Source organism: uncultured Allobosea sp. (assembly GCF_945957345.1).
In the GTDB taxonomy this organism is placed as follows: domain Bacteria; phylum Pseudomonadota; class Alphaproteobacteria; order Rhizobiales; family Beijerinckiaceae; genus Allobosea.
The window spans coordinates 110625-164399 of the sequence record NZ_CAMFKW010000002.1; the positions used below are offsets into that span (position 1 = coordinate 110625).

57 protein-coding genes and 1 tRNA gene (2 of these 58 running past the window's edge) are annotated in these 53775 nt (G+C 65.9%); 35 read left to right on the forward strand and 23 right to left on the reverse strand.

Translation table 11 applies throughout. From position 1 onward, the window contains the following. Both speB and Q0Q36_RS01475 read left to right on the forward strand, forming a co-directional pair. A protein-coding gene (gene speB, locus Q0Q36_RS01470) for an agmatinase (protein WP_293795110.1) crosses the window boundary here: on the forward strand, window positions 1-443 show its 3' end. Its footprint begins 616 nt before the window's first position; the window shows 443 of its 1059 coding nt (coding positions 617-1059); its start codon lies off the left edge, out of view; it ends in the stop codon at window positions 441-443. Continuing rightward, window positions 440-1219 (forward strand): hypothetical protein, encoded by a 780-nt coding sequence (locus Q0Q36_RS01475; protein WP_293795027.1) that lies wholly within the window; start codon window positions 440-442, stop codon window positions 1217-1219. The genes speB and Q0Q36_RS01475 overlap by 4 nt, the downstream gene beginning before the upstream one ends. Window positions 1220-1266: 47 nt before the next feature. Here the strand turns inward: Q0Q36_RS01475 and Q0Q36_RS01480 are convergent, their stop codons facing one another. Further along, the gene (locus Q0Q36_RS01480; protein ID WP_293795028.1) at window positions 1267-1941 is read right to left on the reverse strand and encodes a hypothetical protein; all 675 of its coding nucleotides are present in this window, start codon (window positions 1939-1941) and stop codon (window positions 1267-1269) included. A 179-nt stretch (window positions 1942-2120) separates the two neighbouring features. On the opposite strand from Q0Q36_RS01480, the gene Q0Q36_RS01485 reads away from it, so the two are divergent. The 4 genes from Q0Q36_RS01485 to Q0Q36_RS01500 all read left to right on the forward strand — a co-directional run bounded on the left by Q0Q36_RS01485 (window position 2121) and on the right by Q0Q36_RS01500 (window position 5789). After that, window positions 2121-3323: an MFS transporter gene (locus Q0Q36_RS01485; protein ID WP_293795030.1), complete on the forward strand. Its 1203-nt coding sequence runs from the start codon at window positions 2121-2123 to the stop codon at window positions 3321-3323. Window positions 3324-3523: 200 nt separating this feature from the next. Further along, entirely contained in the window at window positions 3524-4297 is a 774-nt protein-coding gene (locus Q0Q36_RS01490) for a transporter substrate-binding domain-containing protein (protein WP_293795032.1), read from the forward strand. Between the two features lie 68 nt (window positions 4298-4365). Next, window positions 4366-5076, forward strand: coding sequence for an ABC transporter permease subunit (locus tag Q0Q36_RS01495; RefSeq protein WP_293795033.1), 711 nt, complete (start codon window positions 4366-4368; stop codon window positions 5074-5076). Next, entirely contained in the window at window positions 5073-5789 is a 717-nt protein-coding gene (locus Q0Q36_RS01500; protein WP_293795035.1) for an ABC transporter permease subunit, read from the forward strand. The genes Q0Q36_RS01495 and Q0Q36_RS01500 overlap by 4 nt, the downstream gene beginning before the upstream one ends. Window positions 5790-5796: 7 nt before the next feature. Here Q0Q36_RS01500 and map read toward each other — a convergent pair whose 3' ends face one another. Beyond that, window positions 5797-6549 carry a type I methionyl aminopeptidase gene (gene map, locus Q0Q36_RS01505; RefSeq protein ID WP_293795036.1) on the reverse strand — a complete coding sequence of 251 codons (753 nt, stop codon included), beginning with the start codon at window positions 6547-6549 and terminating at the stop codon, window positions 5797-5799. Between the two features lie 133 nt (window positions 6550-6682). Here map and Q0Q36_RS01510 point away from each other — a divergent pair, with 133 nt between their 5' ends. Beyond that, the gene (locus Q0Q36_RS01510; RefSeq protein WP_293795037.1) at window positions 6683-7549 is read left to right on the forward strand and encodes an NAD(P)-dependent oxidoreductase; all 867 of its coding nucleotides are present in this window, start codon (window positions 6683-6685) and stop codon (window positions 7547-7549) included. 21 nt (window positions 7550-7570) lie between these two features. On the opposite strand, the gene Q0Q36_RS01515 is transcribed toward Q0Q36_RS01510, so the two are convergent. Genes Q0Q36_RS01515 through solA form a run of 3 tightly spaced genes read right to left on the reverse strand, consistent with a single transcriptional unit; the run spans window position 7571 to window position 10825 of the window. Beyond that, window positions 7571-8761, reverse strand: a complete 1191-nt coding sequence (locus Q0Q36_RS01515; RefSeq protein ID WP_293795038.1) for a multidrug effflux MFS transporter — start codon at window positions 8759-8761, stop codon at window positions 7571-7573. Continuing rightward, window positions 8758-9660 (reverse strand): DMT family transporter, encoded by a 903-nt coding sequence (locus Q0Q36_RS01520; RefSeq protein WP_293795039.1) that lies wholly within the window; start codon window positions 9658-9660, stop codon window positions 8758-8760. Before Q0Q36_RS01520 ends, Q0Q36_RS01515 begins: the two co-directional genes overlap by 4 nt. Before the next feature lie 25 nt (window positions 9661-9685). After that, entirely contained in the window at window positions 9686-10825 is a 1140-nt protein-coding gene (gene solA, locus Q0Q36_RS01525) for an N-methyl-L-tryptophan oxidase (protein ID WP_293795040.1), read from the reverse strand. A gap of 206 nt (window positions 10826-11031) precedes the next feature. Between solA and Q0Q36_RS01530 the strand changes: the two genes are divergently transcribed. Further along, the gene (locus tag Q0Q36_RS01530; RefSeq protein ID WP_293795041.1) at window positions 11032-12756 is read left to right on the forward strand and encodes a methyl-accepting chemotaxis protein; all 1725 of its coding nucleotides are present in this window, start codon (window positions 11032-11034) and stop codon (window positions 12754-12756) included. A gap of 120 nt (window positions 12757-12876) precedes the next feature. On the opposite strand, the gene Q0Q36_RS01535 is transcribed toward Q0Q36_RS01530, so the two are convergent. The 4 genes from Q0Q36_RS01535 to moaA all read right to left on the reverse strand — a co-directional run bounded on the left by Q0Q36_RS01535 (window position 12877) and on the right by moaA (window position 16800). Beyond that, window positions 12877-13641: a hypothetical protein gene (locus Q0Q36_RS01535; RefSeq protein ID WP_293795042.1), complete on the reverse strand. Its 765-nt coding sequence runs from the start codon at window positions 13639-13641 to the stop codon at window positions 12877-12879. Between the two features lie 11 nt (window positions 13642-13652). Beyond that, window positions 13653-15122: a hypothetical protein gene (locus Q0Q36_RS01540; protein ID WP_293795043.1), complete on the reverse strand. Its 1470-nt coding sequence runs from the start codon at window positions 15120-15122 to the stop codon at window positions 13653-13655. Beyond that, window positions 15112-15711 (reverse strand): hypothetical protein, encoded by a 600-nt coding sequence (locus Q0Q36_RS01545; protein ID WP_293795044.1) that lies wholly within the window; start codon window positions 15709-15711, stop codon window positions 15112-15114. The genes Q0Q36_RS01540 and Q0Q36_RS01545 overlap by 11 nt, the downstream gene beginning before the upstream one ends. A gap of 75 nt (window positions 15712-15786) precedes the next feature. Next, complete coding sequence (gene moaA, locus Q0Q36_RS01550) at window positions 15787-16800, reverse strand: GTP 3',8-cyclase MoaA (RefSeq protein ID WP_293795112.1); 1014 nt, start codon at window positions 16798-16800, stop codon at window positions 15787-15789. A gap of 160 nt (window positions 16801-16960) precedes the next feature. Between moaA and Q0Q36_RS01555 the strand changes: the two genes are divergently transcribed. Then, window positions 16961-17323 (forward strand): DUF971 domain-containing protein, encoded by a 363-nt coding sequence (locus Q0Q36_RS01555; RefSeq protein ID WP_293795045.1) that lies wholly within the window; start codon window positions 16961-16963, stop codon window positions 17321-17323. A 59-nt stretch (window positions 17324-17382) separates the two neighbouring features. On the opposite strand, the gene Q0Q36_RS01560 is transcribed toward Q0Q36_RS01555, so the two are convergent. Further along, entirely contained in the window at window positions 17383-17961 is a 579-nt protein-coding gene (locus Q0Q36_RS01560; protein ID WP_265058592.1) for a L,D-transpeptidase, read from the reverse strand. Between the two features lie 179 nt (window positions 17962-18140). After that, window positions 18141-19079 carry a lytic transglycosylase domain-containing protein gene (locus Q0Q36_RS01565; protein ID WP_293795046.1) on the reverse strand — a complete coding sequence of 313 codons (939 nt, stop codon included), beginning with the start codon at window positions 19077-19079 and terminating at the stop codon, window positions 18141-18143. A gap of 153 nt (window positions 19080-19232) precedes the next feature. Between Q0Q36_RS01565 and Q0Q36_RS01570 the strand changes: the two genes are divergently transcribed. From Q0Q36_RS01570 to Q0Q36_RS01580, 3 genes are all read left to right on the forward strand, one after another. After that, window positions 19233-20291, forward strand: coding sequence for a hypothetical protein (locus Q0Q36_RS01570; protein ID WP_293795048.1), 1059 nt, complete (start codon window positions 19233-19235; stop codon window positions 20289-20291). A 153-nt stretch (window positions 20292-20444) separates the two neighbouring features. Next, the gene (locus Q0Q36_RS01575; RefSeq protein WP_265058595.1) at window positions 20445-20651 is read left to right on the forward strand and encodes a hypothetical protein; all 207 of its coding nucleotides are present in this window, start codon (window positions 20445-20447) and stop codon (window positions 20649-20651) included. A gap of 333 nt (window positions 20652-20984) precedes the next feature. Then, a complete protein-coding gene (locus tag Q0Q36_RS01580; RefSeq protein ID WP_293795049.1) occupies window positions 20985-21248 on the forward strand; it encodes a pyocin activator PrtN family protein in 264 nt (87 codons plus the stop codon). Window positions 21249-21592: 344 nt separating this feature from the next. Here Q0Q36_RS01580 and Q0Q36_RS01585 read toward each other — a convergent pair whose 3' ends face one another. Further along, complete coding sequence (locus tag Q0Q36_RS01585) at window positions 21593-21886, reverse strand: Arc family DNA-binding protein (protein WP_293795050.1); 294 nt, start codon at window positions 21884-21886, stop codon at window positions 21593-21595. Between the two features lie 112 nt (window positions 21887-21998). Between Q0Q36_RS01585 and Q0Q36_RS01590 the strand changes: the two genes are divergently transcribed. The 12 genes from Q0Q36_RS01590 (at window position 21999) to Q0Q36_RS01645 (ending at window position 32352) form a co-directional block, all read left to right on the forward strand. Further along, complete coding sequence (locus tag Q0Q36_RS01590) at window positions 21999-22190, forward strand: Arc family DNA-binding protein (RefSeq protein ID WP_293795051.1); 192 nt, start codon at window positions 21999-22001, stop codon at window positions 22188-22190. A 26-nt stretch (window positions 22191-22216) separates the two neighbouring features. Further along, window positions 22217-22738 (forward strand): hypothetical protein, encoded by a 522-nt coding sequence (locus Q0Q36_RS01595; RefSeq protein WP_293795052.1) that lies wholly within the window; start codon window positions 22217-22219, stop codon window positions 22736-22738. Between the two features lie 76 nt (window positions 22739-22814). Beyond that, on the forward strand, window positions 22815-23339 hold the full coding sequence (locus tag Q0Q36_RS01600) for a hypothetical protein (RefSeq protein WP_293795053.1): 525 nt from the start codon (window positions 22815-22817) through the stop codon (window positions 23337-23339). Then, the gene (locus tag Q0Q36_RS01605; RefSeq protein ID WP_293795054.1) at window positions 23339-23527 is read left to right on the forward strand and encodes a hypothetical protein; all 189 of its coding nucleotides are present in this window, start codon (window positions 23339-23341) and stop codon (window positions 23525-23527) included. The genes Q0Q36_RS01600 and Q0Q36_RS01605 overlap by 1 nt, the downstream gene beginning before the upstream one ends. Beyond that, window positions 23524-23766 (forward strand): hypothetical protein, encoded by a 243-nt coding sequence (locus Q0Q36_RS01610; protein ID WP_293795055.1) that lies wholly within the window; start codon window positions 23524-23526, stop codon window positions 23764-23766. Before Q0Q36_RS01605 ends, Q0Q36_RS01610 begins: the two co-directional genes overlap by 4 nt. After that, complete coding sequence (locus tag Q0Q36_RS01615; protein ID WP_293795056.1) at window positions 23763-25634, forward strand: HK97 family phage prohead protease; 1872 nt, start codon at window positions 23763-23765, stop codon at window positions 25632-25634. The genes Q0Q36_RS01610 and Q0Q36_RS01615 overlap by 4 nt, the downstream gene beginning before the upstream one ends. Window positions 25635-25748: 114 nt before the next feature. Further along, window positions 25749-27290, forward strand: coding sequence for a primase-helicase family protein (locus Q0Q36_RS01620; RefSeq protein WP_293795057.1), 1542 nt, complete (start codon window positions 25749-25751; stop codon window positions 27288-27290). Window positions 27291-27914: 624 nt separating this feature from the next. Next, window positions 27915-28298 carry a hypothetical protein gene (locus Q0Q36_RS01625; protein ID WP_293795058.1) on the forward strand — a complete coding sequence of 128 codons (384 nt, stop codon included), beginning with the start codon at window positions 27915-27917 and terminating at the stop codon, window positions 28296-28298. Window positions 28299-28366: 68 nt separating this feature from the next. Continuing rightward, window positions 28367-30277 carry a phage tail tape measure protein gene (locus tag Q0Q36_RS01630; protein ID WP_293795059.1) on the forward strand — a complete coding sequence of 637 codons (1911 nt, stop codon included), beginning with the start codon at window positions 28367-28369 and terminating at the stop codon, window positions 30275-30277. A 206-nt stretch (window positions 30278-30483) separates the two neighbouring features. Then, the gene (locus Q0Q36_RS01635; RefSeq protein ID WP_293795060.1) at window positions 30484-30792 is read left to right on the forward strand and encodes a hypothetical protein; all 309 of its coding nucleotides are present in this window, start codon (window positions 30484-30486) and stop codon (window positions 30790-30792) included. 1 nt (window position 30793) lies between these two features. Next, window positions 30794-31264, forward strand: a complete 471-nt coding sequence (locus tag Q0Q36_RS01640; protein WP_293795061.1) for a hypothetical protein — start codon at window positions 30794-30796, stop codon at window positions 31262-31264. A gap of 11 nt (window positions 31265-31275) precedes the next feature. Beyond that, window positions 31276-32352, forward strand: coding sequence for a hypothetical protein (locus tag Q0Q36_RS01645; protein ID WP_293795062.1), 1077 nt, complete (start codon window positions 31276-31278; stop codon window positions 32350-32352). A 1-nt stretch (window position 32353) separates the two neighbouring features. Here Q0Q36_RS01645 and Q0Q36_RS01650 read toward each other — a convergent pair. Then, window positions 32354-32428 (reverse strand) — tRNA-Val (locus Q0Q36_RS01650). A 28-nt stretch (window positions 32429-32456) separates the two neighbouring features. Next, complete coding sequence (gph, locus tag Q0Q36_RS01655; RefSeq protein WP_293795063.1) at window positions 32457-33155, reverse strand: phosphoglycolate phosphatase; 699 nt, start codon at window positions 33153-33155, stop codon at window positions 32457-32459. 189 nt (window positions 33156-33344) lie between these two features. Between gph and Q0Q36_RS01660 the strand changes: the two genes are divergently transcribed. The 4 genes from Q0Q36_RS01660 to Q0Q36_RS01675 all read left to right on the forward strand — a co-directional run bounded on the left by Q0Q36_RS01660 (window position 33345) and on the right by Q0Q36_RS01675 (window position 36310). Beyond that, window positions 33345-33698 (forward strand): hypothetical protein, encoded by a 354-nt coding sequence (locus Q0Q36_RS01660; RefSeq protein ID WP_367187147.1) that lies wholly within the window; start codon window positions 33345-33347, stop codon window positions 33696-33698. A gap of 111 nt (window positions 33699-33809) precedes the next feature. Further along, window positions 33810-34511, forward strand: a complete 702-nt coding sequence (gene rpiA / locus Q0Q36_RS01665; protein ID WP_293795064.1) for a ribose-5-phosphate isomerase RpiA — start codon at window positions 33810-33812, stop codon at window positions 34509-34511. Window positions 34512-34624: 113 nt separating this feature from the next. Then, a complete protein-coding gene (locus Q0Q36_RS01670) occupies window positions 34625-35122 on the forward strand; it encodes a DUF2059 domain-containing protein (protein ID WP_293795066.1) in 498 nt (165 codons plus the stop codon). Window positions 35123-35266: 144 nt separating this feature from the next. Next, a complete protein-coding gene (locus tag Q0Q36_RS01675) occupies window positions 35267-36310 on the forward strand; it encodes an aldehyde reductase (RefSeq protein ID WP_293795067.1) in 1044 nt (347 codons plus the stop codon). Here the strand turns inward: Q0Q36_RS01675 and Q0Q36_RS01680 are convergent. From Q0Q36_RS01680 to Q0Q36_RS01690, 3 genes are all read right to left on the reverse strand, one after another. Then, window positions 36291-37790 (reverse strand): tripartite tricarboxylate transporter permease, encoded by a 1500-nt coding sequence (locus Q0Q36_RS01680; RefSeq protein ID WP_293795068.1) that lies wholly within the window; start codon window positions 37788-37790, stop codon window positions 36291-36293. The genes Q0Q36_RS01675 and Q0Q36_RS01680 overlap by 20 nt on opposite strands. Before the next feature lie 13 nt (window positions 37791-37803). Beyond that, window positions 37804-38283 (reverse strand): tripartite tricarboxylate transporter TctB family protein, encoded by a 480-nt coding sequence (locus Q0Q36_RS01685; RefSeq protein ID WP_293795069.1) that lies wholly within the window; start codon window positions 38281-38283, stop codon window positions 37804-37806. Window positions 38284-38383: 100 nt separating this feature from the next. Next, window positions 38384-39349, reverse strand: coding sequence for a tripartite tricarboxylate transporter substrate binding protein (locus Q0Q36_RS01690; RefSeq protein ID WP_293795070.1), 966 nt, complete (start codon window positions 39347-39349; stop codon window positions 38384-38386). Between the two features lie 563 nt (window positions 39350-39912). Between Q0Q36_RS01690 and gor the strand changes: the two genes are divergently transcribed. Together gor and Q0Q36_RS01700 are read left to right on the forward strand one after the other, a co-directional pair. After that, entirely contained in the window at window positions 39913-41283 is a 1371-nt protein-coding gene (gene gor / locus Q0Q36_RS01695; RefSeq protein WP_293795071.1) for a glutathione-disulfide reductase, read from the forward strand. Between the two features lie 253 nt (window positions 41284-41536). Further along, window positions 41537-42922 carry a class II 3-deoxy-7-phosphoheptulonate synthase gene (locus tag Q0Q36_RS01700; protein ID WP_293795072.1) on the forward strand — a complete coding sequence of 462 codons (1386 nt, stop codon included), beginning with the start codon at window positions 41537-41539 and terminating at the stop codon, window positions 42920-42922. Window positions 42923-43001: 79 nt separating this feature from the next. Here the strand turns inward: Q0Q36_RS01700 and Q0Q36_RS01705 are convergent, their stop codons facing one another. Beyond that, a complete protein-coding gene (locus tag Q0Q36_RS01705) occupies window positions 43002-43865 on the reverse strand; it encodes an outer membrane beta-barrel protein (RefSeq protein ID WP_293795073.1) in 864 nt (287 codons plus the stop codon). Between the two features lie 152 nt (window positions 43866-44017). Here Q0Q36_RS01705 and gltX point away from each other — a divergent pair, with 152 nt between their 5' ends. After that, a complete protein-coding gene (gene gltX, locus Q0Q36_RS01710; RefSeq protein WP_293795074.1) occupies window positions 44018-45358 on the forward strand; it encodes a glutamate--tRNA ligase in 1341 nt (446 codons plus the stop codon). 166 nt (window positions 45359-45524) lie between these two features. Here the strand turns inward: gltX and Q0Q36_RS01715 are convergent, their stop codons facing one another. Further along, window positions 45525-46850: an MFS transporter gene (locus tag Q0Q36_RS01715; protein ID WP_293795075.1), complete on the reverse strand. Its 1326-nt coding sequence runs from the start codon at window positions 46848-46850 to the stop codon at window positions 45525-45527. 189 nt (window positions 46851-47039) lie between these two features. Further along, the gene (locus Q0Q36_RS01720) at window positions 47040-48191 is read right to left on the reverse strand and encodes a DUF2865 domain-containing protein (RefSeq protein ID WP_293795076.1); all 1152 of its coding nucleotides are present in this window, start codon (window positions 48189-48191) and stop codon (window positions 47040-47042) included. 290 nt (window positions 48192-48481) lie between these two features. Here Q0Q36_RS01720 and Q0Q36_RS01725 point away from each other — a divergent pair, with 290 nt between their 5' ends. Further along, window positions 48482-49432, forward strand: a complete 951-nt coding sequence (locus Q0Q36_RS01725) for a phosphoribosylaminoimidazolesuccinocarboxamide synthase (RefSeq protein WP_293795077.1) — start codon at window positions 48482-48484, stop codon at window positions 49430-49432. A gap of 12 nt (window positions 49433-49444) precedes the next feature. On the opposite strand, the gene Q0Q36_RS01730 is transcribed toward Q0Q36_RS01725, so the two are convergent. Continuing rightward, window positions 49445-49942 (reverse strand): MarR family winged helix-turn-helix transcriptional regulator, encoded by a 498-nt coding sequence (locus Q0Q36_RS01730; protein ID WP_293795078.1) that lies wholly within the window; start codon window positions 49940-49942, stop codon window positions 49445-49447. A gap of 17 nt (window positions 49943-49959) precedes the next feature. Beyond that, on the reverse strand, window positions 49960-51045 hold the full coding sequence (locus Q0Q36_RS01735) for a TRAP transporter substrate-binding protein (RefSeq protein WP_293795079.1): 1086 nt from the start codon (window positions 51043-51045) through the stop codon (window positions 49960-49962). 62 nt (window positions 51046-51107) lie between these two features. On the opposite strand from Q0Q36_RS01735, the gene Q0Q36_RS01740 reads away from it, so the two are divergent. Together Q0Q36_RS01740 and Q0Q36_RS01745 are read left to right on the forward strand one after the other, a co-directional pair. Further along, window positions 51108-52118, forward strand: a complete 1011-nt coding sequence (locus tag Q0Q36_RS01740) for a fumarylacetoacetate hydrolase family protein (protein WP_293795080.1) — start codon at window positions 51108-51110, stop codon at window positions 52116-52118. An 88-nt stretch (window positions 52119-52206) separates the two neighbouring features. Next, on the forward strand, window positions 52207-52740 hold the full coding sequence (locus tag Q0Q36_RS01745) for a hypothetical protein (protein ID WP_293795081.1): 534 nt from the start codon (window positions 52207-52209) through the stop codon (window positions 52738-52740). On the opposite strand, the gene Q0Q36_RS01750 is transcribed toward Q0Q36_RS01745, so the two are convergent. Beyond that, window positions 52721-53272 (reverse strand): GNAT family N-acetyltransferase, encoded by a 552-nt coding sequence (locus Q0Q36_RS01750; RefSeq protein WP_293795082.1) that lies wholly within the window; start codon window positions 53270-53272, stop codon window positions 52721-52723. The two genes, Q0Q36_RS01745 and Q0Q36_RS01750, sit on opposite strands and share 20 nt — an antisense overlap. A gap of 122 nt (window positions 53273-53394) precedes the next feature. Between Q0Q36_RS01750 and Q0Q36_RS01755 the strand changes: the two genes are divergently transcribed. After that, on the forward strand, window positions 53395-53775 hold the 5' portion of the coding sequence (locus Q0Q36_RS01755) for a CreA family protein (RefSeq protein WP_293795083.1). The gene runs 135 nt beyond the window's last position; only the first 381 of its 516 coding nucleotides appear in the window; its start codon is at window positions 53395-53397; its stop codon lies off the right edge, out of view.

The following is a 53775-nucleotide window of genomic DNA, read 5'->3' on the forward strand; positions in this document are numbered from 1 at the left end:
TGCTCGACGGCGTGCTCGACCCCGAGCGCGTGATCCAGATCGGCATCCGCGGCGGCGCCGAATATCTCTGGGAGTTCTCCTACGAATCCGGGATGACGGTCATCCACGCCAACGAGGTCGACGATCTCGGTCTCGACGCGGTGATCGCGAAGGCCCTCGCCGTGATCGGCGACGGGCCGACCTATGTCTCCTTCGATGTCGATTCGCTTGATCCCGGCTTCGCACCCGGCACGGGAACGCCGGAGGTCGGTGGCTTGAGCCCGCGCGAAGCCCTTGCGATCCTGCGCGCGCTGAAGGGACGCGACATCGTGGCAGCGGATGTCGTAGAAGTCGCCCCGCAATACGACGCGACCAGCAATACGGCGCAGTGCGCGGCGCAGGTGCTCTTCACCGAGCTCTGCCTCCTCGCCGAAGCGCGCGCCTTGGGAAAAGGAAGACCATGATTCGGATTCGATCGATCGCGCGGATCGCCGCGATGGCCGGGCTGTGCCTGCTCGCCCCCGCCGCGCGCGCCGAGTTGCCGGCCAACGGAAAGGCCTATCACGACGCCGCTTTCGCTTCCGTCGAATCGCTGCTCAAGCTGTACAACGGCAAGCCGACCCTGCCGCGTCTGTCGGATCCGGTCGACGGCAAGGTCCTGGCCGATGTCTGGAATGTGCCGGCCATTCTCGGAAAGCCGCCCTATCCCGCGGAGAATCTGTCGGCGCTGCTCGACATCATCGAGAAGCAGGCGCGTATCCTGCAGGCTTATGCGCTGTTCTCGCCGCAGCCGGGCCGGAAGCAGCCGGACCAGGCGGCGAATGCGGTCGAGTTCCAGGATGAACTGACCCGCGGGCGTGTTTTCCTGCTCCAGGCCGTCGGCGGCGCCTCGTCGGCGCTCTACGATTTCGCGTCCAATCTGCAGGAGGCGGACAAGACGGAGGCCCGGGTAAAGGGCTTGCGGCAGATGCGGCTCGGCCTTCAGGAGATCGTCGTGGGCTCCGCGCTGGCACTGCGCGGCACAGGTCTGCGCGATCCGAATCGCCTGCTGATCGCGCGGGCCTTCGCGGAGAATGCCGCGGGCATCGCCGCTTCGCTGACGCCGCCGGACCGCAATGCGCTCGTCAGCGCGCTCCAGGGGGTGAGCCCGTCCCTGAAGCCGGATGCGCAGAAGGCGATCGCGGATTTTGCCGCCACGATAGCCGCCACCCCTTGTGAAGGCTTCTGCACGGTCAACTGAGCCGTGCCGGTCGTCGATCCCGATCGGGGCGCGGCGATCCGGGGCTTTCAGGGCTTGGCAGCCAGCCAGATCACATGCCGTGCGCCGCCGCCGGTGCGACGGGCGCGGGCCGTGACCTCCTCGGTGGCGAAGCCGGCCTGGCGCAGGCGCCGGTTGAAGCCATGGTCGGGGCCCGAGGACCAGACCGCGAGAATGCCGCCGGGCCGCAGCGCGGCCTTGGCGGCGTGCAGCCCCGCTGCTCCGTAAAGCTGGTCGTTGCCGGCGACGGTGAGCCCCTCCGGGCCGTTATCGACATCGAGCAGGATGGCGTCACGGCTCCCCGTGCCGGCGGTGATCGCCGCGGCGACATCCGTGACGCTCACCCGCACGCGGGGATCGTCGAGGCAACCGCCAAACACCGCCGCCATCGGCCCGCGCGCCCAGGCGACCACCGCGGGAATCAATTCGGCCACCTCCACCTGCGCATCCGCCGGCAGCTTGGCGAGCGCGGCCCGCAACGTGAAGCCCATTCCCAGCCCGCCGATCAGGATGCGCGGTTGCCGCCGCTGTCCGAGGCGATCGCAAACCAGCGTCGCCAGCGCTTCCTCCGAGCCGCTGAGGCGGCTGTTCATCAGCTCGTTGCTGCCGAGCATGATCGAGAATTCGCTGCCGCGCTGCTTCAACCGGAGATCGCCGCTGCCATCCGGCAAGGCCGCGGTGTCGAGGGTGGTCCAGGGTATCACGTCGCTCTCGCCTGTCTGGGAAGCCGCCTTATAGCCTATTCGTGCCGATCGCCCGGATGGCAAAGTGATATGCGTAGGCTGCATGAAATATCGCCATTCATAGCGTTGATCGAGCGCTGGAGCATGGCTATTTCATGTTGCGCCGCAGCATTGTCGCTGCCCTTCCGTGAAAGCTCGCTATGACGCTCGCCGCGAACGATCGCAGCCTGGATGCATCGCTATCCGCTCATGCGCCCGCTTCGGCAGGGCTCGTGCTGCTCGCGCTCGCAATGGGCGGTTTCTCCATCGGCACCACGGAATTCGCGTCGATGAGCCTGCTGCCGTATTTCTCGGCAGGACTCGGCGTCGACGAGCCGACCGCCGGGCATGTCATCAGCATCTACGCGCTCGGCGTCGTCGTCGGCGCGCCGCTGATCGCCGTGCTGGCGGCGCGGATCCCGCGGCGCACGCTGCTGATCGGGTTGATGGGTGTCTTCGCGCTCGGCAACGGCTTGAGCGCGCTCGCCCCGAGCTATCACTGGATGCTGGCCTTCCGCTTCCTGAGCGGCCTGCCGCATGGCGCCTATTTCGGCGTCGCCGCCCTGGTCGCGGCGTCGCTCTCGGCCCCGAATCGCCGAGCGCAGTCGGTTGCGCGTGTCATGCTCGGCCTGACGGTGGCGACGATTCTCGGTGTCCCCGTCGCAAGCTGGACGGGGCAGGTGCTGGGCTGGCGCTCGGGCTTCGCCATCGTCGCAGGGCTCGCTCTGCTGACGGCTCTCCTGATCGCCCTGTTTGCGCCGCGTGACACGGTGCAACCGGGCGCGAGCCCGTTACGGGAGCTCGGTGCGCTGAAGCGCCGGCAGGTCTGGCTGACGCTGGCGACGGGTGCAATCGGCTTCGGCGGCCTCTTCGCCGTCTACACCTATGTCGCTTCCACGCTGATGGCGGTGACCCAGGTTTCGCCGGCGCTCGTGCCGGTCGTTCTCGCGATCTTCGGCCTGGGGCTGACGGCCGGCACGCTCTTCGCTGGCTGGGCGGCGGACAGGGCGCTCGTTCCGGCAACGGCGGCGCTGCTCCTCTGGAGCGCCTTTTGGCTCGCGGCCTTTCCCTTCGCGGCCGGCAATATCTGGGCGGTCTCGCTGGTCATCTTCATGATCGGCAGCGGCGGCGGGCTCGGTGCCATGCTGCAGACGCGCCTGATGGATGTGGCCGAAGACGCGCAGACGCTGGCAGCGGCGCTCAACCACAGCGCCTTCAACACCGCCAATGCACTCGGCCCCTGGCTCGGAGGCATGGCGATCGCCGCCGGCTACGGCTGGACCTCGACAGGTTGGGTCGGGGCGGCGCTGGCGCTCGGCGGCCTCGGCATCTGGCTCATCGCGGTTCTCGACGCCCGCCGCTGAGCCCGCTGCCGGGCATGTCCCGGCGCGATGATCCTCCGTTCTTTGGTCGTATCGCGTGCATAGCTGCTCGTTTGGGCGTGCAAGCTGCGAAAAGCTGCGTCGCGCCCTCTTGCGAGCGCGACGAAACTGCGCCCAATCTGTCGCGACAGAGCCGGACCGGGACAACAGCAAGACCGGCCGGACTGCATCGCGGAGGTTCCATGAAGAGTTTCGTTCGTTTCATCGCGGCGGCGGCGTTGACGGTTGCCGGCGCGACAGGGGCGCTCGCCCAGGCCAAGGAGTGGAAGGAAATCCGGATCGGCACCGAAGGCGCCTATCCGCCCTACAACAACCTGAACGCCAAGAAGGAGCTCGAGGGCTTCGAGATCGATTACGGCAACCTGCTCTGCGAGAAGATGAAGGTGAAGTGCACCTGGGTCGTGCAGGACTGGGACGGCATCATCCCGGCGCTGCAGGCCAACAAATACGACGTCATCTTCGCCGGCATGAATGCGACCGACGAGCGCAAGAAGCAGGTCGATTTCACCACGGTCTACAGCAAGACCCCGATCTGGATGATCGGCCCGAAGAGCACGAAGTCCGACGACATCTCGCCGGCCGCGCTCAAGGGCAAGTCGATCGGTGCGCAGGGCTCGACGATCCACGCCAACTATGTCGAGAAATTCTACAAGGACTCGACCGCGCGCCTCTACCCGACCCAGGAAGAGGCCAATCTCGACCTGCTCAACGGCCGTCTCGACTACATCGTCGCCGACGCGCTCGCGCTGGCCGACTTCCTCAAGGGGAAGGGCAAGGATTGCTGCAAGAAGATCGCCGAGGTTAAGCGCGACGATGCCATCCACGGCCCCGGCGTCGCCGGTGCGGTCCGCAAGTCGGACGTGGCGCTCAAGGAGATGATCAGCAAGGCCATCGCCGAGACCATGGCCGACGGCTCGCACAAGAAGCTCGAGGACAAGTGGTTCAAGTACGACTGATCTGACGATGGTCACCCGCCGGCCAGTTTTGGCCGGCGGGCTTCGGTTCCTCGCGCTCCGGCCCTTCCATGTTCGACAAATTCGCTCTGCTTGGCTTCGGTGCCGGCGGCTGGGGCTGGGCCCTGCTGCAGGGCGCCGCCAACACCATCTCGGTCGCGCTCGCGACGCTGCCCTTCGGCCTGGCGCTCGGCCTCGTCATCGCGTTGTTGAAGCGCTCCGACCATGCGATCCCGCGGGCGCTGGCGACGATCTACACCACCGTCTTCCGGGGCGTGCCGGAGCTTCTCACGCTCTACATCATCTATTTCGGCATTCAGGTCCTGATGCAGCAGGTCTGGACCGGTTTCTCCATTCCTCCCTTCGTCGCCGGCATGGTCGCGCTCGGGCTCGTGCTCGCGGCCTTTTCCAGCGAGGTCTGGGTCGGCGCGCTGAATTCGATCCAGAAGGGCCAGCGTGAGGCTGCGGCGGCATTGGGCCTGTCGAAGGCGCAGGCCTTCCGCCTCGTGGTCTTCCCGCAATTGATCCGCGTCGCTCTGCCCGGCCTCGGCAATAACTGGATGGTGCTGCTGAAGGAGACCTCGCTGATCTCGGTGATCACGCTGCAGGACATCATGTTCATCGCAACGCGGGCCAATGTCGTGACCAAGGAGCCGTTCCTGTTCTTCGGCACGGCGATGCTGCTTTACTTCTTCTTCTCGGTGATTTCCGCCTGGGGCATCGACAGGCTCGAACAGCGCACCAATCGCGGCCAGGCAGCCTTCGGCGGAGCGACGCGATGAACTGGTGCGAATATCCCGGTTACCTCGTCGGCAGCGAGGTCCTGCAGAACTACGGCTGCCGAATGGCGAACGGCCTCTGGGTCACCTTCGAGCTCGTGATGATCTCAGTTGCCATCGGCTTCTTTCTGGCGCTCGGCCTCGCCGTCACCCGGCTCTACGGCCCGCGCTGGGCGCGGATGGCGGTGAGTGGCTACACCACCTTCCTGCGCGGCACGCCGCTGCTGTGCCAGCTCTTCCTCGTCTATTACGGCTTCGGGCAGTTCCGCGAGTTCTGGCAGGATACCGGCCTGTGGTGGTTCTTCCGCGAGCCGTTCTACTGCGCGGCCTTCACCTTCACGATCAACACGGCGGCCTATCAGGCGGAAATCCTGCGCGGCGCCATCCAGTCGGTCCCGCGCGGACAGTTCGAGGGGGCGCTGTCGCTCGGCCTGCACCGCTGGGCGACGCTTCGCCTCGTCGTGCTGCCGCAGGCGATGATCCTGGCTTTGCGTCCGCTCGGCAACGAGCTGATCGTGATGATCAAGTCGAGCGCGATCGTCTCGCTGGTGACGCTGTTCGACCTGATGGGCGCGACACGGCTGGCCTTCGCCCGCTCCTTCGACCTCTCGATCTATCTCTATGCCGCGCTGATCTATCTCGTGCTGGTCGAGATCATCCGCCGCGTCTGGGACAAGCTGGAGATCAGGCTGAGCCGGCACATGGCGTTGCGCTGACCCGGTCTCAGCCGGGCAGGGTCAGCACCACCGCGCCGCGCGGCGTCGCGACGACGGTGTGCTCGTACTGGACGGTGGGCGCGCAAGGATCGCTGTAGAGCGTCCAGCGATCGCCGTCGGCATTCTCGGCCCAATCCGCGCCCAGCGACAGGAACGGCTCGACGGTGAAGACGAGCCCGTTCGTCATGGTCCGGCGCTCGCTGCGATCGGGCCAGGTCGCGATCTCCGTCGGCTCCTCGTGGAGCGAGCGGCCGACGCCATGGCTCGCGAGATTGCGCACCAGCGTATAGCCGTTCTTCGCGGCGAAGCGCCCGACGGCTTGACCGATACCGGCGAGCGGCTTGCCGGCGCCGACCTGCCCGATCCCGGCCCAGAGCGCGCGCCGGCCATCGCGGCAGAGCCGCTCCAGCTTCGGCTTGACCGGCGGCACGGCGAAGGACGCGCCCGTATCGGCGAAGAAGCCGTTCTTCTCGGCAGAGACGTCGATATTGACGAGGTCGCCCGCGAGGATGCGCCGCTCTCCGGGGATGCCGTGGGCGATCTCCTCGTTGACGCTGATGCAGGTCGCGCCGGGGAATTCATAGGCGAGCTCCGGGGCAGGGCGCGCGTCATGGCGTTCGAGATAGTCCTGGCCGATCGCGTCGAGCTCGGCCGTGGTCATGCCGGGTTCGATCGCCTTGCCCATCGCCGCGAGCGCGCGGGCCACGATGCCGCCGATCTCCTTCAGCGCCTGCAATTCGTCGTCGTTCGATATCGTCATGCACCGGAGCTAAGCCGCGCGCCTCATGCCCGCAAGGGAAAAGCCGCATGGGCGGATGGCGTGCAATCGCCTTCCCCGTCCGGCGCCTGCACGCTAAAGCGGGATCATCTTCGGAGAAAAGCGGGAGTTCGGCATGGCCAAAGTCGCATTCATCGGTCTCGGCGTGATGGGGTTCCCCATGGCCGGCCATCTCAAGGCCAAGGGTCATGAGGTCACCGTCTACAACCGCAACCCGACGAAAGCGCAGGAATGGGTCTCCCGCCATGGCGGCGTCTCGGCGCCGACCCCGGCCGATGCCGCCAAGGGCCAGGAGATCGTCTTCTGCTGCGTCGGCAACGATGACGACCTCCGCTCGGTGACAACAGGAGAGAACGGCGCCTTTGCCGGCATGGAGAAAGGCGCGGTCTTCGTCGACCACACCACGGCTTCCGCCAATGTCGCGCGCGAACTCTATGAGGCGGCGAAGCAGGGCGGCTTCGGCTTCGTCGACGCGCCCGTCTCGGGCGGGCAGGCCGGCGCCGAGAACGGTGTGCTGACCGTGATGTGCGGCGGTGAGCCCGAGACCTATGCCCGCGTCGAGCCGGTGATCGCGAGCTTCGCGCGCATGTGCAAGCTGATGGGCCCGGCCGGCTCCGGTCAGCTCACCAAGATGGTCAACCAGATCTGCATCGCCGGTCTCGTCCAGGGCCTGTCGGAGGGCGTGCATTTCGCCAAGCGTGCCGGGCTCGATGTCGAGACCATGCTGGAGGTTATCTCCAAGGGCGCCGCCGGCTCGTGGCAGATGGAGAACCGCGGCAAGACCATGAACCAGAACAAGTTCGATTTCGGCTTCGCCGTCGACTGGATGCGCAAGGATCTCGGGATCGTCCTGGACGAGGGCCGCCGCAACGGCGCGCAGCTCCCGGTCACCGCGCTGGTCGACCAGTTCTATGCCGAGGTCCAGAAGATGGGCGGCAATCGCTGGGATACGTCGAGCCTGATTGCCCGTCTCGAAGGCTGAGATTGCGCCGGCTCGGTCCGCTCAGGTCGCCGGGCCCGGACGCTTCTTCACGAAAGTGACGGCGACCAGCCCGGCCGTCGTCAGAAGCCAGACGAACAGATTCATCGATTGCGGCCAAAGCGTCACCAGCCAGCTGATCAGCACGGTGAGTGCCGCACTGAAGCCGAGCTGGGTCGCGCCTAGTAGACCGGCTGCCGAGCCGGCCAGCTCCGGACGGGCCGAGAGCGCCTCGGCCGTAGCCCCTGGGATCGTCATGCCGTTGCCGACCGCGTTCACGGCCAAGGGCAGGAACAGCGCGAGCGGCGACCACCAGGGCGTGAACGACAGGGCGAGCGCCACTGCGGTCCCGAAAAAGGAGATCACCAGGCCGCGGCGCACCATCGTCTGCGTGCCGACGCGCACCGCCAGCCGCGACATGGCGAAGTTGCCGATCATGTAGCCGAGCGCGTTCAGGATGAAATAGGCGCCGTAGACATCCGAGCCGCGCCCCATCGTCTCGACGACGATATAGGGCGTCGCGGCGATGAAGACGAAAAAGGCCGACGAGGCGGACGAGCTCGCCGCGACGTTCAGCATGAACTCGCGGTTCCGCACGAGTTCCGGAAAGACGCTGAAGACGCCGAAAAGCGAACTCTGCTGGCCGAGATTGGGCGCGGTTTCGGGCAGGCGCGCGAGCGTGAAGACGAGCACCGCGCCACCGAACAGCGTCATGAACCAGAAGATCGCGCGCCAGCCGAAGGCGGTCTCGATCTGGCCGCCGAGCCAGGGCGCGAGCATCGGCGCCACCACCATCACCATGGTGACGGTGGCGATCTGGCTCGCGGCGTGGTCGCGATCGGCGGTGTCGCGGATGATGGCGCGCGACAACGCGAAGACGGCCCCGCCACCGGCGCCTTCCAGCACGCGTGCGATCAGCAGGATATGCGTGGTGGGGGCGAGCGCTCCGAGCACCGAGCCCAGCACGAACAGCGCCGTCCCCGCATTGACGCACGGGCGGCGGCCGAAGCGGTCGGAGAGCGGCCCGATGACGAGCTGCGTCAGCGCGACCGCGACCAGGAACAGCGTCAGCGTGAGCTGGATCGTGGCGTAGTTCGAGGTGAAATGCCGGGCAAGCGCCGGCGTCGCCGGGGCGAGCAGGTTGAGCGCGATCGGCTGCAGCGCCGAGATCGCGACGAGGATCGCGAGCGTGGGCTTGATTGCCGCCGTCGTCACGCGGCGCTCTTCCGGGTGAGCTTCAGGTTGGAATCGGGCCGCACGCGCTGCCGGTGCATGGTGTAGAGCCCGCTGCCGACGATCAGTGCGACGCCGATGAAGGCGAAGAAGTCCGGCACGTCGCCCCAGACGACGTAGCCGAGCACGGTCGCGAAGACGATGATGGCGTAGCGGTATTGCGAGATCACGCCGACATCCGTGCGCCGGAAGGCGCTGATGATGAAGAAGGTGCCGATCGTGACGAGCACGGCGGCGACCGCGATATAGACGGTCTGGATGCGCCAGATCGACAACCACGTCTCTGTGAAGCCGTAGGCGACGGCAACGAGGCCGACGAGGACCGTCGTGGTCAGCGACACGACCGTCGAGGGAACCTCCGCGCCGATGGTGCGCGTCGTGAGGTCCCGCCCTGCGACGAGGATGGCGCTGATCACGGCGACGATCGCCGCTGCGTTGAAGGATTCGGCGCCTGGCCGCACCACGAACAACACACCGACGAAACCCACGGTCAGCGCCGCCGCGCGCCGCCAGCCCACCTGCTCGATCCGCAGCACTGCCGCCAGCGCGACGATGAGCAGGGGAGAGGCCATGTTGATCGCGGTAAGGTTGGCGAGCGGCATTAGCCCGAGCGACCAACCGAAGGTTAGCGCGCTGAAGGCCTCGAGGAGGCCTCGCTGCAGAACACGAGGGCGAAGGACCATGTGGAGCCGGTCGCTTTCCCGCGCGGCGAAGACGAGTGCGAAGCCGACGACAACGGCGAACGATGCCCGGATGGTGATCGCCTGCCCGGCCGGATAGACCTCACGGGCGAGCTTCATGAACACATCGTTGACGACGAAAAGCGACATCGCGACGAGCATGAAGACGATGCCGCGGCGGTTTTCGGCTGCGCTGGCCAAGGGATCGGATCCAGTTCGGGAAGCTTCAGGCCGGCAGGCGCGACAGCGAGAATGGTTTCAGGTCGAAGGGGGAATGTCCGGTCGTCGACAGGTCGGCGAGGATTTCGCCGATCGCGCTCGCGAACTTGAAGCCATGGCCCGAGCAGGCTGAGGCGAAGACGGCCTGCGGCACGCCCGGCACCGTATCGATGATGAAGTCTTCGTCCGGCGAGACGGTATAGACGCAGCCCTTCACCGTCAGCGGCTCGCCGGCTGCGTCGGGGAGGTAGCGCGCCAGGCATTCGCGGATCAGCCTGATCTGGTTCTCGCTCGGCGTGCGGTCCGGTTCGTGCGGATCGATAGGCTCGCGGCCGAAATGCGGCCCGCCGAGCTTGAAGCCCGGATGCTCGTAGAGCGGAAAACCGTAGAAAGTGCCTTCATCGGCACTGAGGATGAAGACCGGGAAGGCACCTTCGCGGAACAGTTCCGGGCGGCGCGTGGTGAACCAGCCGATCGCCTGCTTCACCGTGTTGACCTGCTTCGCCAGCGCCGGCACCGCATCTGTGATCCAGCCGCCGGAGGTGATGACGAGCCGCCCGGCCGAGTAGGTGCCACGTTCTGTGCGGACGATGACGCCGCCTTGTGCCGTGGGAGTCCAGTCCAGCAGAGGCTCGTTGGTGCGGATCTCGGCACCGCGCGACTGCGCCAGCCCGACATGGGCGTAGATTGCCTTTTCCGAGGCGACGAAGCCGCCATCCGGCTGCCACAGGCCGATATGCCCTTCCGGCAGCTGGAAAGCCGGGAAGCGCCGCGTCACCTCCGCGCCTTCCAGGACTTCATGCGTCAGCCCGTGGTCGAGACAGGATTGAAGCGAGGATTCGACCGGTCCGCCGCCCTTTGGCGCGAGGTCGAGCGAGCCCGTGACATGGAGTAGTTTCATGCCGGCCTGCTCGCCGGTCTGCGCCCACAATTCATGCGCGCGCTTCACGATCGGCACGTAATGCGAGCCCTCGAAATAGGCGAGGCGGATGATCCGGGTGAGGCCGTGGGAAGAGCCCATCGCATGGCCGAGGTCGAAGCGCTCGAGCCCGAGCACCTTGAGCCCGCGCTGCGCCAGATGCCAGCAGGCCGCGGACCCCATGGCGCCCACACCGGCGACGATGACGTCATAGCTGTGCTGGCTCATGGGCGTCTGTCCATTTGGCGCGGAAAATCCAGCCATACAGGGGCGAGGGACGTGGGTCCAATGCGTCTCCGGCAAGGGCGCCGTGCGGCGGCGTGGAAGCTTTTGTTAACGGGCCGGCACCATAACCGGACACGGGCTTGACCTATGGTGAGACTGGGCAGGGGATGCAGGGCAGGATTCGACGTTGGCTGGGCGCCCGAAATGCGGTGGAGGACATCCCCGCGGCGCCGGTGCCGGCGGTGGAGGCCACGGCCCACCAGGCTTCCATCCAGCTTCATGACGCCTCCACCCATGATGCCGTTGACGATATCGAGCGCGACATCCTCTCTGCGATGCAGCGGCTGACGAAGGAGCTCGGCGAGGTCGAGCAGCGCTCGGCCGAGTCCGAGAGCGGCTCGCGCACCATCCTCGAGAATGCCGGCAGCATGCGCATGGCCGTGAGCGCCGCCAGCGAGAATGCTTCCGCGCTCGCCGCCGCGACCCATCAGGTCTCGCAGGCGGCGGAAGAGGTCGACGGGGCGATGGTGAGTGTCCGCGACAGGCTCGACGCCGCGGTGCTGCGCGCCGGTGAGGCTGCGCTGATGCTGGACGGCCTGGCGTCGGCGACCGGCGAGATCCGGGGCATCGTCGATTCGATCGCCGAAATCGCACGCCAGACCAATCTCCTGGCGCTCAATGCGGCGATCGAGGCGGCCCGCGCCGGCGAGGCCGGGCGCGGCTTCGGTGTCGTCGCGCATGAGGTGAAGTCCCTCTCCGTCGAGGTCAGCGAGGCCGTCGGCCATATCCGCGAGCGCGTGGACCGTCTGACGCGCGCAGCCCAGGGCTCGACCGGCATCGTCAACGACACCTTGCAGATCGTGCGTGATGTCAATCCGATCATGGCGACGATCGGCAAGGCTTCGCAGGAGCAGGCCAGTTCGACCGCGGAACTCTCCCGGAATGCGCGGGAAGCAGCCCTGTTCGTGGAAGGCGTCGCGCGCCGCGCCGACGAAATCGACCGCATCGCCCATGAGACGGTCGCGGAGAGCGAGCGCGCCCGCCGGGCGACGCAGAAGGGCAGTCGCCTCGTCGGCAACATGCTCAGGCGCTTCAAGCCGGCACTGCGCCATTCGGCTTTTGCGGACCGGCGCCGCTTCGACCGCTTTCCCACGGCGCGCAATGCGCATCTCGCTGTCGGCGGGATCGATATTGCCGGACGGCTCGTCGATCTCGGCCGGGGCGGTGCCTTGCTGGCCGGCTCGCCTCAGGCGCGTCTGCCGATCGGCGGCGCAGGCGTGGTCACGATCGAGGGACTGCCGCCGTTGCCCTGCCGCATGACCGGTGTCAGCGAGCATGGGCTGCATATCGCCTTCGCTGGTGATGCCGCGGCCGGCTGTGATGCGCTGGCAGGCATGATCGAGGATATCGAACGCTCCTATCGCCCGCTGATCGAGCGGGCACAGGATTTCGCCCGCGAGGTCGCGGGAGCGATGGAAGCGGCCATCGATCGAGGTCTGATTTCCGAAGAGGATCTGTTCGACCTCCGCTATGTCCCGGTGCCCGAAAGCGAGCCCCGGCAATATCTGAGCCCGAGCTTGCCGGCTCTTGAAGCCGTCCTGCCGCCGCTTCTGGCAGGTGCGCTTGCCGCCGATCGCCGGCTGGTCTTCGCCCTGCCGAGCGATCGCAACGGCTATATGCCGGTCCATCACGTCGATTGGTCCCTGCCGCCGCGCCCCGGCGATCCCGCCTGGAACGCCGCGCATGCCCGCAACCGGCGGATCGCCGACAGCCGCGTGGGCCTGAGCGCCGGCCGTTCGATCCGCCCCTTCCTCATCCAGCTCAGCCGGCACGAGCACGAGGATGGCCGTGCCGAATTCCTGAGCGAGATCAACGCGCCACTACGCGTCCGCGGCCGCCACTGGGGCGGCGTGCGAATGGCGTATCGGCTCTAGAGGGCTGATGTCGCGTTTGCTGAACTGACCCGCCTGTCATCCCGTGTCTGCGCAGCAGCGTGCAACGCTGCTGCGCAGACACGGGACCGCGCATTTCAGCGCGGAGAGAGCGGCGCCTCTCTACAACCGGTCCCAGCTCACGTTGATCGAGAGCTTCTGAAAGGCCTGCTTCCACAGCGTCGCCGCCTGTTCGAGCCTCGCCGCATCGTAGACGCCCTGGACCTGATGTACGCTCAGCTCCCAGCCCGACGCGCCCGAATCCTGCCAGACCTTGCCGAGCAGCCGCCGCAGCCGCTCCGGATCGCGCGCACCGGCTCCGTTGCCGAACATCGTGAACTGGTTCGAGTTCTGCAGCATGTCGGAGACGAGCACGAGCTTGCGGTCGCCGGTCGGGACGCGGTTCTCGCGGCGCGAGACGACGTCCCCGATGGCCTCGACGATCGGCGACTGATTGCCCTTGGCCGGCTGGGTCAGCACCGTCAGCGCCTCGTCGAGCGGCCGGCCGAATTTCTCGACCCATTTGACGTATTCGCGGCGCGGGTTGCCGATCAGCTCGCTCGCCGTCTTGCCGGGGTTGCAGAGCGAGACGAGCGATGGGAAGCCGGGCTCGAACACGTCGTTGAAGACATAGATCGACAGCATCCGGTCAGTCGGCAACTCGTCACCGACCTGCTTGACCAGCGTCTTCAGCCGCTTCGCCTGCACCTCGCTCCACGGATCGGTCTTGTCGACGAGGATCAGCGTGTGGCCGACGGGGCCGGTCTTCGGGCACAGCGTATCCTGGTCGCGCGGCGGGCCGCGCAGCAGGGAAGGCGCCGCGAAGAAGCCGACAAGGCCAAGCCCGGCGAGCACGGAGGCGACGATCGCCCAGTTCTCGGTCTTCATGCCGTCAGCCTTTAGCGCTTCATTGCGGCGAAATCCTCCGCCGCCTGCTTCTGGGCTGCCTCGTCCTGCTCGAAGGCTTCGCGCCCGGCCTGCGCAGCCCTGAGCTTCACTTGCTCGATCTCGCCGGCGAGGTCGACCCCGCGCAGCAGCACAAGCCGGTCCTTGAGCTTGTTCTCGATCAGGGCCGGCATACTGGTGAGCTGCTGTTCGAAATCGTCGATCTGGCGGCGGGCTGCGACATATTCCGGCAGCTCCGCCGGTTGGTCGATCTCGGCGAGGCTCAGCGACTGCGCGAAATAGGCCGGCGGCAGGTCCGTGCGGACGCGCATATTCGCTTCGCGATATTGCATCATGGCGGCGTCCTTGGCGGCGCGAAGTTGCCCAAGGCGCGAGAGATAGAGATCGCGCGCCTTCTCGGCGGCTGCCTTCACGCCTTGCAGCTTGCCGAGTTCGTCGCGGCAATCCTCGCGGAAGCCGTCGACCTGCGTGCGGATCGCCTCCAGCTCCGGCAGCAATTCGGCATCGAGCCGGCGCCGTTCCTCCTCGACCGCGCTCCAGCGCTGGCGCCAGCGCTTATAGGCGGTGGCATGGCCGGGATAGGTGCCGAAGGCGGTGTAGCCCTTGGTCGCCGAAACGAAGGCGACGAGGCAACCGATGATGACGAGCGCGACCGACTTGATGTCATAGATCGCGAACGGGTTCTCCATCATCCGCGGCATCACCTGGAAGGAGCGCGCATCCGGGTTGGCGATCAGCATCTCGCGATAGTGCCCGACCGCGAGGTTGAACAGCACGATCAGCCCGATCATCCCGGCATAGGCCGGCAGTGCCCAGAACAAATGCGAGCTCTTCACGTGCTGGCAGTAGCGCGCCGGTCCCACGCCCATGAAGAAGCCCAGCGCGATATTCAGCGCCGAGATGATGACGGCGGTCGCAGCACCGCCGACCAAGCCGAAATCACTGGCTTCGGCGAAGAAATTGCCGTTGAGCAGGCTCTCGATGACCAGCGGCACGACCAGGAAGAACAGGATGAACTGCCACTTGTCGAGCTTGGGATCGGCTCGGCGCTTGTTCTCGTAATTGAAGAAGGCGTATTCGCGCTTGGCCCTGAGCGCGTCATAGACGCGCTGCTCCAATTCCCCGCCATGCTTGCCGAGCATCGCGCGCATGGTCGCCTCGACGCCGCGCACGCGGCCCTCGAAACGCTGCTGCGTGAACAATTCGCGCCGGCTCGTGACCTCGGCCTGGATAGCGTTGAGACTGGCCGCTGCCTCCTGCCGCAAGGTCGCGAAATGCTCGCGTGCCCGGGCGATCAGCGTCTGTTCGGTCTGCGAGAGCATCGTCGCATGGGCCGGTGGCTGGTTCTCGACCGCGTCGCTTGCACCGTGATGCCCGGCCTTCACCGACTCGGCCAGATGATGGGCGCTCGGAGCAGGCGTCATCCGCACGACCCGCGAGGCTGCACCGTCGTCATTCGCCATGGGCGGCTCGCATCAGGAAATGACGGGCCTCGACGATATCGACCCAGAAGTCGCGGAAACCGGGATAGGCCGGGCGCAGATAGGCGCGCCTGAACCAGATCGTCAGCGCGAGGAGGCCGCACAGGCCGAGGATCGGCAGGGTCGCGCCCGCAAGAGCCGGCATTCCCTCGTTGGCCAGATGGGAGACTATCAACGCCAGCCCGAGCACGCTCGCGATCGCCAGCGAGGCCAGAACGCTGTGGCGGCCGGTGTCGTAGGCCAATTGCAGAGCCGCGGTCATCAGCGTGATCGCGAAGGCCGCGCAGAGTTCGAGGACCGCAATCCCTGCGACGACAGCGGCTATACCGGCCATGATCCCCGTCGGCGATGCCGGCGAGAGCACGGTGAAGACGCCGCGCGCCGAGGACCAGCCCAGGAACAGACAGAACAGCAGCGTCGCGAACAACAACATGGCGGGGAGGGGCAGGGCGCGCCGCAGATTCGCAGCCATGATCGCGAGCCGCGCCGCATGGGTCTGCCTCACGGCACCGTCGATCGCACTCGCGGCCGCCTTGATCCGGCGGGCCATCGCCTTGAACTGTGACCGCATGCAACTCCACCCGTCGCGCGGACGGTGACCGCATTCGGCCGAAGGGTCAAGCGAGGGGCATGCGTCCCGGCAACCTCAGCCGCCCGTGACGCTCATGTGCCGGCCGACGGCCGGGCCGTTATGGCGGCGGTCGATGATGAAATCGTGCCCCTTCGGCTTGCGGGCGATCGCCTCGTCCATGGCGCGGAAGAGCAGCGCATCGTCCTGCGAGGCCCGAACCGGCGCGCGCAGATCGGCGGCATCCTCCCGGCCGAGGCACATATAGAGCGTGCCGGTGCAGGTCAGGCGCACGCGGTTGCAGCTCTCGCAGAAATTATGGGTCAGCGGCGTGATGAAGCCGATGAGTCCGCCGGTTTCCTTGACCCGGACATAGCGCGCCGGCCCTCCGGTGCGATAGGGATCGTCGACGAGCGTGTACTTGTCCATCAGGCGCCCGCGCACCACCGAGAGCGGCAGGTACTGGTCGACGCGGCCGGCTTCGATCTCGCCCATCGGCATGACCTCGATCAGGGTCAGGTCCATGCCGAGCCCATGCGACCAGAGCATCAGATGCTCGATCTCGTCGTCATTGACGCCCTTCAGCGCCACCGCGTTGATCTTGACCCGCATGCCGGCCTTGCGCGCGGCCTCGATGCCGTCGAGCACGACCTTGAGGTCGCCGCGGCGGGTGATCTCGCGGAACTTGTCGGGGTCGAGCGTGTCGATCGAGACATTGATGCGGCGCACACCATAGCCGGCCAGCTCGGCGGCATAGCGATGCAGCAACGAGCCGTTGGTGGTCAGCGTCAATTCGTCGAGCGCGCCCGAGGTGAGATGGCGCGAGAGCGAGCGGAACAGGCTCATGATGTCGCGGCGCACCAGCGGCTCGCCGCCGGTCAGGCGCAGTTTGCGCGTACCGCGCGCGACGAAGGCGCTGGCGATCCGGTCGAGCTCTTCCAGCGTCAGCAGTTCCTTGCGCGGCAGAAACTTCATGTCCTCGGACATGCAATAGACACAGCGAAAATCGCAGCGATCCGTCACCGAGATGCGCAGATAGGAAATCTTGCGGCCGAACGGGTCGACCAAAGGCGCCCGCGTCAGCGGCTTCATGTCGTCGAGCAGCACGTCTGCCTCACGTTCCCGCATTGTGGAGCGGCCGGTCCGCGCAGGATGCGGGCGCGCCTTCACATTGCTATAGCATGACATTGGCACTGCGCCCGTGAAGGTCAAGCGCCTGTTCATGGCAGCCTGCGAAGGACGAATACCGCCCATGTCAGTCTGGCCGACCGAACTGCGCCTCTCCAAGGACCGCCGGACCCTGCATGTCGCCTTCGACGATGGCGCGAGCTTCGCGTTGCCGGCCGAGCTTTTGCGCGTCGAAAGCCCCTCGGCCGAGGTCCAGGGTCACCATCCCAGCCAGAAGACCATCGTTCCCGGCAAGGCCGAAGTCGAGATCCTCAGGGTCGAGCCCGTCGGCCACTACGCCGTCAGGCTCGGCTTCGACGACATGCATGAGACCGGCATCTACGCCTGGGATTACCTGCGCGAGCTCGGCGAGCGGGGCGAGGAGAAGATGCGCGCCTATGTCGCGGCGCTGGCCGAGAAGGGCCTGTCGCGCGAACGGAAGCGCTGAGGCCCAAACGAAAAAGGCCGGCATTTCCGCCGGCCTTCTCATCGGAATACGTTGATGGCTCAGCGCGCGACGACGACGCGGGTGCCGACCTTGGCGCGGTCGTAGAGGTCGATCACGTCCTCGTTGAGCATGCGGATGCAGCCCGAGGAGACCGCCTGGCCGATCGTCTCCGGCTCGTTCGAGCCGTGGATGCGGTAGAGGGTCGAGCCGAGATACATGGCGCGCGCGCCGAGCGGGTTGTCCGGGCCGCCGGCCATGTGGCGGGGCAGGTCGGGGCGACGCTTCAGCATCTGCGCAGGCGGGGTCCAGCCCGGCCACTCCGCTTTGCGGGTGATGCTCTGGCTGCCGGCCCAGTCGAAGCCGGGGCGGCCGACGCCGACGCCGTAGCGCATCGCCTTGCCGTCGGGCATCACGTAGTAGAGGCGGCGCTCGGTCGAGTTGATCACGATCGTGCCCGGCTTGTGCTTCGTCGGATAGTCGACGATTTCGCGCGGAACGGCGGTGGCCTGCGCCTTGGCGGGGTCCACATATTGGACCAGCGGCTGGCGGGTCAGCGGGTCGATTTCGGCTCGGGCGGCGGAGCCCAGAGCGAGCAGGCCTAGGCCGGCGAGCAAGGCCAGACGGGTGGAGCGGATCATCGGAAGAACCTCGGGCGGATCGGGACGGCTGGGTCGCGAAAATGACGCAGAAAAGTCAACGTCTCCTCAACGTCCTGTCAGCTTCCCCAGGGTCGTGCAATGCAGCGGCAATCACATCGCCGGGAGCAATCGAGCTTTGCCGTGCCGCGTTGCGCGCATGCAACATTGGCCGCGGACCGTCAGCTCCGCAGCACGACGCAGGCGCCGCGATCGGCCTGGATACGCCGGCATAAGGCGACGGCCTCGGCACGGGTCGCCGCCGGCAATCTCACCCGGTAGAAGGCGCGCGTCCCGCGGCTGCGCAGGCGCGTCCCGATCACCATCGGCGGCAGGGGTCCGATGATTGCGCGATGGCGGGCGCTGGCTCGCTGGAACGCGGCAAGGGCGCGTGCCTTCGAGAAGTTGCCGGCGAGCTGCACGCCCCAGGGAGCGAAGGGCGCCTCCGCGATCGCGGGCAGGGCAGGGCGGGATTGCCGGATGGCGACGAGCGTGTGCGCGCAGCCCGCCTGCGCATCGCTGTCGCGGGTCGCGGGCGGCATCGGTGGCGAGCGCCCGTCGCCGTTGGCACGGTCGATCGTCTCGTCGGCCCAGTCATCGGCGGTCCGGCCGGTAATGGCGAAGACGTAGTTCTCGGTCTCGCTCGGAAGGAAGCGCATCTGCCCGGCCTTGCGTGCGACGAGCCAACCCGCGACGCGGTTCGGCCCGCCATTATAGGCGGCAGCTGCGAGGCCCCAATTGCCGAACCGGTCATGCAGCTCCGCCAGGAAATGCGCCGCCTTGGGCACGGCTTGTTCGGGGTCGAAGGGGTCGATCAGCCCGCGCTCGCGCGCCGTGCCGGGCATGAACTGGGCGACGCCCTGCGCCCCGGCCGGGCTGGTGACGCCCGTACGAAAGCTCGATTCCTGGAAGATCAGTCGGGTCAGGAAGGCGGCGGGTATGGATTGTGCCCTGGCCGAGTCGTCGATCAGGCGGCAGAGCGCGTCCTGGATGCCCGATGATGCCGGCAACGGCTCTTCGGCTGCTTGTGCCGGGGCAGTCAGCAGCGCCAGGGTGAGCAGCGGCGACGCAAGCCCTTGCAGCAGCAGGCGGATGAGAGCGCGGAGACGGCCGGGTATCATCGGCCTTCTCTGCCATGTTCGCTGGCTTGCGACCATGCGGCGCGCCTTTCGCGTTGTGACGAGGCGGCGGCCTGTGCGATGAGGACGCCGCGTGCCGCCGGCTGATCGGCCGCCCGCTTCTCGGTTCGGTGCAGCTTCGGAGTGAAGGCCGGAATGGCGAAGGCCTGGATCCAGTGGTCGCGATGGTTCCTCGGCGCGTTGGCGGTAGGCGCCGGCCTGCTCTTCGCCTTCATCGCGGTGCTCGACCCCTTCGGCATGCGCGTCCATGCAGGGCAGGCACCGCGGCCGATCATGGATATCAACCAACGCTTCATGTACCCGCAGCTCGTCCGTTCCGGGCGCTTCGATGCGGCGGTGATCGGCACCTCGACGATGCGGCTGCTCGACCCGCAGGTCCTGTCGGGTGGCCTCGACGCCCGCTTCGTCAATCTCGCGATGAATGCGGCGACGCCCTGGGAGCAGATGCAGATGACGCAGCTCTTCCGGGAGCATGTGCAGGCGCCCAAACGGCTGATCTGGGGCATCGACACGACCTGGTGCGAGGCTGACGCCACTGACGAGGGGAAGCGCCTGACACCCCGGCCGGTGCCGGCGTGGCTTTCGCGCGAGGTCGGCTGGAGAGACTGGCCGAAGCTGCTCAACCTGACCAATCTGGAGATCGCCGGCCGGCTCATGGCCTATCGGCTCGGCTGGTCGCGCGAGCGCATCCGCGGCGACGGCTACGAGGTCTTCACGCCGCCGGAAGCGACCTATGACCTCGCCCGGGCGCGCGGCCATATCTATGCCGGCAATGGCGGCGTGATCGCCGACCTCACCCCCCTGTCGCCGACGGCCGCCGTGACACCGGCCGAGAGCGCCGGCTGGCGCTTCCCGGCACTGTCATGGCTGGAAGAGAGCATCGCCGCCTTCCCAAAGACGACGCAGGTGATGCTGGTGCTGCCGCCAGCCCATCTGATGGCCTATCCGCGCGAGGGCTCGGCTGCCTGGCAGCGCTACGCCCGCTGCAAGGCTGAGGTCGCCACGCTGGCTCGCCGCCACGGCGCGACGGTCATCGACTACGCCCATGCCTCGCCGATCACGTCTCAGGACGCCAATTACTGGGATCCGCTGCATTTCCGTCTGGCGATCGCGGCGCGCTTCGGCGCGGAACTCGCCCGCATCGGCAAGGGAGAGCCGCCGCAGGCGGATGGCGCGGCGGTCGTGCTGCGCTGACGGCTCGGCCGGCGAGCGGCAGCAACGCAGCATGTGTTGGTGGGCCTTTTGCGTTCAGCAGATGCGGTCGGTATTGGAGCATGATAGGCGGTGCGCCGAAAACTCTGCCGCGCTGCCTGACGAGATGCCCGCAGCACAGGACCGAAGTCGATCATGCCGAAGCTTTGCAAGTTCACCTCGCCTGCCGACGGAAAGCCGGTTTACGTCAACCCGGAGCAGGTGGCGGTCGTCTATCAATTCAAGGGTGAGCCGCCGGACACGATCATCGCCTTCCGGAAGGATTTTCTCCTCGGCGTGAAGGAGAGTGTCGACGAGGTCGTGGCGACCTTGGAACGGGCATCGTCGGCCAAGGCCGGATGAGGGAGCTGGAACGGGCGGGGAACAGCTTCCCCCAGATTACCCCCAGCAGGCCGCGCGTGTTCGCGCGCTGTTCTGCGCGTTGATGCGTGTGAGGGGTGGGGAAAGTCCGGAAAAATGGTGGGCGATACAGGGATCGAACCTGTGACCCCTCCCGTGTGAACGAAGTTCCTGCCTCTCAAGCAGTTGAAAAGACGGTCAGTTCCTCTCCTGTCCTCGCCGAACACAAGGCGATCAAGAGGAGAACGAAGTGAGTTTCGCGATTGAAGTGCTGTTGACGAATCGACGGCGGCCGAGCTGCGAGTGACATACGCCTAACGATTGCCGGAGCCCGCCTTGAATACCGTATTCCTGCTTATGGCCCAGTACGACGGTCGCGTGATCGTGCCACTGGATCGGGTCTGCCAAGACTTCTTCTGCCACCTATCGCTCGATAAATTCCTGCGGAAGGTTGGCGCCGGCGAGATCGAGTTACCAATCACCAGGATCGAGCACAGTCAAAAGAGCGCTCGCGGCGTTCACCTGCAGGATCTGGCAGCATATATCGACAAGCGCCGCGCTGCGGCTGTTCGAGAAATGAAGGCGCTCACCGGCGTCTAGCGTTCGCCGAAGGGCAGCCAGTTGGAGAATTTATGGTTCGAGCTGTCATTGTTGACGACCTGCCGCTCTCGGCGGTCGCTCGCGCCCTTGGTTACGATAGCTCGGATGCATTTCGCGAGCGGTTGCCGGAATACCTTAAACGGGGATTTCCGGCTCCGGATTTTATGACGGGTCGAGTTGATCCCGAAGCCTTCGAGCGCTGGCGCCGGCTCCGATCGCCGCACTTATTTCCCGAGTTAGCCTGCGCGCCTGGAGGCGCGCGCGATGCTGCGGCCCTGGCCTTCGAGCGGAAGGCGCGACGGTTGCGGGAAGCACAGGGCGCTGACGTGAGAAAATAGCAGTCGTTACTTTCGATCGCGTCCGGCGGCCTTCGAGACCTTGTCAGTGAGCTTTTCCAAGCGACCGAGCAGCTCATTGAGGTCGTAGGTCTCAGCAGGGAACGAAATCTTCTCTTCTTTGTAGACGACGTGGTCATCGCCCGGCACCCAAGGCTCTAGGCTTTCCAGCAAGCGCGCGACAATTTCGGCGTTCATGCTGCGCTTGTTGTGGTCGGCTTGCAATTTCAGCTGCTGGCGCACGCCGTCTGGCAAGCGGACAATGACTTTATCAAGATCGCGACTGGGGGTCTCTTGCGGCATCCGCAATTCGTATGGCCTTAGGCCAGAAAAGAAAATGCTGGCCTAGTGCCATATGTGCTTGACATGGTATGGCACTAGGCCATTATGGCACTAGGCCATAAGGAAGCTACTTATGTCGAGCACAGCTACAAGTCGTCAGTCCGACAAGTTCATGGTCAGACTACCGGAAGGCATGCGCGAGCGCCTGGCCGCCGCGGCCCGCGCCAATCGTCGCTCCATGAATGCCGAGTTGATCGTCCATCTCGAGACGGCGCTCGCGGCATCCAATTCTCAGCCGGCCAAGCCCGCCATCGCCAGCAACTGACCCACTCAAAGATTCGGAGCCCTCCAATGCCTCGCGCATGCGCTGCGGCAGCCGCTGCCGGCTTGCCTAAAACCGAAGATTTCCACCTGAAACTCGGCCGCGCGATCGCTCGCGTGAATGACGACTGGACCGAAGGCGACTTCGAAGTCGAGGCGATGAAGCGCAGCGGATCGCCTGGTGTGGGCATCCTCGAAGGATATCTCGATCATACGTTCGATCGCGAAGATGGGCTCATCACTGCGCTCGCAACGCTTCCCGCGACCTCCCTCGCGGGAGCTGCTGTTCAGCTCGCGGCTGCGGCTCGCGTTTTCGACTGGGTCACAAGGGAGGAGAAGCCGGAGCCGGAGCATGAGCGAGCGCTCCGCCGCCTTCTTTCGTCTGCGCTGACTGTGATGGTCGACGCCGCTGGGCTCGACGCTTCAAAGGACGGCATCAATGCGATGGCCAGTCCCCTCTCAGATCCTTGGCGAAATCCGTACGAGCGGATCGACGAAGCCGCAAAGCTGAATTCGGCTCGGCCTGCAATGCCGCTTAACTCCCTGAAATAGAACGGGAACAGCCGATTTGATCGTGAGAGGATCCCATGGTAAAAACGACCATGAGATCAACACACGGTAGGGAGCTATGACCAGAACGTTCACGCCATCCGAGGTTCAGGAGTTGGGTGCCCCGGCGCCTGATAACCTGCGCGACCAGCGCCGTCGCGGCCTGCTGGAGGGGGTTGGTCACATTCTGCTGCCGAGCGGTAAGAAGACATCCCGGATCGAAGATGCACTTTTGGCGGGCGTCGCTCGCCCGGCTTGGCTCTACTCTCTCGGTGATGTCGTGATCCTCGCTATCGCGAAGAGCCTCGGGACCGTGACCAGCGACCTGTTCGCGCAGATCCATCTGGCAAAGCAGATCGCCCCGCATGTTGTAGAGTTCGCCAATAAGGGAACGCCCCTACCGAGCCTTGTCGACAATCGCTTCGCGGTGGCCTGGCGGGAAGATGAGGACGATCTGTCCTTCAAATGCATCCGGACCAATAACCTCAACGACATTCCGAATTTCGGCGTAGCGCGCGCGATCGTCGTCGACATGAAGCGGGAAGCCGAACTCCTGCCAGCAAAACTCATCGAGCACCTGGCCAAGATTGGCGGTGCCGCGTGATGGTGCCGACGAACATCCAATCATCCATCGCGACACTACGCGAGCACCTCGACCTCGAGGTGGCGGAATTCGATGAGCATGGCCGCTACGCCCTCGATTTTGAGGCCATGTCTGCAGTGGTCGATGCGGTCGACGAGATCGAGGAGTTCCTCAACGGAGACGGAAACAAGGAGGGCAAAGTTCAGTGAGCGTCATTTCGTTCCCTCGCCAGCATCTCGGTGCGCGCCAGCCATCGGCGTTCGTGATCGACGTGCCCCGCTTCACCGTCACGGCTGTTCCGACGGCGCTGTCTGGTGTCGACGATGAGACGCGGGCGGCTGTCCTAGCCGAGATGGCGCGTTCCGACGAACTGATCGCAGAGGCGCTGAAGTGCCTCGGCCGGATCGACGAACTGCTCGGCCCCTTCGTCGCGGAGATGCCCGCATGAACGTTGCTCTCCTCACCCGCGCCCCCGATGAAATGAGGACGCGCCTGAAGGCGCCGGACCCACGCGCGATCGCGGCCCCGTCGAGCTACGACGCCGCCGCCCGCACCGTTGAGGCCGTCGTCGCCACGGATACGCCGATCAAGCGGTTCGGCGTTGGAGAAATCCTCGTCATGTCGGCCGATGCCGCCGATCTCAGCCGGGCTGCCGGCGGCCGTATGGCTTTCCTGCTCAACCACGATCCCGACCGCCCGATCGGAACCGTGGCCAAGGTCAACCTCAAGAACGGGCAACTCGTCGCGCTGCTTCGCTTCGCCGACACGGATGAAGGCCGCAAGGCTGAGGGCCAGGTCGCGCGCGGCGAGCTGTCGCAATTTTCGATCGGTTTCCGGGTCAACTCCTGGAACCAGCGCCATTCAAACTCCGCCACCGACACGATCCGGGCCGTCGATTGGGAGCTCTACGAGATCTCGCTCGTGGCGATCCCCGCCGACAAGGCCGCAGTTGTCCGATCCCTGAAAGGAACCCGCATGCCCCCCGAAGACGACGAAACTCTCACCCTCGAAAGCCAGCCGGAGAGCAATACGGCTGCGTCGGCGACCGCCCGGCGAGCGGAGCGCGCTGAGCGGTCCCGCGTCAGCACCCTTGCTGACCTTGGCCGCCGCGCGGGTCTGGAACAGATCCAGATCGACGAGGCTGTCGAGAACGGCACCACCGTCGACGCCTTCCGGATTGTCGTGAACGAAGCTCTGGTCGCCCGCCAGTCTCCTTCGTTCAGCGCGGTTCGCGTCGAGCGTGACGAGGGCGAGTCGCGCGTCCGCGACATGGCGCTCGAAATCCGTCGCGCGCTTGCGGGCGGAGAAGCGCCCCTCGCGCCCTCCGCTGCCCGCTATCGCGGGCTGCCGATCGTCGAAATGGCTGCCGAGGTCCTCGGTCACCGCGGTCGCATCCCGCACGACGTTGCCGGTCGCGAGGAGATCCTCCGCCGCGCTTTCCACGCGACAAGCGATTTTCCGCTGATGTTCGAGACGGCCACCGGTGGTCATATGGCGGCCCGCTACGCTTCGGCGCTTCCAACTTATCGTCAGCTTTGCCGGCGCCGCGACGTGTCCGATTTCCGACCGGCGCCCTACTACCGCCCGGGGGATTTCCCCGCGCTGCAGCCGGTGAACCCCGAGGGTGGCGAAATCAAGTACGGCACCTTCTCGGAAAGCCGCGAGTACATGGCAGTTTCTGCTTACGGCATCGGTATCAGCCTCTCTCGCGCGATGCTGGTAAACGATCAGCTGGGCGCGATTGCTGATGTGCTGAACCACTCCGTGGGTAACGTGGTCGCTTTCGAAGACCGTCTATTCTGGACGCTCGTTCTTTCGAGCGCCGGGGCGGGACCGCAGCTGCAGGCGACGGGGCGTGGCGTATTCAACACCACCGACGGCAGCCTTGCAGGGACCGCTGCAGCAGTCGCTAGCAGCAGTGTCTCGCTGGGCCGCGCCGCGATGCGCAAGCGCAAGTCACTGGATGGCCTCTTTGTTCAGTCCGAGCCGAAGTTCATTGTCGGTGGGCCGGACAAGGAGACCGAAATCGACCAACTCCTGGCTTCGATCACGCCGGAATCTGCAGCCAGTGCCAACCCGTTCGCGGGCGCGTTCGAGAAGATCATCTCGCCGGAGATCCCGGGCAACGCCTGGTACCTATTCGCGGACCCGCAGAAGGTACCCACCTTCATCTATAGCCTGCTCGACGGTTACACGGCGCCGCGGCTGACCTTCGAAACACCGTTCAGTGCGCAGGGTCTGCGGGCGAAGGTCGAGCACGATGTCGGCTTCTCCGCGGTTGATTTCCGCGGGGCGTATCGGAACGCCGGCGCCTAGTCGCCGGAATGGCGGGCGCCGGGAGACCGCCCGTCGCTAACCACCCTCGCTGCTTTGGCCGTCACTCCCGGTTGAAGCAGCGAGGGACGGTCCTCCAAAACACCATGAGCTAAGATGGCCGACGCCTCGCCCACCCTTACCGCAGATATGGTCGACGAAGCGTTCGCCAAGAGCGCCCTGTCGGCTGACGAGCTGCGCGCGCTGATCGCCGGCGCGGAAGCCACATCCGCGAGCGGTCCCGATCTGCCAGGCTTGGACGAAGAGAGTGAGGCGGGGTCGGCCGCTCCAGCAGCCCAGGAATGGGGCTTCGACATCGAAGAGATGAACCGGCAGTTCGCCCTCGTCCTGATGGGCTCGAAGGCCGTCGTCGTCCGCGAGATGACCCAGGCGAAAACGGAAGATCGGGTCCGCATTCTCGCGATCGATGCCTTCCGCGCCTATTTCGGAAACAAATTCACCCAAGTAACCGGCGCCGACGGAAAGATCAGGACGATCACCTGGGCCGATCGGTGGCTCCGCGCCAGCGCCCGCCGGCAATACGACGGCATCGAGTTCCATCCGGATCGCAATAATGCTGGTGGAACGCCTGGCTATCTGAACCTGTGGCGCGGTTTCTCCGTCGAGCCGAAGCGCGGCGCCGGCGAATACAAAATTTTCCGCGACCACCTCCTGACCAATGTCTGCTCGGGCAACCAGGATCTGTTCACCTGGATTTTCGGATGGTTTGCGCACCTGGTGCAGCGGCCACGCGAGCGGATCGGGACGGCGCTCGTGTTTCGCGGGCGAATGGGCACCGGCAAGACCAAGGTCGGCGAGGTCATCGGTCGGCTGATCGCTGACCACTATTTCCTTGTCGATGACCCGCGTTACATCACCGGACAGTTCAACGCGCATATGGCGGCCTGCCTGCTCATGCAGGCTGAAGAAGCCGTGTGGGCGGGCGATAAGGCTGCTGAAGGCCGGCTCAAAAGCCTCGTGACATCCGGAACCCAGATGATCGAGGCGAAAGGCGTCGATCCGGTCCGTGTCGACAATTACCTCCGGCTGATCATGACCTCTAATGAGGATTGGGTTGTGCCGGCCGGCAAGGAGGAGAGGCGCTTCGCCGTCTTCACCATCTCGGACCATGCCAGGGACAACCACGGCTATTTTGCCGAGATGCAGGAGGAGCTCGAGGCTGGCGGATACGAGGCGCTTCTGGCCGACCTGCTCGACTTCGATCTTTCGAGTGTGAACCTAAGGCTGATCCCAAAGACCGAGGCGCTCCTCGAACAGAAGATCCGGTCGCTGAAACACGTCGAGCGCTGGTGGCTGGACTGCCTGCATCGCGGGTCGATGGTGCGCAGCGGTAGCGATTGGCAGGCCGAGATCGCCAAGTCCCATCTGTTTGCGGAATATCTTGCGGATGGCGATCGTGCCGGCATCCGGCATCGATCGGGAGAGACTGAGCTTGGGATCGCGCTGCGAAAACTGATCCCGGGATTGCGGGAAGCGCGGAAACTCATGAGGGCCGATGGAGGCGATTTCCAGCGCTTCCGCGCTTGGATCGTCCCGGGGCTCGAAGACTGCCGTGCTGCTTTCGAAGAGCTGGTTGGCCAGCCGATCACATGGCCCGACGATGAGAGCGCGGGGGAGGGGGCGAGCGATGGCGCGTGACCTCTTGGCGTCCAACCTCTGCGCATCGCGTCCAACCTTGGAAGGACGCATAATCCAAGGTTGGACGCTGCAAGCCTTTGGAAACAAAGGCCGCGTCCAACCTGTCCAACCTGTCCAACCTTTTTCGCCCCCACGCGCGCGTGTAATGCCGTGCGGCCGGGGCTCCTCCTATTTCTCCTATACCTCTGATTTAGGTTGGACAGGTTGGACAGGTTGGACGCAGCCAATCAAATCAATCACTTGGCGCGTCCAACCTCTATTCCAGCACCTCGCAGAGGTTGGACAGGTTGGACGCGACGGGTTGGCGGGTCCTTCCTGGACCACCCTATGCGGCGACGTGTCGGCGGCGCGCGATTTCGCTAGCGGGGTCGGCCCAATCCTGACCGAACACCCCGAACACGCCCCGGAGCGCCCGAACACGCTCTGGCAGTGTCTCCGGTTGTCAACGCTGGCAACCCTGTCAACCCGTTCGGGAAACCTGCCTCACTGGGAAAACCCCGCGCCGCTTACCCGTCGCAGCGCCGGGGCGGCCCGGAAGGACCCGCGCCGTTCAGGCGCGCGCCTGCGCTCGCCCTCCACCCTGCCGGTCGATTACTCCGGCGTCATCCAGCAAAGGACTTATCGATGATGGAACAATCCCGCGCGCCGCGAAGCGAAGACCAGCCCGATGGCTGTGTCCGCGTCTTCTTCTCCGCCCCGATCGTCGGGATCGGTGGTGAGGCGCGGCCTTATGTGACTATCCGGCCGCCGAGCGTCCGCGAGATCTGGGAGGTCGGCGATCCACGGTCCCTCATCTTCGGTGAGGCCGGTCTGGCCACGCCATACACCGACCGCGAGAAGCTGCAGCAGTGGATTGGCAGGCTCATGGTTGATCACGATGCCGATGTCATCGGCCGCGAGCGCGATCCAGCGCTCGGGATGCTGATCGAAGAGGTCGTCCTCGGTTTTTTTACGAGCGCGCGGAAGCGGTTGATGCCCGCATCCGCGCCCTCGTCGCAGGCGGCGTAGCCCCCTCGGAGATCGAACGCATGGACCTTCCCCGTCTGGCCCGCTGGGCCGCCTACGTGAGGTGAGCAATGGTTGTAGCGGTTCGCGCCGAGGCCATCCTGACGGCACAAAACAAGCTGCGCCCCGGCCTCAATGCCGCGGCGCGCGAGCTCGACAAATTCCGTGCTCGTGAGAAGTCAAGCATGGCCGCGTTCTCGTCGACAGCCGCGCGCGCCATGGGCGCGCTCGGCGGCGCCATCTCGGCCGTGGACATCGCCCGACGCGCCTTCAAGTCGTCGGTATCGATGGAGCGCGAGATGTACAACGTACAGCGCGCGACCGACGCCAGCTCGCAATCTCTGAAAGAGCAGGAGAAGTTCCTGCTCGACCTGGCTCGTGCCACGGGCAAAACGAAGGAGGAGCTGGCGCAGCTCTATGCAGCAGCGGGCTTCGCCGGCCGTCCAGCGCGCGAGCTCGGTCAGTTCACGGAGTATGCCTCGAAGGCCACTGTTGCCTGGGGGACGAACGCTGCCGAAACCGGGCAGGCGCTCGCCGAGATCGGCAATATCTACGATGCGAACCAGAAGCGCATCGAGGCGATCGGTGACGCGATCAACTCTGTCGCCGATAGCTCGGCGTCGAGCGAAAAGGACCTTATCGAGATCCTCCGGCGGGTGGGCGGCGCCGGCAAGATCCTTGGAATATCAGCCGAGAACATGCTCGCGTTCGGCGCAGCTCTGAAGGAGGTTGGTGTCGGGACTGAGGTTGCGAGCACAGGCCTCAACGCCATGCTTACCAAGATCGCGGTGCCGGATGACGACTTCGACGATGCCCTGAAGCTAGCGGGGCTGAAGCCGAAGCAATTCCGCAAGAGCGTTGAAAAGAACGCGACCGGTGCGATCATGGAGCTGCTCGGAGCCCTCAAAAAGCTTGAAGGCACCAAGCGCATTTCTGTGCTGAAGGATCTTTTCGGCATGGAATATGCCGACGACATCGCTCGCCTGACCGGTGGCTATGACCGGATCGTCAAGCTGCTGACGCTCGCGAACGATAAAACGAAGACCCTGGGGTCCGTGCGCAACGGCTTCACCATCGCGCTGGAGAAGGATTTCAACCGGCTCGACCGCGCGCAGCAGTCGATCGATGTCGTGATGAAGCGCGTCGGCGATCGTCTTAAGGAGGTCGGCGGCGCCTTCGCCGATGTGATCAACCAGTCCGTCGATGCCTCGGAGAAAGCCGCGAATCGGCTGGATAAGCTACGCGATGTCGACGCCGAAGCTGCGCGCATCGGCGGCAAACTCCCTCCCGAGCCCTCTCCGCCTGTCGACAAGAAGGCTCAGGACATCCAAACCCTGAAGAATATCTCTGGCGGGAAATACGACACTTCGACGCTGCCCTATGTCGTCGCCTATGCCGAAAACGAGGAGGTTCGTCGCGCGGCTGAGGCGGAATATCGCCGGCAAAAGCTCGGCAAGGCATCGCGGGAAGGTTTGCAGAAGGAGGCGGGCCTTTTCCAGGGCGCAACCACCCTGACCGCGAAGAGCCTGCTCGCCGGCCCCGACAACATCCACTCAGAGCGCATCCAGTCCGCCCTCCATGATTGGGAGCGCCTGCGGCAGGACCGTATGGTCCGCGAGTTCGACAACATGCGTATTGTCAGCCAGGCCACGAAGGGAGCAGGCGATGCTTCGAGCGGGATTTCGAGCCTCGACCGATTGGCGAGCTTCGGCAATCTGCCGCTGACGATAGGTAAGGGCAAAGCAGCCAAGACATTCGAAGCGCCGAAGCTCGATCTTGGCTCCGCAGGAACCGCAGCGGGATCGGATTTCGTCAGTTCGCTCAATGCGGAGTTGGATCGTGGCCTGGCCGAAACGGCGGCCAAGATTGCGCGCTTCAAGGAGATGTTGAGCTTCTCGGCCTCTCCTTCGATCAACGTTACCGTCAGAGCACCGGGAACCGGCGTCAGCGGCCTTCCGGTCGGCAAGCAGGGGCCGAACTGATCATGGCCGCCGCCTCGCTAGCATTGTCGTTCTCTCACCCTGTGAGCTTCCTCCGTAAGCTCACAGGGCCCTTCCATGAAAACGTAAGGGAAAAAAACGCGCTGAGCTCACGCGGGGGGGCTGCGGCTAGGCGCATTTTTCCTTCAGTTCTGACTTTCATCTTTTTCGGGATCATCGGGTCTGACGGGACCAAGGAGGCCCGTGACATGACCTTCCACGATCCAGAAGATGCCCGCCGCTGGCGCCGGCGCCTGAAGAGGCAGAGGGAATATCAGCGAAAGTATCGCGAGCGGCTGATTGCCGAGCGAACGCCGGAACGGTCCGACATCGCAACAGCATGCCTCGAGGCGTGCATGACCATTTCGCGAGGTCAGTTCTCAGAACTCCAGCAGCTCGCAAAAGCGATCGTCGATCGCCTGGTCAGCCGAGGCTTCGATCGCGCGCAGTCCATCGAGCGCATTCAGCAGGTCGCCGCCAAGCTGCAGGACCGCGCTAGGCGCGAGGCGGAGGACTGAGATGCTTCTCGCCAGCGCGCACGTCATCGATCCCGACGCGTATCTCTCGGAAGCTCAGGTCGAGGAGCGTTGGCGATTCCTCAAGCCCGGCGAGATGCGCCGGGCTCGCAAAAAGGGACTGGTTGCCTTCTACGCCTTTCCCAACGGACCCCACTACACGGCGGAAGCTGTGCAGGAATATCTCGATCGCAGCTATCACCGGAGTGCAGCGTGGCCCAACGAAAGCAAAAGGGAGACGAACAGCGAGGCGATGCCGTCGGATGGGAATTCGGCGGTTACTACCTCGAAGTTCCTCACCCCGATCGCGGCGGTGTCTACTACGCCTGTCGCTATGACGCCGGAGCTCGCGCTGTCCGCCGCCGAAGCCTGCGTACAGCGGATGGCGAGGAAGCAAAGCAAGCCCTCGTCGCCCTCGTCGCGGCCGCGCCGGCACGCTCCGCAAGCGAATGCCCAGGACCAAGTCAGGTCCTGACGGTGCATGTGATGGAGGCCTATCTGAACGGTCATGCGACGACGATTCGTAGTGAGGGGCAGGCGCTGCGCGCTGTCGACCTCGTCGTCGAGTATCTAAAGGCCGTGAAGCAGGTCTCCGCTCCGCTGTCGTTCTGGACGCCATCCCGGCAACTTGATTTCGCCGGCTGGCTTAACCGCACGCATAAGCATAGCGCAGCGACGATCGAGCGCGTGATCAATGTTCTCGGCGCCGCGATGAACGATGCTGCGGCGGTCAAGATGCGTCTCGATGCGATCGGGCAACCGGTCGAAGGCGCAATCGTTTCGCATGTGCCGAAGATCGTCTACCAGGGCGAACGCATCGCCAAAGAGCTGAAGCTGCCGCCACCCAAGAAGGGCGGCTATGTGCCGACGATGGCCGAGATGGCCACCTTCATCGACGCGCTGGAGACACCGCACCTGCGCCGCTGGTTGATCCTGGCGCTGAACACCTGGGCAAGGCCCGAGGCGATCACGGAATTCACCCCAGCCGCGCAATATGACAGGCGTCTCGGCGCGATCGACCTGAACCCCCCGGGCCGCGTCCAGAATGACAAGCGCAGGCCGACCCTGCCGATAACGCGCGGCTTGGCGGACTGGATCGATCACTGGCAGGCGGAGGATATGGCGCGCTTCGAGCAGCGATACGGCCGGCGCCCCAATGAAGAGATCCCGCTGCTCGTCTACAAGCTCAAGCGGGTCGGCACCGTCAAGAAGGCGGTGAAGCGAATCGCGGATGAAGCCGGAGTACCGGAACTGACCCAATATTCCACGCGCCGCTTTATGGCGACGATGGTCCGCAAGCTTTGCCCGTTCGTGACTCGCGAGCGCCGTTCGATGTGGCTTGGACACGTCGTGGAGGAGGGCTCCTCCACGACGGATCACTACGAGGGTTTCGCGGTTGAAGCGCTGGAAGATGTCGCGATTGCCACGGATTTCGTGATCGGTGAGCTCCAGAAGCTGACCAAAACGAAGCTGTTTGCGATTGAACTTCGATTGAACGCGGCAGAACTGCGCCGGATCGGTGCCAACCCAAAGGCGAAAAGCCGTTACGGGGCAATGGGTTGAATGGTGGGCGATGCAGGGTTCGAACCTGCGACCCCTCCCGTGTGAAGGGAGTGCTCTACCGCTGAGCTAATCGCCCGGACCCGGCCTCTCCTAGTCGGCGCGCCTCATGCCGTCAAGGATGTGCGGGGAGGAGATTTGAAGACGCGGTCGACCGCGCCGGCCAGCTCGTCGAAATGCTGGATGACGAGATCCGGCTCCAGCGTCTCGATCGGCACGTCGGTATAGCCGAAGGGCACGCAGATCGACGGGATGCCGGCGGCCCGCGCCGTCGCGATATCCGTGCGGGAATCGCCGATCATCACGGCCCGGGTCGGATCGGCCTTCGCCGCAGCGATCGTTAGCGTGAGATGGCGCGGATCCGGCTTGAAATACGGGAAGCTGTCGCGCCCGGCGACCGCGGCGAAGCGGCCGGCGATGCCGAAATGGTCGAGCATCAGCTTCGTGTGCCGGACCGGCTTGTTGGTGCAGACCGCGAGCGCGTAGCCTTCGCCCGCCAGCGCATCGAGGGCGCCGAGCACGCCGTCAAAGAGATGGCTGCTCCCCGCCGTGTCCTGCGCATAGATTTCCATGAACTCCTCGAAGAGCCGTTCCAGCGTTTCGGGGTCGAGCGGCCGGCCGGAGACCTTGAAGCCGCGCTCGATCAGGACGCGCACGCCCGCGCCGACGAGTTCGCGCGCCCGCTCCAGCGGCAGCGCCGCCAGCCCTTCGCGTACCAGGATCAGGTTGAGAACCCGCATGATGTCCGGCGCGGTCTCGGCAAGCGTTCCGTCGAGATCGAAGACGACGATGGGGGGCAGACTCATGGTCGGAACCTTCGGGGTGATTCGGTCGGGCGAGATTCGGTTAGAGGTCTTCGCGGCCGGGCTGGCAAGTCCTGCGGCGGTGGCTCCCCAAATTTGCCGCGGGGAATGGTATCGTAGCCGCGATTCGTCGCGCGGCTGGCGGCAGGGAAGATTGTCATGTGGAAAATGATGGAAAAGCGGGCGGGATTCATGGGCGCCGCGCTGGGAGCGGGATGCGTGCTCATGGGGGCGGTGCCGGCTTGGGCCGGCCCTTTCGAATTCGCGCCCGCGCCGCAGACCGATCTCAATCGGGTCTACCGGATCGACAAGGCGACGGGCGAGGTCGGCGCTTGCCAGTTCCAGCTCAAGGAGGGCGGTGTCGGCCTGACGGTCTGCTTTCCCTCGGGCGAGGGCGCAGGGCCCCAGGCGCCCAGCGACTACGGCCTCATGCCCTCACGCCATGAGAAGGAGGGCGGTATCTTCCGCGTGAACATCCGCACCGGCGAGATGAGCATCTGCTACGTCTTCGACGACAAGACGGTGTGCACGCCCCAGACGAAATGACGTTGCGAGGCGTCCGCGCGCTGGACTCGTCGGTCTTGCCGGGGCAGGAGAGCGCCGTGTCGTCCGGCCTGGACGGCGGGCGTTTTCCACAACCTGAGCCGGACGAGAACCATGAATGCCGACGACCTGAAGAAGCGGGCTGCCGCCCGCGCGCTTGAGCTCGTGCAGCCGGGTATGCGGCTTGGCCTCGGCACTGGCTCGACGGCGAAGCATTTCGTCGACCTGCTTGGCGCGAAGGTCGCAGCCGGCTTCGACGTCCTCTGCGTTTCGACCTCCGAGGCGACGCAGGTCCAGGCGGTTTCGCTGGGCATCCCGATGTCGACGCTCGACGAGACGCCGGAACTCGATCTCACCGTCGACGGGGCCGACGAGGTCGATCCGCAACTGCGCCTGATCAAGGGCGGCGGTGCGGCGCTGCTGCGCGAGAAGATCGTCGCGGCGGCTTCCGCCCGCATGATCGTGATCGCCGATGACGGCAAGCTGGTGCAGACGCTCGGCCGCTTTCCGCTGCCGATCGAGGTCGTGCCCTTCGGGCTGGAGGCGACGCGCCGGGCCGTGGCCGCGGCGATTTCATCCTCCGGTGCGGCCGGCAAGCTCGTGCTGCGCCAGCGGGCGGACGGCACGACACTCGTCACCGATGGCGGCCATTACATCCTCGACGCCCATCTCGGCACGATCGAACGACCAGAATTGCTGGCTCAGGCGCTGAACATCGTGCCCGGTGTCGTCGAGCACGGCCTGTTCATCGGGCTGGCTTCGGGCGCCATCCTGGCCGGGGCCGACGGCCTCAAGCTGCTCGGCCGGATCGAATAATTCCATTCCGGTGCAATCCACGCTAAGGAACGCGCCACAATGACCGGACCATCGTTGCTGGCAGCGCAATCGCGCGCTCCGGCGATGGTTCGCTGATGAAGGGGTTTCAACGTATGATCCGTCGCACTCTCGTTCGGGCCGCTATCGGTCTGGCGCTTCTCTGCGCAGCCCCGGCCTTCGCCCAGGCGCCGGCACTGGCGCCGAGCCATGTCCAGGCGGCGCGCGAGGTCCTGGAGCTGAGCGGCGTCACGCAGGGCTTCTCGAACATCTACAACGAGTTCGAGCGCAACGTGCAGGGCATGCTGGCGACGCGGCCGGAGATGAAGAAGGATGCCGATGCCGTCATCGCAAGCCTGAAGCCGGAAGTCGACAAGCGCGCCGAGGAGATGACGAAGACCGCGTCCGAGGTCTTCGCCCGCAAGATGACCGAGGCTGATCTCAAGGAGGTCGCCGCTTTCTTCAAGTCGCCTGTCGGCCAGCGTTACAGCACGCTGAGGCGCGAGGCGATGGATGACATCGTGAACCTCCTGGCGCCCTGGACCGTCCAGACCAGCCAGTACCTGTTCGACCGCTTTTCGCAGGAAATGAGCAAGCGCGGCCACACGCTCTGAGCAGGAGCGCCGTCTCCGCGATCGGGATATCGGAAGGCCGGCGAGCATTCGCCGGCCTTTTTGTTGCGGCATCCTCCGCTGGCATCGGACCGAGGCGCGCTCTATGGCCGTGATGGTTGAACCGCGAAGCCCGGAGCCGACGACATGACCCGCGATCTCGTCCTCGTCACCGGAGGCTCCGGCTTCCTGGCGGGGCATTGTATCCTTGCACTGCTTCAGGCGGGCTACGATGTCCGCACCACGCTGCGGACGCCGGCGCGCGAGGCGGCGCTTCGGAAAGCGCTGCGAGGCGCCGGGGCGGATGCCGGCGATCAGTTGCAGGTCGCTGCCGCCGACCTGATGCGCGACGAGGGCTGGGACGAGGCTGCCTCGGGCTGCGCCTATGTCCTGCACGTTGCGTCGCCGCTCGCTGCGGCGGCCCCGAAGCATGAGGAAGAGCTGATCCGCCCGGCGCGCGAAGGCACGCTGCGCGTCTTACGCGCCGCGCGTCGAGCCGAGGTGACGCGCGTCGTCCTGACTTCCTCCTTCGCCGCGATCGGCTATGGCCGGATGGTCGAGCGCCCCTACGATGAGCGCGACTGGACCAACCCGGTAGCGCCCGGGCTTGCCGCCTATCCGAAATCCAAGACCCTGGCGGAACTGGCCGCCTGGGATTTCGTCGATGGCGAAGGGCAGGGGCTGGAACTCGCGGTGGTCAATCCCGTCGGCATCTTCGGGCCGCTGCTGGGACCCGATCTCTCTGCCTCGATCCTGCTCGTCAAGACCATGCTGGACGGCCGGCTCTGGGCGGTGCCGCGCCTGATGTTCGGCGTGGTCGACGTCCGCGATGTCGCCAGCCTGCATCTGCGTGCCATGACCGACGCGGCCGCGGCCGGCGAGCGCTTCCTCGCCACCGCTGGCGACTTCATGACGATGCAGGCGATCGCGCAGGCCTTGAAGGACGGTCTCGGAGCGAATGCGGCTGGGGTATCCACCCGCGTGCTGCCGGATTGGCTGGTGCGTTTGGCCGCGCGCTTCAGCGCCGCGGCTCGTCAGGCAGCGACGCCGGAGCTGGGCCGCGTCAAGACGGCGACGAGCGTGAAGGCGCAAACCATGCTGGGCTGGCAACCGCGCCCGGCGCAGGAGGCTCTCGTCGCCACAGGCGAGAGCCTCATCCGGCTCGGCCTCGTCAGTCCTCGGAAGCCTTGAACTTGTTCAGCCCCTTCATCGCGAACGGGGCCACCAGGGCGAGGGCGGCGATACCGAGCAGGGTGGCCGAGATCGGGTTCTCCAGCAGGATCATCGGGTCGCCCAGGCTGATCTGCAGCGCGCGGCGCAACTGCTGCTCCGCCATCGGCCCGAGGATCAGTCCGACAACCATCGGCGCGACCGGATAGTCGTAGCGGCGCATCAGGTAGCCGAGGAAGCCGAAGGCGAAGAGCATGGCCAGCTCGACCGGCGAGCCGTTGACCGCGAGCGTGCCCATCGTCGCGAAGACGAGGATGCCGGCATAGAGCCAGGGCTGCGGGATCGCCAACAGGCGGACCCAGAGGCCGATCAGCGGCAGGTTCAGGATCACCAGCATGACGTTGGCGATGAACAGCGAGGCGATCAGGCCCCAGACCAGGTCCGGCTTCTCGGCGAAGAGCAGCGGGCCGGGATTGAGCCCGTATTGCTGGAAGCCGGCGAGCATGATCGCCGCCGTCGCCGAGGTCGGCAGGCCGAGCGTCAGCAGTGGCACCAGCGTGCCGGCGGCCGAGGCATTGTTGGCGGCTTCCGGCCCGGCAACGCCCTCGATCGCGCCCTTGCCGAACTCGTCCGGATATTTGCAGAGCTTGCGCTCGGTCGAGTAGCTCAGGAAGGTCGGCACCTCGGCGCCGCCGGCGGGCAGGGCGCCGATCGGGAAGCCGAAGGCGGTGCCGCGTAGCCAGGGAGCCCAGGAGCGCTTCCAATCTTCCTTGGTCATCCAGAGCGAGCCCTTGATCGGGATGATCTCCTCAGGATCGCGGAAACGCTTGGAGGCGACGTAGAAGGCCTCGCCCACGGCGAACAGGCCCACCGCGAGCGTCGTGACCTCGACGCCGTTGAGCAGTTCCGGCACGCCGAAGGTCAGGCGCGCCTGGCCGGTCAGCTTGTCGATGCCGATCAGCCCGAGCGCGATGCCGAGGAACAGGCTCGTCAGGCCGCGCAGGGGCGAGTCGCCGAAGGTCGCGGAGACCGTGACGAAGGCGACGATCATCAGCGCGAAATAGTCCCACGGACCGAATTTCACCGCGAGCTCGACCAACAGGGGCGCGAGGAAGGCAAGGCCGATCGTCGCGATCAGACCGGCGACGAAGGAGCCGATCGCCGAGGTCGCGAGCGCCGGGCCGCCGCGGCCGGCCTTGGCCATCTTCGAGCCTTCGAGCGCGGTCGCGAGCGAGGCGCTTTCGCCGGGCGCATTGAGCAGGATCGCGGTGGTCGAGCCGCCATACATGCCGCCATAGTAGATGCCGGCGAACATGATCAGCGATCCCGCCGGATCGAGCTTGAACGTCACTGGCAGCAACAGCGCGACGGTGAGCGCCGGGCCGATGCCGGGCAGCACGCCGACGGCGGTGCCGAGGAAGACGCCGATCAGGCAGAACAGGAGCTTGGCGGGCTCGAAGGCGACGCCGAAGCCGTGAAGCAGGGAGAGCAGGGTATCCATGGCCGGGCTCTCCTCAGAGGAACAGGCGTTCGAGCGGGCCCGACGGCAGGATCAGCGTCAGGACCTTGGCGAAGACGAGGAAGATGACGAGGCCGAGCACGAAGCCGATCGCGGCATCGATCAGCAGGCCCTGCCGGCCCATGCCGCGGGCGGTGCAGGCGAAGACCACGGTGATGGCGAGGATGAAGCCGCCGCCGAGCCCGATGCAGGCGATCAGGAAGACGAGCCCCCCGGCGATCCAGAGCAGCGCCTTGCGGTCGGCCTCCTCCGGCTGCGGCGGGCCCTCGCGGAAGGCGACCACGAAATGCGAGAGACCCAGGATCACGAGCCCGGCTGCCACGACGTAGGGCATCGCGGTCGGGCCGACGCCGTAAGTGGAGGTGATGGTCTGCTGCGAGGCGTCATAGCCGACGAGCGCGGCGACGATGAGCAGCAGGACTCCGACGAGCAGGGCAGGCTTGTTGGCACCTTGCGTGCGCGTGTCGTTGGTCATGGGCGTTCCCGCGGTGCTGGCCGGCGTCTTCTGGGCGCTTCTGGCGGTTGGAAAAGGGGCCGGTTTCCCGGCCCCTGCTGGTTGTAGCGTCTCGGTCGGCTTACTTCACCAGGCCGACTTCGGTCATGACCTTGGAGACGCGCCCGATCTCACCCTTCAGGAAGGTGTCGAAGGCGGCGCCGGCCAGGAAGGCATCGTCCCAGCCACGAGCCTTGAGGATCTCCTGCCATTCCTTCGACTTGACCATCTTCTCGACCGTGTCGATCAGGGCCTTGGTCTGGTCGGCGGAGAGGCCGGGAGGGGCGACGACCGAGCGCCAGTTCAGGAGCTCGAGATCGATGCCTTGCTCCTTCAGCGTGGGCGCATCCGGCGCGTTCTCGAGGCGCTTCGGCGAGGAGACTGCAAGTACACGCAGCTTGCCGGCCTTGATCTGGCCTTCGAACTCGCCATAGCCGGATACGCCGGCCGTGACGCGGCCGCCAAGCATGGCCGCGAGGGCCTCGCCACCGCCCGAGAACGGGATGTAGTTGATCTTCTTGGCGTCGGCGCCGACCGCCTGCGCGAAGAGCGCCGCGAGGATATGGTCCGTGCCACCGGCCGAGCCGCCGGCCCAGGTCACCTTGGCCGGATCGGCCTTGAGGCGTTCGGCCAGGTCCTTGGCGGTCTTGAGCGGCGATTCCGTCGGGACGACGATGACCTCGGCCTCGGCAGTGAGGCGCGCGATCGGCGTGATCTGGGTCAGGTTGACCGGCGACTTGTTGAGCAGGATGGCGCCGACCATGACGAAGCCGTTGACCATGAGCTGGTGGCCGTCGCCCTTGGCGCCGATGAGCTGCGCGAGGCCGATCGTTCCACCGGCGCCGGTCACATTGTTGACCTGAACGCTCTTGACGATGCCGGTTGCGGTGAGCGCCTGCTGCATCGAGCGGGCCGTGCCGTCCCAGCCGCCGCCCGGCGCTGCGGGGGCCATGATCTTGAGCTCGTTGACCTGGGCGAAGGCGGCCGTGGAAAGAGCGGCAAGCGCGACCGCTGTCAGAGCCGTGCGCTTCAGAATGGATGTCAGCATGAATTCCTCCGCTTGCGGGCTTGGTCCGCGGTTTTTCTGAGACGGCTCCGCCTGTGGCACCTTGCCGCGCCGATCGTCAATTGCGCGGGATTGCATAATCATACGTCAATAATTTTTCGCGGCAGGCGGCTTTCACCGCATCTTCTACGCCCTTGGTTCTACGACTCGGTTGAGTGTTCGAGGGGGCTTTCGGATGCGTTTGGCAGGGCTGCTTCAGTGCGGATGGTGAGCCTCAAGGCTCCCGCAGGCTTCCGGGCGAATGGCTTCTGCAAGCCCAGCGACGGGGCTCCGGCATGTCGGCCATGCCGGAGCCTCACACGATGGCGCTTGAAGTTTCGCTGCTGCGCCGCCAATTGCTCGCGCTTGGCCTTCCGTGTGGCGCCGGTCTGGTTCTGTTGACGCTTGCCCGGTTCGCGCGCTTGTGGCGTTTGAATGCCTGCTGGCGCGGCCTTGCTCGCGCCCGGAGGGAATGATGGGTCGCCGCGTTAGCGCAGGTGATCGCGCGATTGTTTCGCGGCTTGCCGTCCTCCGATCCGGGCGGCTGGACGCCTTTAGGGGGTATCATGGCTGAGTTCGACGTCGATCTGTTCGTCATCGGGGCAGGCTCGGGCGGCACGCGCGCGGCGCGCATCGCCGCCGGCCACGGCGCCCGGGTCATGATCGCGGAGGAGGATCGCATCGGCGGCACCTGCGTCATCCGCGGCTGCGTGCCCAAGAAGCTCTTCGTCTATGCCAGCCGCTTCGCCGAGGATTTCGAGGACGCGGCCGGTTTCGGTTGGACCCTGCCTCAAGCCCCCGTCTTCGATTGGCCGACACTGCGCGATGCCGTCGCAAACGAGGTCACCCGCCTCTCAGGCCTCTATCGCAAGGGGCTGGAAGGCGCGAAAGTCCAGATTCGCGAGGAACGCGCCGTCATCGAAGGGCCGCATCAGGTTCGTCTGACGAAGAGCGGGGAGGTGATCCGCGCTCGCCATATCCTGGTCGCGACCGGCGGCTGGCCTTCCTTCGACCCGCCGATCCCCGGCGGCGAACTCGGCATCTCGTCCAACGAGGTCTTCAACCTGCCTGCGCTGCCGAAGCGACTGCTCGTCGTTGGCGGCGGCTATATCGCGCTGGAATTCGCGAGCCTCTTCGCCCGGCTCGGCGTCGCGGTGACCGTGCTGCACCGGGGCGACAACATCCTGCGCGGCTTCGACGAGGATATCCGCACCCGGCTGCGCGATGCGCTCGCACATGCCGGCATCACCCTGCGGCTCGGCTGCACCATCGACCGGATCGAAGAACTGGCCGACGGTACCCGCCGCGCCCATTGCGCGCATGGCGCGCCGATCGATGCCGATGTGGTCCTCGTCGCCACCGGCCGCCGCCCCAACACGAGGGGGCTCGGCCTGGAGCAGGCCGGCGTCGTTATGGGGCCGCTCGGCGAGATCAAGGTCGATGCGGCCTCGGCCAGCAGCGTGCCTTCGATCCATGCCGTCGGCGACGTCACCAACCGCGTGAACCTGACGCCGGTCGCGATCCGCGAGGGCCATGCCTTTGCCGACAGCACCTTCGGCAGCCGCAACTGGACGGTCGACCACGCGACCATCGCCTCGGCCGTCTTCACGACGCCCGAGATCGGCACCGTCGGCCTGACGGAAGCGCAGGCTGTTGCCGCCGGCCATGAGGTCAAGGTTTTCGAATCCGGCTTCCGCCCGATGAAGGCGACGATCTCCGGCCGGCAGGAGCGCATCTACATGAAGCTCGTGGTCGACGCGAAATCGGACAAGGTGCTCGGCGTCCACATCCTCGGCCACGATGCCGGCGAGATCGTCCAGGCGGTCGGGATCGCCGTGACGATGGGCGCGACCAAGGCCGATTTCGACCGCACCGTCGCGCTGCATCCGAGCGCGGCCGAGGAGCTGGTGACGATGCGGACGCCGCGGGCAGGGTAGTCGCACCTGCGTTGAATCGCTTTGCGAAGCGCTTGAATCGGGATGGCAGGCGGTTGCCGCGGCGTGGCAACGGCCTCCGCCATCCCATTGCAGGGAATCGGTTTTTCGAGCACGGCCGATGCGTTGAGGGAAGGGGCCCGGCGGCGACTTTCTCGTGATGGTGGCCATTCAGCTACCATCGGTGTATAGCCGCCCCTTCGCGCTACCAAGAGGTTAACGATGCGCGATCTCACAATCAGGAGCACGTAGTCCCATGTCCGAGCGGTGGACGCCAGAGAGCTGGAGGGCCAAGCCCGCCCAGCAGATTCCGGATTATCCGGACCAGGCAGCCTTGAAGGCGGTCGAGCAGCAGCTCGCCGGCTTTCCGCCGCTCGTTTTTGCAGGCGAGGCGCGCAAGCTCAAACGGGCGTTGAGCAAGGTCGCCGCCGGTGAGGCCTTCCTGCTGCAGGGGGGCGATTGCGCCGAGAGCTTCGCCGAGCATTCGGCTGACAATATCCGCGACTTCTTCCGTCTGTTCCTGCAGATGGCGGTCGTCCTGACCTTCGCCGGCGGCTCGCCGGTGGTGAAGGTCGGCCGCATCGCCGGCCAGTTCGCCAAGCCGCGCTCGGCCCCGACCGAGACGATCGGCGGCGTCGAACTGCCGAGCTACAAGGGCGACATCGTCAACGACAACGAGTTCACGGCCGAGGCGCGCATCCCCGATCCGCGCCGTCAGCTCGAGGGCTATCGCCAGTCGGCGGCGACGCTGAACCTGATCCGCGCCTTCGCGACCGGCGGCTATGCCAATCTCGACAACGCGCATCGCTGGATGCTCGGCTTCGTCAAGGATAGCCCGCAGTCGCATCGCTACCAGGAGGTGGCCGAGCGCATCACCGAGGCGCTGGAATTCATGCGCGCCATCGGCATCGATCCGGAGACCCATCCGGAGATGCGCACGACCGACTTCTACACCAGCCACGAGGCGCTGCTGCTCGGCTACGAGCAGGCGATGACGCGCACGGATTCGACGACCGGCGAGTGGTACGACACCTCCGGCCACATGCTCTGGATCGGCGATCGCACGCGTCAGATCGATCATGCCCATGTCGAGTTCTTCCGCGGCATCCGCAATCCGATCGGCCTGAAATGCGGCCCCTCGACCACGGTCGACGGCCTGCTCAAGCTGATCGACGTGCTCGATCCGCAGAACCAGGCGGGCCGCCTGACGCTGATCGCGCGCTTCGGTGCCGACAAGGTCTTCGACCACCTGCCGGCGCTGGTGCGGGCGACCAAGCGGGAAGGCCGCAATGTCGTCTGGTCCTGCGACCCGATGCACGGCAATACGGTCAAGGCCGCAAGCGGCTACAAGACGCGGCCCTTCGATCTGATCCTGGGCGAGGTGAAGAACTTCTTCGCCGTCCACCAGGCCGAAGGCACCCATGCCGGCGGCTTGCATCTGGAGATGACCGGCAAGAACGTCACCGAATGCACGGGCGGCGCCCGCGGCATGACGGACGCCGATCTCAACGACCGCTACCACACCTTCTGCGACCCGCGCCTCAACGCGGAGCAGGCGCTGGAGCTCGCCTTCATCGTCGCCGAGCTGGTCAAGCGCCAGCGCGCCGGCCGGGCGCGGCCTGAGGTCGAGGCGGCCGAGTAAGGCGCCTCACAAGGCTCATGAACAGGAAAGGCCGGGGCTCTCGCCCCGGCCTTTTCGTTTCAAGCCATGATACGCTGCGTCAGAACTTGACGCCCAGAGCGGCGCGCGCGGTGTTGACCGTCGTCGTCGTGCCTTCGACATCGGCGAAGCGGATCAGCTGGTATTCGCCGCGCAGGAACATGTTGTCCGTCAGGGCCCAGTCGACACCGCCGCCCACCGTCAAGCCGAAGCCGTAGACGTTCTTCTTGGTGGAGCCGACAGTGAGGGGGTAGCCATTGGCTTGTCCCTGAGAGATGACTCCCGTCACCGGATTGGTCTGAGTCAGGTAATTCGTGGCGGTGACCGTCGACATCGTATTGAAGCGGCCGACCGCGCCGCCGATCGTTGCGAAGGGCATGAAGTTGCCAAAGGCCCACCCCAGGCGCACACGCGCGGTCGCATAGTCGTCGAGCTTCGCGCCTTGCTGTGTCGTCAGCGTGAAATCATTGACAGTGCCGTCAGGCGTCACGGCACGCCGTGCGATGTAATCATCGATCTGATAGCTGTGCCCCGAGCGTGTATAGTCAGCTTCGAAGCCGAGGACCGCGTCTCCGAAGGCCCAGTTGTAGCCCGCAAAGCCGAAATAGGTGGCCCCGCTATCGCTCTTCGATGGCAGATTGTTCACCAGGTTGCCCATATCGATCTGCTGGCCCAGCGTCGTATTGCGGAACGCAAAGCGGGCGAGATCTTGCAAGCCGGTGCCGGGCTTGAACTGGGTGTCGGAGACGCCTGCGCCACCGCCGAAATAGAAGCCGTCCCAGGTGAAGCGGCTCGGAGGGGGCGGCGCGTCCTCGATCTGAGAGCCGCGCAGGACGGGATAGTCCGCGGCCAGAATCGGCGCAGCAAGAAGGCTGGTGGCGAGGGCGGTGGACCCAAGCATGAGCGCGACGGAACGGATGCGCATCCTGATCTCCCCGAGCAGCGGTCCGGTTCCACCCGTTTCACCCTGCTCTGGGGTCGATTCATGCCTTGGTAACCCTAATGCCGGGTTAACGATGCCAAATTCCGCTGAAACGCCGGATTGTCGCCCGCCGGCAAACGCGCCATAAGCCGGCCATGACCTCGCCCTTGGTTCGCTTCGCGCCGTCGCCCACCGGCTATCTCCATATCGGCAACGCCCGGCCGGCGCTGTTCAACTGGCTGTTCGCCCGCCGGCACAGCGGCCGCTTCCTGCTGCGTTACGACGATACCGACATCGCCCGCTCGAAGCCGGAATATGCCGATGCGATCGCCGAGGACCTGGGCTGGCTCGGCATCGTGCCCGATCAGGTGATCAAGCAGTCGCAGCGGCTCGCGATCTACGATGCCGCCGCCGACCGCTTGCGTGGGGCAGGGCGGCTCTATGCCTGCTACGAGACGGCCGACGAGCTCGACCGGCGCCGCAAGCGCCAGCTCGCCCGCGGCCTGCCGCCGATCTATGACCGCGCCGCGCTGAAGCTCACCGACGAGCAGAAGGCGGCCTTCGCGGCGGAAGGGCGCAAGCCGCATTGGCGCTTCCTGCTGGAGGCGCGCGAGGTCGCCTGGGACGATTTGGTGCGCGGCGCTTCTCATGTCGATTGCGCCTCGCTCTCGGACCCGGTGCTGGTGCGCGAGGATGGCAGCTATCTCTACCATCTGCCGTCCGTGGTCGACGATATCGAGACCGGCGTCACGCATATCGTCCGCGGCGAGGATCATGTCACCAACACGGCGATGCATATCCAGATGTTCGAGGCCCTCGGTGCCGGGCTGCCGACCATGGCGCATGTCAATCTGCTGACCACGGCGAGCGGCGAGGGGCTGTCCAAGCGCCTCGGCCATCTCTCGCTGCGCGGCCTGCGCGAGACCGGTGTCGAGGCTCTGGCCGTCGCCGCGCTCGCGACGCTGGTCGGCACCTCCGACGCGGTGCGGCCGGTCGCGAGCCTCGACGAGCTTGCAGGCCTTGTCGAGCTCGCCCATGTCTCACGCGCGCCGGCCAAGTTCGACGAGCACGAGCTGGAGACGCTGAGCGCGCGCACGCTGCACCAGTTGCCGCTGGCAGCAGTCGCCGATCGTCTGAAGGCGCTTGGCGTCGCGGCCGACGAGGCATTCTGGCAGGCCGTGCGCGGCAATCTCGCCAAGCTGGACGAGGCGGCTCAGTGGTGGCGGATCGTGCAGGGGCCGATCGCGCCCGTGATCGCCGATCAAAGCTTCGCAGCCACGGCGGCCGGTTTGCTGCCGGCCGAGCCCTTCGACGCAACGACCTGGAAGAGCTGGACGCAGGCCGTCTCGGCCGCGACGGGCGCGAAGGGCAAGGCGCTGTTCATGCCGTTGCGCCAGGCGCTGACGGGGCTCGACCATGGGCCGGAGCTGGCGGCGCTGCTGCCGCTGATCGGGCGCGACAAGGCGCTGAAGCGGCTGGCAGGCGAAAACGCCTGAGCACCCACGGTTGTCATTCCGGGGCGAGCGCGCTGCGCTCGAACCCGGAACCTACGACTGGGTGAGCCACTTCGAGGTGCCGTCATCGAGGCGTGCCCCAGTCGCGGATTCCGGGTTCAGGCCTGACGGCCTGCCCCGGAACGACAAAAGGGCACACGGCTGATCTTCACTCGTGCCGGTTCATCGCCGAAGCGTGCTTGGTGTCGCGCATGGTCGTGTAGACCAGCAGCGAAACGAAGATCACGGCGGAGAGATAGTAGTAGAACCACTGTTCGTGGCCCTGCTGCTTGAAGAACAGGGCGATGGCCGGCGCTGTGCCGCCGAAGATCGACACCGTCAGCGCATAGGGCACCGCGACGCCGGTCGCGCGGATGGACGTCGGGAAAAGCTCGGCCTTCACCACCGCGTTGATCGAGGTGTACCCGGCGACGAAGACCCAGGCGCCCGAGATCAGCAGGAAGGCGACCCAGGGGGATTTTGTGCCGGCCAGCGTGGTCAGGATCGGCACGGTGAGCAGCGTACCGGCGACGCCGAAGAAGACCAGCATCGGCTTTCGGCCGATCCTGTCGGAGATCAGCCCGTAGATCGGCTGCAGGATCGAGGCGAAGATCAGCGAGCCGGCGATGACATAGGTCGTCACGATATCGGACAGGCCGACAGTCTGCTTCACGAAGGTCTGCATATAGGTCGTGAAGGTGTAGAAGGCGGCGGTGCCGCCGGCGGTGAGGCCGATCACGATCGCAACCTCGCGCGGATATTTCAGCAGGCCCTTGAGCGAGCTCTCGCGCTTCAGACCGCTCTTCTTCGCGGCCTCGAAGGATTCCGTTTCGTGCATGTGTCGGCGCATGATCATGGCGGTGATCGCCAACGCCGCACCAATGACGAAGGGAATGCGCCAGCCCCAGGCGACGAGCTGCTCATGGGTCAGGAAGACGTTCTGGAGCAGCAGCAGAACGAGGATCGCGGTGAGCTGTCCGCCGATCAGCGTCACGTATTGGAAGCTTGAATAGAAGCCGCGATGCTCGGGGTCGGCGACCTCCGTGAGGTAGGTGGCGCTTGCCCCGTATTCGCCGCCGAGGCTCAGGCCTTCGATGATGCGTGCCACGGCCAGCAGGGCCGGCGCGGCGAAACCGATCGAGGCATAGGTCGGCGTCACCGCGATGATCAGCGAGCCGAAGCACATCATCACGACCGAGATGGTCAGCGAGAGCCGCCGCCCGTAGCGATCTGCCAGATGGCCGAAGAGCCAGCCGCCGAGCGGGCGCACGATGAAGCCGGCCGCGAACAGCGTCGCGGCATTGAGCTGCTGCACCACCGGATCGTGGGAGGGAAAGAAGTGCGGCGCGAAATAGAGCGCGAAGGCGGTGTAGGCGTAGAAATCGTACCACTCGACGAGATTGCCGACCGAGCCCATGAAGATCGCCTTGAGGCGGCGCTTGGCATCGTCGAATTCGATCGGATGGGCGGGGTGTGTCGCAGTCGTCTCGGACATGGCGGCCTTCTGAGCTGGGGAGCGTCAGAAGCGGGCGCGCGGCGCAAACGAGCCGTGGGACGGGTCTGGCGGCCTCCCGGAGGCGGCTTGGAAGGCTCCTTTATGCGGCGCTTCCGGCCATGCGTCCAGCAGTGATCCTGCTCTTGCCGAACAGCCTTCCATGCCGCGTCGGCATGGAACTTTCCGCGTTCAGGGCCTGACGATCTGCGGACTGAGATTCGGCGCGAGGTTCGGCGCCACGATGCGAACCTGGCGACGCTCGCCGGTGACGCTCTGCGACTCGCTCTTCAGCCCGTCCTTCTTGTCGAGCACCTTCTCGCCGACGATGTCGGGACCGACGCCGGCCGACTCGGTGCCGGAGGTCGGCGAATCTTCCGACGGCATCGGCTTCTCGTCGGGCACGGCTGGAGCGGGCGCTGCGGCCGCGGGCTGGGGCGTCGCACCCTTGCGCTTGGGGTCGATCTTCGGACGCGACAGCTCGGCTGCGCGCTGCTCGCTGAGGATGACGTCGCCCTTGCGCTTGTCGAGCAGGTATTCGGCATCCTTGAGGGCGGCCGACCAGCTCTGCCCCTGGCCGCGGCAGGTGCAGGCGGCATCGAAGCTGCGGGTGTATTTCCCGGCATTGGCCAGCGAGGAATAGGGCTGCCCGGTCGAGCGCGAGGCGGCATTCTGGATGTCGCCGCCGGCGCTCATGCCATAGGCGCGCGTCTCGGTGCCCGGGCAGAGCGCCTGGCACATCTCGTCGCCGTTGCCGGTATTGTTCGAGAGCGGGAAGAAGAAGCCGTCGCAGGTGCGGACGCAAACGGTCTGCGGGCCGCCCAGGCGAGGTTTCGCCGGTTCGGTCGGCTGCTCGGGATCGAGTTCGGGCAGGGTCGAATCGATTTCGCCGGGGGCGGGGTCGCGCCCGAAGATCGTGTCGAAGAAGCCGCGCGGCTGCGCCCGGCAATTATTGTTGATCGCCGCCGCGAGCTGGGCGCGGCGCTGGGCGATGCCGCCGCCTTCCGCCTGGCGCTGCAACTGACCGTACTGGTTCTGGAGCTGGCCGAGCTGCTGGCGAATGAAATTGCATTGCGGCGGAGGCGATTCGAAGAAGCTGAAACCGCGATCGCAGCCCATCGAGCGGTACTGGTTGCTCAATTGGGCAAGCTGGGCGCCGACGCGCTGGGCGGCCTGCGCCGCGCGCGGATCGCTGCCGCTCTGGCCCTGCAGGCTTTCGAGCTCGGCACGCCAGGCATTGCAGGACGCCGACTGCGCCACGGCGGTGCCGCCGAGAGCGGCCAGCATCACGAGGGCCATGCCGAAGCGTCGGGAAAGTCGCAGCATCATCGCAGGTCGGGTCACGTCATCCATAGTCGAGCCGGCGGGCCGGCTCTGTCCGGGAAGTTCGGCCAACAGGGCCGGCCAGAGAACACCCGCCAAACACGACGGAACTATGGAGCGGAGCCTCGCCTGATAGGCTGCGGGGGCGCTCCATCGCGAGGGCCTCGCATGCCATATTCGCGAGGGCGCAGCAATCCGGGGACGCATGCACCGTCCCGGTGGTGGAAAACTTCCGTTCTGGTTAGAAGACCTGCGGCAGCGGCCCGTCCGCGCCGGCCTTCCGTGCAGCGCCAATGAGGCAAGCCCCGCCCATGTCCGACTATCTGCCTCTTCACGAAGCCGTCATCCCGGAGCTGCCGAACTATTATCGCGGCAAGGTCCGCGAGAATTACGACCTGCCCGACAACCGCCGCATCCTGATCTCGACCGACCGGTTGTCCGCCTTCGACCGGGCGATCGCCTCGATCCCGCTGAAGGGTCAGGTGCTGACGCAGACCGCGCGCTACTGGTTCGAGCAGACCGCCGATATCTGCCCCAACCATGTCCTGGAATATCCCGACCCGAACGTCGTCGTCGGCCAGCGACTGGAAATCCTGCCGGTCGAGATGGTGGTGCGCGGCTATCTCGCCGGCACGACCGGCACCTCGATCCTGACCATGTACAAGCAGGGCCGGCGCGAGATGTACGGCATGACCCTGCCGGATGGCCTGCGCGACAACGAGGCGCTGCCGCAAGCGATCATCACCCCGACCAGCAAGGCCTTCGACGGCGGGCATGACGAGCCGCTCTCGGCCGCCCAGATCGTCGGGGAGGGGCTGCTGACGCAGAAGCAATGGGACGAGATCTCGGCTTATGCGCTGGCGCTCTTCGCCCGCGGCCAGAAGCTCGCCCGCGAGCGCGGCCTGATCCTCGCCGATACCAAGTACGAGTTCGGCACCGATCCCGAGGGTCGCATCGTACTGGCCGACGAGATCCATACGCCGGATTCGAGCCGCTACTGGTTCGCCGAAAGCTACCCGGAGCGCTTCGCGTCCGGCGGCAAGCCCGAATCCTTCGACAAGGATTTCGTGCGCAACTGGGTGGTGGCGCGCTGCGATCCCTATACGCAGGACCTGCCGCCGATCCCGCAGGAGCTGATCGACCAGACCTCCGCGGTCTATGTTCGGGCCTACGAGGCGATCACCGGGACGTCGTTCGCCTATCCGCCGAAGGGCGAAGACCCGGCCGAGCGGATCCGCCGCAACCTTGCGCGTTACTTCTGAGAGACGGGGCGATCAGGCCCCGTCTTCCTCGCGATAGTTCCCTGCCAGATGGCGGCCGCGCTCGGTCAGGGTCGAGAGCACGCGCTCGAACACCTTGAGTTCGTCGGGCGCGATGCCCTCGATCCAGCGTGCCTCGAAGCCGAGAGCCAGCGGCACGATCTGATCGTAGATGCGCTTGCCCGCCGGCGTCAGCGTCACGAAGGACTCGCGCCGGTCCTGCCGGTTCTCGGCGCGCGAGACGAGGCCGCGTTTCTCCAGCTCGTTGACGGCGCGCGAGACCTTGGTCTTGTGCATCTGCGCGAGCTCGCCGATGTCGCGCGAGGTCAGCTTGCCGAATTCGCCGAGCTGCGCGACGACCCGCCATTCCGGGATGCCGATGCCAAAATGCTCGCCATAGATGCGCCCGAGCGCCCTGCCGCCGAGCGTGCCGACGACATTGAGGCGATAGGGCAGGAAGCGCTCCAGATGGAGCGCCTGGTCTTCCGCTTCTGCGGTTGTCTTCTTCGTCATGGTGAGGACCCGACGCTTCAGCGCGCCTTCAGCCGGTTCATGAACGTGTCGTAGGACAGTTCCCCGAGCTGCCACCAAAGCAGGTTCTCGCCGCGGAACGCGACCATCGAATCGTAGCCCTTCTTGAAGTCAGGGCTCTTGGCGCTGGTCTCGGCGTAATATTCCTCGGCCGCCTTCAGCGCTGCTTCCATCACGGGCAGTGGGAAACCGCGCAACTGCGCGCCTTGCGCCACCAGACGTCGCAGGCCGCCCGGGTTCACGAAGTCGTATTTCGCCAGCATCCAGTTATTGGCCGCCTCGCAGGCGTTCTGCACGATCGCCTGATAGTGCTTCGGCAGCTTGGCCCAGGCGTCCTTGCCGATGATCAGGTGCAGCATCGCGCCGCCCTCCCACCAGCCGGGATAGTAGTAGTACTTGGCGACGCGGATGAAGCCGAGCTTCTCGTCGTCATAGGGGCCGACGAACTCGGCCGCGTCGATCGAGCCGCGTTCCAGGGCGGGATAGACGTCGCCCGGCGCGATCTGCGTCGGCACCACGCCGAGCTTGGCGAGCACTGAGCCGCCCATGCCGCCGATACGGAACTTCAGGCCCTTCAGATCGTCCAGGCCCTTGAGCTCGCTGCGGAAGAAGCCGCCCATCTGGCAGCCCGAATTGCCGCACGGGATCGAATAGGCGTTGAAGCGGTCGAGCACGCCGTTCACGATCTGCTCGCCGCCGCCGAAATACCACCAGCTATGCTGCTGGCGGGCATTGAGGCCGAAGGGGATGCCGGTGCCGAGGCCCAGCGTCGGGTCCTTGCCGATGTAGAAATAGGTCGGCGAATGCGCGCACTCGACCGTGCCGGACGAGACCGCGTCGAGCGCCTGCAGGCCGGGCACGATCTCGCCAGGTGCGAAGACCTGGATCTCGAACTTGCCGTCGGTCGCCTCGGATACGTATTTCGAGAATTGCTGGGCCGTGCCGTAGATCGTGTCGAGCGACTTCGGGAAGCTCGACGTCAGCCGCCATTTCACTTCGGGCTGGGACTGCGCGACCGCCGGCATCGCGACCGTCGTCGCGGCTGCGGCCAGGGCGCCGGATTTCAAAAAGCTGCGACGTTCCATATGGTTTCCTCCCGAAGGCTTGTTATGCCTTTATTGGCGCGTCCGGGAAGGAATGAAAAGACATGAAACTTGCCTCGCTCGCGCATGGCCGTGACGGCCGTCTCGTCGTCGTCTCGCGTGATCTCACCCGTGCCACCGATGCCTTTCCCGTCGTGCCGACCTTGCAGGCGGCGCTCGACGATTGGGGGCGACATGCTCCGCGCCTCGCCGATCTCGCCGAGGGGCTGGAGCACGGCTCGGTCCCGTCCTTCCGCTTTCACGAGCATGACTGCGCCGCGCCGCTGCCGCGCGCCTATCAGTGGCTCGATGGCTCGGCCTATGTGAATCATGTCGATCTCGTCCGGAAGGCACGCGGTGCCGCCATGCCGGAGAGCTTCTGGACCGACCCGCTGATGTACCAGGGCGGCAGCGATGCCTCACTCGGCCCGCGCCAGGCCGTGCAGGCCCGCAGCGAGGAGGACGGCATCGATTTCGAGGCCGAGATCGCGGTCGTCACCGGCGATGTGCCGATGGGCGCGACCCGCGAGGACGCGCTCGGGTCGATCCGCCTCGTCATGCTCGTCAACGACGTAAGCTTGCGGAATCGGATTCCCAGCGAATTGGCGAAAGGCTTTGGATTCGTTCAGTCAAAGCCATCCTCGGCCTATTCGCCGGTGGCGGTGACGCCGGACGAACTGGGTGGCGCCTGGCGCGATGGGCGGCTGCATCTGCCGCTTCTGGCGCTGGTCAACGGCACGCTGTTCGGCAAGCCCGATGCAGGCACCGACATGACCTTCGATTTCGGCACGCTGATCGCCCATGCCGCGGCGACGCGCCGCCTCTCGGCCGGCACGGTCATCGGCGCGGGCACGGTCTCCAATCGCGATGCCGATGGCGGTCCCGGCCGGCCGGTGGCGGAAGGCGGGCAGGGCTATGCTTGCATCGCCGAGCAACGCACGGTCGAGACGATCCGAGGCGGTGAGCCGAAAACGCCGTTCCTGCGCTTCGGTGACACGGTGCGCATCGAGATGAAGGATGCCGCGGGGCATTCGATCTTCGGCGCGATCGAGCAGGATATCCTGCCGCACGGCTGATCCGCTCCCCGGCTGCCTCCATCTTGGCGGCAGCCGGGCAGCCGGATAACCTCCACGCCTGTAGCGCCCAAGCCGAGACGCGAGAGCCATGACCGAGACCGTGCCGTTCTATTCGACTGCCATCCCGCTGGCCTTCTTCGTCTGGGGGCCGGTGCTGGTGGTAGTGCTGTTCTGGCTGGTCGGCCTCTGGTCGAACCGGCAGGGCGTGCCGCGGATCCTGGAGGGCGACTGGGACGGCTACAGCGTCGCCGATGTCGAGAAGCTGTTCACGATCTATGGCGAGGACACCCGCGCCCGCTACCGCAACCGGGTGCTCCCGGCCGATGTCGCCTGCGCCTTCACCTATGCCATCGTCGGCGGCCTGATCGTCGCCGGTCTTGCGATGCGCGGGCAGCCCTGGTGGGTGGCGGCGCTCTGCGGCGGCGGCTGGCTCATCGGCGGGCTCTGCGACGTCGCCGAGAATTTTGCCCTGGCGCGCATGCTCGATCGCTATCCGCAGGTCGATGGCGGCAATGTCGCCTTCGCCAGCACGATGACGCGGCTGAAGCTCGTTCTGTTCGCGCTTGGCGTCATCGGCGCGCTTGCGGCCGCCTATCTCGTCTTCAAGCCGCTGGCGGGCTGAGGCTGCGCCACGCCTCGCGCTTGAGCCGAAAACGCGTGGCGATCACGGCCGGGTGGCCGATCACGATCATCGGGTCCATCGGCGCCGGCGTGAAGCCGAGCCGTTCGGCCAGGCGGACCGACGCCAGATTGAGCGGGTGCGTCGTGACGGCGATGCTTGGTAACGCGAGCGTCTCGAAACCATGCCGCAGCAGGCACGCGGCCGCTTCCCGCGCATAGCCCCGGCCCCAGCTCGCGACCGTGAACCGGTAGCTCAACTGGACATCCTCGGCTGCGTCACCGTCCGGGATCAGCCCGACATAGCCCAGGAATCTGTCAGGTTCGGTTTTCGCGAAGACGGACCAGTAGCCCAGCCCCCCTTCGACATGGCTGAAGCTGCGCGCCGCGACGGCCTCGCGACTCATCGCGGGATTTCCGACGGCGGCGATATGCTTCATCACCGCCGGATCGGCGTTCATCGCCGCAATGGCGTCAATATCCCCGAGCGAGCGCGGGCGCAGTAGCAGGCGCTCGCTTTCCAGTTCCGGCAGCATGGCTTCGTTGGTCCGGTCGTTACTCGTAGATCGACATGGTGCGGCGCAGAACTCTGGTGCGCCGCCGCTCGGCATCCCATATCGTGCCGGGCGTCAAGCTGGAACGCGCCGGGAGAATGGGAATGCTGCTTCGTCGTTGGGTCCTGGCCGCGCTGGCCCTCACCCTGTCGGGAATGATGCTGCCGCCGGCCTCGGCGCAGGAAGACCTGATCTTCCGCAAATCCACCGTCTGGAAGATGCTGACGCCGAACGACAAGCTCGCGGTCTACGGCGTCGACGATCCCCTCGTCGAAGGCGTCGCCTGCCATTACACCGTGCCCGAGAAGGGTGGCGTCTCCGGCATGTTCGGTGTCGCCGAGGAGGTTTCCGAGGTTTCGCTCGCCTGCCGCCAGATCGGCCCGATCAAGTTCAGGGAGAAGGCGGATCAGGGCGATGTCGTCTTCCGCGAGCGCCGTTCGCTGGTCTGGAAGAAGATGCAGATCGTCCGCGGCTGCGACGCCAAG

Excerpts from the sequence above, each read along its gene's own strand:
- Q0Q36_RS01475 (WP_293795027.1), top strand. The coding sequence starts at position 440 with ATGATTCGGATTCGATCGATCGCGCGGATCGCCGCGATGGCCGGGCTG.
- Q0Q36_RS01485 (WP_293795030.1), top strand. The coding sequence starts at position 2,121 with ATGACGCTCGCCGCGAACGATCGCAGCCTGGATGCATCGCTATCCGCT.
- Q0Q36_RS01490 (WP_293795032.1), top strand. The coding sequence starts at position 3,524 with ATGAAGAGTTTCGTTCGTTTCATCGCGGCGGCGGCGTTGACGGTTGCC.
- Q0Q36_RS01495 (WP_293795033.1), top strand. The coding sequence starts at position 4,366 with ATGTTCGACAAATTCGCTCTGCTTGGCTTCGGTGCCGGCGGCTGGGGC.
- Q0Q36_RS01500 (WP_293795035.1), top strand. The coding sequence starts at position 5,073 with ATGAACTGGTGCGAATATCCCGGTTACCTCGTCGGCAGCGAGGTCCTG.
- map (WP_293795036.1), bottom strand. The coding sequence starts at position 6,549 with ATGACGATATCGAACGACGACGAATTGCAGGCGCTGAAGGAGATCGGC.
- Q0Q36_RS01510 (WP_293795037.1), top strand. The coding sequence starts at position 6,683 with ATGGCCAAAGTCGCATTCATCGGTCTCGGCGTGATGGGGTTCCCCATG.
- solA (WP_293795040.1), bottom strand. The coding sequence starts at position 10,825 with ATGAGCCAGCACAGCTATGACGTCATCGTCGCCGGTGTGGGCGCCATG.
- Q0Q36_RS01535 (WP_293795042.1), bottom strand. The coding sequence starts at position 13,641 with ATGAAGACCGAGAACTGGGCGATCGTCGCCTCCGTGCTCGCCGGGCTT.
- Q0Q36_RS01540 (WP_293795043.1), bottom strand. The coding sequence starts at position 15,122 with ATGGCGAATGACGACGGTGCAGCCTCGCGGGTCGTGCGGATGACGCCT.
- Q0Q36_RS01545 (WP_293795044.1), bottom strand. The coding sequence starts at position 15,711 with ATGCGGTCACAGTTCAAGGCGATGGCCCGCCGGATCAAGGCGGCCGCG.
- moaA (WP_293795112.1), bottom strand. The coding sequence starts at position 16,800 with ATGAAGCCGCTGACGCGGGCGCCTTTGGTCGACCCGTTCGGCCGCAAG.
- Q0Q36_RS01555 (WP_293795045.1), top strand. The coding sequence starts at position 16,961 with ATGTCAGTCTGGCCGACCGAACTGCGCCTCTCCAAGGACCGCCGGACC.
- Q0Q36_RS01560 (WP_265058592.1), bottom strand. The coding sequence starts at position 17,961 with ATGATCCGCTCCACCCGTCTGGCCTTGCTCGCCGGCCTAGGCCTGCTC.
- Q0Q36_RS01565 (WP_293795046.1), bottom strand. The coding sequence starts at position 19,079 with ATGATACCCGGCCGTCTCCGCGCTCTCATCCGCCTGCTGCTGCAAGGG.
- Q0Q36_RS01570 (WP_293795048.1), top strand. The coding sequence starts at position 19,233 with ATGGCGAAGGCCTGGATCCAGTGGTCGCGATGGTTCCTCGGCGCGTTG.
- Q0Q36_RS01575 (WP_265058595.1), top strand. The coding sequence starts at position 20,445 with ATGCCGAAGCTTTGCAAGTTCACCTCGCCTGCCGACGGAAAGCCGGTT.
- Q0Q36_RS01585 (WP_293795050.1), bottom strand. The coding sequence starts at position 21,886 with ATGCCGCAAGAGACCCCCAGTCGCGATCTTGATAAAGTCATTGTCCGC.
- Q0Q36_RS01590 (WP_293795051.1), top strand. The coding sequence starts at position 21,999 with ATGTCGAGCACAGCTACAAGTCGTCAGTCCGACAAGTTCATGGTCAGA.
- Q0Q36_RS01595 (WP_293795052.1), top strand. The coding sequence starts at position 22,217 with ATGCCTCGCGCATGCGCTGCGGCAGCCGCTGCCGGCTTGCCTAAAACC.
- Q0Q36_RS01600 (WP_293795053.1), top strand. The coding sequence starts at position 22,815 with ATGACCAGAACGTTCACGCCATCCGAGGTTCAGGAGTTGGGTGCCCCG.
- Q0Q36_RS01605 (WP_293795054.1), top strand. The coding sequence starts at position 23,339 with ATGGTGCCGACGAACATCCAATCATCCATCGCGACACTACGCGAGCAC.
- Q0Q36_RS01615 (WP_293795056.1), top strand. The coding sequence starts at position 23,763 with ATGAACGTTGCTCTCCTCACCCGCGCCCCCGATGAAATGAGGACGCGC.
- Q0Q36_RS01620 (WP_293795057.1), top strand. The coding sequence starts at position 25,749 with ATGGCCGACGCCTCGCCCACCCTTACCGCAGATATGGTCGACGAAGCG.
- Q0Q36_RS01625 (WP_293795058.1), top strand. The coding sequence starts at position 27,915 with ATGATGGAACAATCCCGCGCGCCGCGAAGCGAAGACCAGCCCGATGGC.
- Q0Q36_RS01630 (WP_293795059.1), top strand. The coding sequence starts at position 28,367 with ATGGTTGTAGCGGTTCGCGCCGAGGCCATCCTGACGGCACAAAACAAG.
- Q0Q36_RS01635 (WP_293795060.1), top strand. The coding sequence starts at position 30,484 with ATGACCTTCCACGATCCAGAAGATGCCCGCCGCTGGCGCCGGCGCCTG.
- Q0Q36_RS01640 (WP_293795061.1), top strand. The coding sequence starts at position 30,794 with ATGCTTCTCGCCAGCGCGCACGTCATCGATCCCGACGCGTATCTCTCG.
- Q0Q36_RS01645 (WP_293795062.1), top strand. The coding sequence starts at position 31,276 with ATGGAGGCCTATCTGAACGGTCATGCGACGACGATTCGTAGTGAGGGG.
- gph (WP_293795063.1), bottom strand. The coding sequence starts at position 33,155 with ATGAGTCTGCCCCCCATCGTCGTCTTCGATCTCGACGGAACGCTTGCC.
- Q0Q36_RS01660 (WP_367187147.1), top strand. The coding sequence starts at position 33,345 with ATGGGCGCCGCGCTGGGAGCGGGATGCGTGCTCATGGGGGCGGTGCCG.
- rpiA (WP_293795064.1), top strand. The coding sequence starts at position 33,810 with ATGAATGCCGACGACCTGAAGAAGCGGGCTGCCGCCCGCGCGCTTGAG.
- Q0Q36_RS01670 (WP_293795066.1), top strand. The coding sequence starts at position 34,625 with ATGATCCGTCGCACTCTCGTTCGGGCCGCTATCGGTCTGGCGCTTCTC.
- Q0Q36_RS01675 (WP_293795067.1), top strand. The coding sequence starts at position 35,267 with ATGACCCGCGATCTCGTCCTCGTCACCGGAGGCTCCGGCTTCCTGGCG.
- Q0Q36_RS01680 (WP_293795068.1), bottom strand. The coding sequence starts at position 37,790 with ATGGATACCCTGCTCTCCCTGCTTCACGGCTTCGGCGTCGCCTTCGAG.
- Q0Q36_RS01685 (WP_293795069.1), bottom strand. The coding sequence starts at position 38,283 with ATGACCAACGACACGCGCACGCAAGGTGCCAACAAGCCTGCCCTGCTC.
- Q0Q36_RS01690 (WP_293795070.1), bottom strand. The coding sequence starts at position 39,349 with ATGCTGACATCCATTCTGAAGCGCACGGCTCTGACAGCGGTCGCGCTT.
- gor (WP_293795071.1), top strand. The coding sequence starts at position 39,913 with ATGGCTGAGTTCGACGTCGATCTGTTCGTCATCGGGGCAGGCTCGGGC.
- Q0Q36_RS01700 (WP_293795072.1), top strand. The coding sequence starts at position 41,537 with ATGTCCGAGCGGTGGACGCCAGAGAGCTGGAGGGCCAAGCCCGCCCAG.
- Q0Q36_RS01705 (WP_293795073.1), bottom strand. The coding sequence starts at position 43,865 with ATGCGCATCCGTTCCGTCGCGCTCATGCTTGGGTCCACCGCCCTCGCC.
- gltX (WP_293795074.1), top strand. The coding sequence starts at position 44,018 with ATGACCTCGCCCTTGGTTCGCTTCGCGCCGTCGCCCACCGGCTATCTC.
- Q0Q36_RS01715 (WP_293795075.1), bottom strand. The coding sequence starts at position 46,850 with ATGTCCGAGACGACTGCGACACACCCCGCCCATCCGATCGAATTCGAC.
- Q0Q36_RS01725 (WP_293795077.1), top strand. The coding sequence starts at position 48,482 with ATGTCCGACTATCTGCCTCTTCACGAAGCCGTCATCCCGGAGCTGCCG.
- Q0Q36_RS01730 (WP_293795078.1), bottom strand. The coding sequence starts at position 49,942 with ATGACGAAGAAGACAACCGCAGAAGCGGAAGACCAGGCGCTCCATCTG.
- Q0Q36_RS01735 (WP_293795079.1), bottom strand. The coding sequence starts at position 51,045 with ATGGAACGTCGCAGCTTTTTGAAATCCGGCGCCCTGGCCGCAGCCGCG.
- Q0Q36_RS01740 (WP_293795080.1), top strand. The coding sequence starts at position 51,108 with ATGAAACTTGCCTCGCTCGCGCATGGCCGTGACGGCCGTCTCGTCGTC.
- Q0Q36_RS01745 (WP_293795081.1), top strand. The coding sequence starts at position 52,207 with ATGACCGAGACCGTGCCGTTCTATTCGACTGCCATCCCGCTGGCCTTC.
- Q0Q36_RS01750 (WP_293795082.1), bottom strand. The coding sequence starts at position 53,272 with ATGCTGCCGGAACTGGAAAGCGAGCGCCTGCTACTGCGCCCGCGCTCG.